At 61.2% G+C, this 57,671-nt stretch carries 47 protein-coding genes (2 of these 47 only partly in view); 20 read left to right on the forward strand and 27 right to left on the reverse strand.

Going from position 1 to position 57,671, the window contains the following annotated elements:
* The 8 genes from ACFVYC_RS10870 to ACFVYC_RS10905 form a co-directional block, all read right to left on the reverse strand.
* Nucleotides 1-694: the start of a DUF4012 domain-containing protein gene (locus ACFVYC_RS10870; protein WP_387549707.1), read on the reverse strand. 1,058 nt of this gene lie to the left of the window's left edge; only the first 694 of its 1,752 coding nucleotides appear in the window; its start codon is at nucleotides 692-694; its stop codon lies beyond the left edge, outside the window.
* A gap of 101 nt (nucleotides 695-795) precedes the next feature.
* Entirely contained in the window at nucleotides 796-2,109 is a 1,314-nt protein-coding gene (locus ACFVYC_RS10875) for a UDP-glucose dehydrogenase family protein (RefSeq protein WP_387549709.1), read from the reverse strand.
* Nucleotides 2,110-2,171: 62 nt separating this feature from the next.
* Complete coding sequence (locus tag ACFVYC_RS10880) at nucleotides 2,172-3,611, reverse strand: sugar transferase (protein ID WP_387549711.1); 1,440 nt, start codon at nucleotides 3,609-3,611, stop codon at nucleotides 2,172-2,174.
* A gap of 58 nt (nucleotides 3,612-3,669) precedes the next feature.
* Entirely contained in the window at nucleotides 3,670-4,638 is a 969-nt protein-coding gene (locus tag ACFVYC_RS10885) for a GDP-L-fucose synthase family protein (RefSeq protein ID WP_387549713.1), read from the reverse strand.
* Nucleotides 4,639-5,667 carry a GDP-mannose 4,6-dehydratase gene (gene gmd / locus ACFVYC_RS10890; protein ID WP_387549714.1) on the reverse strand — a complete coding sequence of 343 codons (1,029 nt, stop codon included), beginning with the start codon at nucleotides 5,665-5,667 and terminating at the stop codon, nucleotides 4,639-4,641.
* Between the two features lie 37 nt (nucleotides 5,668-5,704).
* The gene (locus ACFVYC_RS10895) at nucleotides 5,705-6,937 is read right to left on the reverse strand and encodes a glycosyltransferase (protein ID WP_387549716.1); all 1,233 of its coding nucleotides are present in this window, start codon (nucleotides 6,935-6,937) and stop codon (nucleotides 5,705-5,707) included.
* 7 nt (nucleotides 6,938-6,944) lie between these two features.
* Nucleotides 6,945-8,117, reverse strand: coding sequence for a glycosyltransferase family 4 protein (locus ACFVYC_RS10900; protein ID WP_387549717.1), 1,173 nt, complete (start codon nucleotides 8,115-8,117; stop codon nucleotides 6,945-6,947).
* Nucleotides 8,114-8,962: a glycosyltransferase family 2 protein gene (locus ACFVYC_RS10905; protein WP_387549718.1), complete on the reverse strand. Its 849-nt coding sequence runs from the start codon at nucleotides 8,960-8,962 to the stop codon at nucleotides 8,114-8,116. The genes ACFVYC_RS10900 and ACFVYC_RS10905 overlap by 4 nt, the downstream gene beginning before the upstream one ends.
* Before the next feature lie 370 nt (nucleotides 8,963-9,332).
* Here ACFVYC_RS10905 and ACFVYC_RS10910 point away from each other — a divergent pair, with 370 nt between their 5' ends.
* The 4 genes from ACFVYC_RS10910 to ACFVYC_RS10925 all read left to right on the forward strand — a co-directional run bounded on the left by ACFVYC_RS10910 (nucleotide 9,333) and on the right by ACFVYC_RS10925 (nucleotide 15,586).
* A complete protein-coding gene (locus ACFVYC_RS10910; RefSeq protein WP_387549719.1) occupies nucleotides 9,333-10,874 on the forward strand; it encodes a polysaccharide biosynthesis tyrosine autokinase in 1,542 nt (513 codons plus the stop codon).
* A 28-nt stretch (nucleotides 10,875-10,902) separates the two neighbouring features.
* A complete protein-coding gene (locus ACFVYC_RS10915) occupies nucleotides 10,903-12,243 on the forward strand; it encodes a hypothetical protein (protein ID WP_387549721.1) in 1,341 nt (446 codons plus the stop codon).
* The gene (locus ACFVYC_RS10920; RefSeq protein ID WP_387549722.1) at nucleotides 12,240-12,923 is read left to right on the forward strand and encodes an acyltransferase; all 684 of its coding nucleotides are present in this window, start codon (nucleotides 12,240-12,242) and stop codon (nucleotides 12,921-12,923) included. Before ACFVYC_RS10915 ends, ACFVYC_RS10920 begins: the two co-directional genes overlap by 4 nt.
* 1,439 nt (nucleotides 12,924-14,362) lie before the next feature.
* A complete protein-coding gene (locus ACFVYC_RS10925) occupies nucleotides 14,363-15,586 on the forward strand; it encodes a MinD/ParA family protein (protein ID WP_387549724.1) in 1,224 nt (407 codons plus the stop codon).
* Nucleotides 15,587-15,805: 219 nt separating this feature from the next.
* Here the strand turns inward: ACFVYC_RS10925 and ACFVYC_RS10930 are convergent, their stop codons facing one another.
* Nucleotides 15,806-17,116, reverse strand: coding sequence for an ISL3 family transposase (locus ACFVYC_RS10930; RefSeq protein WP_387549726.1), 1,311 nt, complete (start codon nucleotides 17,114-17,116; stop codon nucleotides 15,806-15,808).
* A gap of 249 nt (nucleotides 17,117-17,365) precedes the next feature.
* On the opposite strand from ACFVYC_RS10930, the gene ACFVYC_RS10935 reads away from it, so the two are divergent.
* From ACFVYC_RS10935 to ACFVYC_RS10945, 3 genes are all read left to right on the forward strand, one after another.
* A complete protein-coding gene (locus ACFVYC_RS10935; RefSeq protein WP_387549811.1) occupies nucleotides 17,366-19,522 on the forward strand; it encodes an acyltransferase family protein in 2,157 nt (718 codons plus the stop codon).
* 124 nt (nucleotides 19,523-19,646) lie between these two features.
* Nucleotides 19,647-19,865, forward strand: a complete 219-nt coding sequence (locus ACFVYC_RS10940; RefSeq protein ID WP_387549728.1) for a hypothetical protein — start codon at nucleotides 19,647-19,649, stop codon at nucleotides 19,863-19,865.
* A gap of 7 nt (nucleotides 19,866-19,872) precedes the next feature.
* Nucleotides 19,873-21,234, forward strand: a complete 1,362-nt coding sequence (locus tag ACFVYC_RS10945; protein WP_387549730.1) for an O-antigen ligase family protein — start codon at nucleotides 19,873-19,875, stop codon at nucleotides 21,232-21,234.
* A 101-nt stretch (nucleotides 21,235-21,335) separates the two neighbouring features.
* On the opposite strand, the gene ACFVYC_RS10950 is transcribed toward ACFVYC_RS10945, so the two are convergent.
* Nucleotides 21,336-21,503 carry a hypothetical protein gene (locus ACFVYC_RS10950; RefSeq protein WP_387549732.1) on the reverse strand — a complete coding sequence of 56 codons (168 nt, stop codon included), beginning with the start codon at nucleotides 21,501-21,503 and terminating at the stop codon, nucleotides 21,336-21,338.
* Between the two features lie 5 nt (nucleotides 21,504-21,508).
* Here ACFVYC_RS10950 and ACFVYC_RS10955 point away from each other — a divergent pair, with 5 nt between their 5' ends.
* The 7 genes from ACFVYC_RS10955 (at nucleotide 21,509) to ACFVYC_RS10985 (ending at nucleotide 28,257) form a co-directional block, all read left to right on the forward strand.
* Nucleotides 21,509-21,766 (forward strand): hypothetical protein, encoded by a 258-nt coding sequence (locus ACFVYC_RS10955; RefSeq protein WP_387549733.1) that lies wholly within the window; start codon nucleotides 21,509-21,511, stop codon nucleotides 21,764-21,766.
* Between the two features lie 1,166 nt (nucleotides 21,767-22,932).
* Nucleotides 22,933-23,457 carry an alternate-type signal peptide domain-containing protein gene (locus ACFVYC_RS10960; protein ID WP_387549735.1) on the forward strand — a complete coding sequence of 175 codons (525 nt, stop codon included), beginning with the start codon at nucleotides 22,933-22,935 and terminating at the stop codon, nucleotides 23,455-23,457.
* 50 nt (nucleotides 23,458-23,507) lie between these two features.
* The gene (locus tag ACFVYC_RS10965) at nucleotides 23,508-24,041 is read left to right on the forward strand and encodes a hypothetical protein (protein ID WP_387549736.1); all 534 of its coding nucleotides are present in this window, start codon (nucleotides 23,508-23,510) and stop codon (nucleotides 24,039-24,041) included.
* A 29-nt stretch (nucleotides 24,042-24,070) separates the two neighbouring features.
* The gene (locus ACFVYC_RS10970) at nucleotides 24,071-24,682 is read left to right on the forward strand and encodes a signal peptidase I (protein ID WP_387549737.1); all 612 of its coding nucleotides are present in this window, start codon (nucleotides 24,071-24,073) and stop codon (nucleotides 24,680-24,682) included.
* Nucleotides 24,679-25,146 carry a hypothetical protein gene (locus ACFVYC_RS10975; protein WP_387549739.1) on the forward strand — a complete coding sequence of 156 codons (468 nt, stop codon included), beginning with the start codon at nucleotides 24,679-24,681 and terminating at the stop codon, nucleotides 25,144-25,146. The genes ACFVYC_RS10970 and ACFVYC_RS10975 overlap by 4 nt, the downstream gene beginning before the upstream one ends.
* Nucleotides 25,147-25,253: 107 nt before the next feature.
* A complete protein-coding gene (locus ACFVYC_RS10980; RefSeq protein WP_387549741.1) occupies nucleotides 25,254-27,716 on the forward strand; it encodes an EAL domain-containing protein in 2,463 nt (820 codons plus the stop codon).
* 394 nt (nucleotides 27,717-28,110) lie between these two features.
* The gene (locus ACFVYC_RS10985; RefSeq protein WP_387549743.1) at nucleotides 28,111-28,257 is read left to right on the forward strand and encodes a hypothetical protein; all 147 of its coding nucleotides are present in this window, start codon (nucleotides 28,111-28,113) and stop codon (nucleotides 28,255-28,257) included.
* On the opposite strand, the gene ACFVYC_RS10990 is transcribed toward ACFVYC_RS10985, so the two are convergent.
* The 6 genes from ACFVYC_RS10990 to ACFVYC_RS11015 form a co-directional block, all read right to left on the reverse strand.
* Nucleotides 28,254-28,778: a hypothetical protein gene (locus ACFVYC_RS10990; protein WP_387549745.1), complete on the reverse strand. Its 525-nt coding sequence runs from the start codon at nucleotides 28,776-28,778 to the stop codon at nucleotides 28,254-28,256. The two genes, ACFVYC_RS10985 and ACFVYC_RS10990, sit on opposite strands and share 4 nt — an antisense overlap.
* 6 nt (nucleotides 28,779-28,784) lie before the next feature.
* Entirely contained in the window at nucleotides 28,785-29,684 is a 900-nt protein-coding gene (locus ACFVYC_RS10995) for an ABC transporter ATP-binding protein (RefSeq protein ID WP_387549813.1), read from the reverse strand.
* A gap of 139 nt (nucleotides 29,685-29,823) precedes the next feature.
* The gene (locus ACFVYC_RS11000; RefSeq protein WP_387549747.1) at nucleotides 29,824-30,570 is read right to left on the reverse strand and encodes a GAF and ANTAR domain-containing protein; all 747 of its coding nucleotides are present in this window, start codon (nucleotides 30,568-30,570) and stop codon (nucleotides 29,824-29,826) included.
* A gap of 45 nt (nucleotides 30,571-30,615) precedes the next feature.
* A complete protein-coding gene (locus ACFVYC_RS11005) occupies nucleotides 30,616-30,912 on the reverse strand; it encodes a hypothetical protein (protein ID WP_387549749.1) in 297 nt (98 codons plus the stop codon).
* Between the two features lie 3 nt (nucleotides 30,913-30,915).
* Complete coding sequence (locus ACFVYC_RS11010) at nucleotides 30,916-31,647, reverse strand: GAF domain-containing protein (RefSeq protein WP_387549751.1); 732 nt, start codon at nucleotides 31,645-31,647, stop codon at nucleotides 30,916-30,918.
* A 93-nt stretch (nucleotides 31,648-31,740) separates the two neighbouring features.
* Complete coding sequence (locus tag ACFVYC_RS11015) at nucleotides 31,741-32,928, reverse strand: glutamate--cysteine ligase (protein WP_387549753.1); 1,188 nt, start codon at nucleotides 32,926-32,928, stop codon at nucleotides 31,741-31,743.
* A 532-nt stretch (nucleotides 32,929-33,460) separates the two neighbouring features.
* Here ACFVYC_RS11015 and ACFVYC_RS11020 point away from each other — a divergent pair.
* A complete protein-coding gene (locus tag ACFVYC_RS11020; protein WP_387549755.1) occupies nucleotides 33,461-33,667 on the forward strand; it encodes a hypothetical protein in 207 nt (68 codons plus the stop codon).
* On the opposite strand, the gene ACFVYC_RS11025 is transcribed toward ACFVYC_RS11020, so the two are convergent.
* Nucleotides 33,664-34,077, reverse strand: coding sequence for an Hpt domain-containing protein (locus ACFVYC_RS11025; RefSeq protein ID WP_387549757.1), 414 nt, complete (start codon nucleotides 34,075-34,077; stop codon nucleotides 33,664-33,666). The genes ACFVYC_RS11020 and ACFVYC_RS11025 overlap by 4 nt on opposite strands.
* Before the next feature lie 671 nt (nucleotides 34,078-34,748).
* Between ACFVYC_RS11025 and ACFVYC_RS11030 the strand changes: the two genes are divergently transcribed.
* Complete coding sequence (locus ACFVYC_RS11030) at nucleotides 34,749-36,365, forward strand: multicopper oxidase family protein (RefSeq protein WP_387549759.1); 1,617 nt, start codon at nucleotides 34,749-34,751, stop codon at nucleotides 36,363-36,365.
* Entirely contained in the window at nucleotides 36,362-36,922 is a 561-nt protein-coding gene (lepB, locus tag ACFVYC_RS11035; RefSeq protein WP_387549760.1) for a signal peptidase I, read from the forward strand. The genes ACFVYC_RS11030 and lepB overlap by 4 nt, the downstream gene beginning before the upstream one ends.
* Nucleotides 36,923-36,924: 2 nt before the next feature.
* Here lepB and ACFVYC_RS11040 read toward each other — a convergent pair whose 3' ends face one another.
* The 5 genes from ACFVYC_RS11040 to ACFVYC_RS11060 all read right to left on the reverse strand — a co-directional run bounded on the left by ACFVYC_RS11040 (nucleotide 36,925) and on the right by ACFVYC_RS11060 (nucleotide 45,970).
* Nucleotides 36,925-37,278, reverse strand: a complete 354-nt coding sequence (locus ACFVYC_RS11040) for a hypothetical protein (protein WP_387549762.1) — start codon at nucleotides 37,276-37,278, stop codon at nucleotides 36,925-36,927.
* Between the two features lie 288 nt (nucleotides 37,279-37,566).
* Nucleotides 37,567-43,032: a peroxidase family protein gene (locus tag ACFVYC_RS11045; protein ID WP_387549764.1), complete on the reverse strand. Its 5,466-nt coding sequence runs from the start codon at nucleotides 43,030-43,032 to the stop codon at nucleotides 37,567-37,569.
* Nucleotides 43,033-43,135: 103 nt separating this feature from the next.
* Complete coding sequence (locus ACFVYC_RS11050; protein ID WP_387549765.1) at nucleotides 43,136-43,666, reverse strand: hypothetical protein; 531 nt, start codon at nucleotides 43,664-43,666, stop codon at nucleotides 43,136-43,138.
* Between the two features lie 79 nt (nucleotides 43,667-43,745).
* Complete coding sequence (locus ACFVYC_RS11055; RefSeq protein WP_387549766.1) at nucleotides 43,746-44,444, reverse strand: response regulator transcription factor; 699 nt, start codon at nucleotides 44,442-44,444, stop codon at nucleotides 43,746-43,748.
* A complete protein-coding gene (locus ACFVYC_RS11060; RefSeq protein ID WP_387549768.1) occupies nucleotides 44,441-45,970 on the reverse strand; it encodes a sensor histidine kinase in 1,530 nt (509 codons plus the stop codon). The genes ACFVYC_RS11055 and ACFVYC_RS11060 overlap by 4 nt, the downstream gene beginning before the upstream one ends.
* 353 nt (nucleotides 45,971-46,323) lie before the next feature.
* Here ACFVYC_RS11060 and ACFVYC_RS11065 point away from each other — a divergent pair, with 353 nt between their 5' ends.
* Both ACFVYC_RS11065 and ACFVYC_RS11070 read left to right on the forward strand, forming a co-directional pair.
* Nucleotides 46,324-47,682 (forward strand): BTAD domain-containing putative transcriptional regulator, encoded by a 1,359-nt coding sequence (locus tag ACFVYC_RS11065; protein WP_387549769.1) that lies wholly within the window; start codon nucleotides 46,324-46,326, stop codon nucleotides 47,680-47,682.
* A gap of 14 nt (nucleotides 47,683-47,696) precedes the next feature.
* Nucleotides 47,697-49,112 carry a sensor histidine kinase gene (locus ACFVYC_RS11070; RefSeq protein WP_387549771.1) on the forward strand — a complete coding sequence of 472 codons (1,416 nt, stop codon included), beginning with the start codon at nucleotides 47,697-47,699 and terminating at the stop codon, nucleotides 49,110-49,112.
* 384 nt (nucleotides 49,113-49,496) lie between these two features.
* Here ACFVYC_RS11070 and ACFVYC_RS11075 read toward each other — a convergent pair whose 3' ends face one another.
* The 3 genes from ACFVYC_RS11075 to ACFVYC_RS11085 all read right to left on the reverse strand — a co-directional run bounded on the left by ACFVYC_RS11075 (nucleotide 49,497) and on the right by ACFVYC_RS11085 (nucleotide 52,978).
* On the reverse strand, nucleotides 49,497-50,234 hold the full coding sequence (locus tag ACFVYC_RS11075) for a YcnI family protein (RefSeq protein ID WP_387549773.1): 738 nt from the start codon (nucleotides 50,232-50,234) through the stop codon (nucleotides 49,497-49,499).
* A 98-nt stretch (nucleotides 50,235-50,332) separates the two neighbouring features.
* Nucleotides 50,333-50,938, reverse strand: coding sequence for a hypothetical protein (locus ACFVYC_RS11080; protein ID WP_387549775.1), 606 nt, complete (start codon nucleotides 50,936-50,938; stop codon nucleotides 50,333-50,335).
* 117 nt (nucleotides 50,939-51,055) lie between these two features.
* Complete coding sequence (locus tag ACFVYC_RS11085; RefSeq protein WP_387549777.1) at nucleotides 51,056-52,978, reverse strand: cytochrome c oxidase assembly protein; 1,923 nt, start codon at nucleotides 52,976-52,978, stop codon at nucleotides 51,056-51,058.
* Between the two features lie 162 nt (nucleotides 52,979-53,140).
* Between ACFVYC_RS11085 and ACFVYC_RS11090 the strand changes: the two genes are divergently transcribed.
* Nucleotides 53,141-55,156 carry a multicopper oxidase family protein gene (locus tag ACFVYC_RS11090; protein WP_387549779.1) on the forward strand — a complete coding sequence of 672 codons (2,016 nt, stop codon included), beginning with the start codon at nucleotides 53,141-53,143 and terminating at the stop codon, nucleotides 55,154-55,156.
* 44 nt (nucleotides 55,157-55,200) lie between these two features.
* Here ACFVYC_RS11090 and ACFVYC_RS11095 read toward each other — a convergent pair whose 3' ends face one another.
* Together ACFVYC_RS11095 and ACFVYC_RS11100 are read right to left on the reverse strand one after the other, a co-directional pair.
* Nucleotides 55,201-56,358 carry an ABC transporter ATP-binding protein gene (locus ACFVYC_RS11095; RefSeq protein WP_387549781.1) on the reverse strand — a complete coding sequence of 386 codons (1,158 nt, stop codon included), beginning with the start codon at nucleotides 56,356-56,358 and terminating at the stop codon, nucleotides 55,201-55,203.
* On the reverse strand, nucleotides 56,355-57,671 hold the 3' portion of the coding sequence (locus ACFVYC_RS11100; RefSeq protein WP_387549783.1) for an ABC transporter permease. The gene runs 273 nt beyond the window's last position; the window shows 1,317 of its 1,590 coding nt (coding positions 274-1,590); its start codon lies off the right edge, out of view — the gene reads right to left on this strand; it ends in the stop codon at nucleotides 56,355-56,357. Before ACFVYC_RS11100 ends, ACFVYC_RS11095 begins: the two co-directional genes overlap by 4 nt.

The following is a 57,671-nucleotide window of genomic DNA, read 5'->3' on the forward strand; positions in this document are numbered from 1 at the left end:
CGAGCGTCAATTTCCCAGCATCCAGATTTAGCACGGCCAAAGCACCAGGAATTCCCCCCGACGACCTGGATTCAGCATTATTTTGGACGATGAGAAGGTAGTTTCTTGCGCCGTCGGCACCGAGCATCCCAGGAGCGATTGTGGAAGCAGCTGCCGCGACGTTAAGCGCCCCAGTGATTTCCTGAAGCTGTTCTGTTGCATCAGCTAGCGGCTTAGCCACCTGCGGCAGTAGTCTGCTTTTGTCGATCGCTGAAAGCCGCTCCGTAGAGACGCGTACTGCATAGGCTGCAGACTTCACGGTAGGTGATGCTGCCTTCAACGGCGCTAAGTCACTACCGCTCCGGGTGGGGAGGACGGTGTCCCAATGAAGCGATCCCCAAACATCCATCAACGGCACCAAACTCAAGCCGGCAACGTCGTCCGCTGAGCGGGCAACCTCCGACACGGCGCCTATATTAGCTCCAATAAAAGGCAGATTCGATGTCAGAGTCCACAAGGGATCATCAGCTGCTTCTCTAGCGGCGGCGGTGTGACTGCGTACTTCACGGGCGGTTCGTTGAGCCGACTTTTCGTCAGATGCGGCCAACTCACTTTTCATTTGAGTAATTAAGCTAATGGCCGCACTGATTTCACTCCGAATTGCACTGGCTTTTGCGACTAACCAGCCGGTCCATCCGGTCAGTACAAGAAGCAAGATGAAGGAAAGGATGATTGCCGTAGTTCGCCGACGCTTTCTAATCCCGCGCAGATGTACTGAAAATTCGGGCGAGATAACGGCCTGGGGGCCCTCCATTCTCAAGGCCGCCCGAGTCCGCGGTAAGTCCAGCCAGCTGCTCGCCATTTGCTGGCGTCGAGCACATTTCTCCCATCCAGAATGTTGGGAGTATCCACAACCAACGCCGCTTCATAAGGATCAAGGTCCCTATACTCCTGCCACTCTGTCAATAGCAGCAGAGCGTCCGCTCGTTCGAGGGCAACCTCAGTTTGCTCCTCATAGTGCAGTTCAGGGAAGCGTCGTGAAGCGTTAGGGAGTGCCTCGGGGTCCGTGACAGTGACCACAGCGCCCTGCAATTGCAACTGCGCGGCGATACTTAGAGCCGGTGAATCTCGTACGTCATCGCTTTCTGGCTTAAAGGCGGCACCCAGCACTGTTATTCTCTTGCCCATCAGGGAACCACCGCAGAGTTCGCGTGTAAGTTCGACTACTCGCGTCCGTCGACGCATGTTTATTGCATCCACTTCCCGTAGAAAGGTCAGAGCCTGGTCGGCTCCGAGCTCTCCTGCTCGTGCCATAAACGCGCGGATGTCTTTCGGAAGACATCCGCCCCCGAAGCCAATTCCGGCGTTCAGAAACTTCCGGCCAATTCTGTCATCCATTCCGATTGCATCTGCCAGCAGGGCTACGTCCGCTCCGGCGGCCTCACAGACCTCGGCCATGGCATTGATAAAGGAGATCTTCGTAGCCAGGAATGAGTTGGCCGCAGTCTTGACCAATTCTGCTGTCGGGTGGTCGGAAACCAGACGCGGAGTACCAGCGGATAGCGGCGTCGCGTAAACTTCGTCCAAAATCGCTACAGCGGGATGCTCTTCCGAGCCATCGCCGACACCATATACGAAGCGGTCAGGCTGAAGGGTGTCGGATACGGCGTGGCCTTCTCGGAGGAATTCTGGGTTCCAGACCAGATGCGCATTCGGCTCTTGGTTCGTGACCAAAGTTGAAAGCCGTGCGGCGGTCCCAACAGGTACTGTCGACTTGCCGACAACTACGTCGCCTGGCGACAAAAAGGGTATCAGACCGAGGGTCGCAGCATCGACAAATGTAAGGTCCGCGCCATTTTCACCCTTTTTCTGGGGCGTACCTACGCATATGAAGTGGACAGCACTTCCCTGGGCAGCCGAAAGATCGGTAGTAAAAGTCAATCTTCCGGTTTCTTGAACTTCATGGAGCAATTCTTCAAGACCAGGTTCAAAAAAAGGTGCTCTAGCAGCCGAAAGTTCGAGGATCTTTCTCTCGTCGACATCGATGCCCACGACTTCATGTCCTAATTTCGCCATGCAAGCAGCATGAACCGCGCCAAGATAGCCGCAACCGATAACTGAAATACGCATTTTATGTCTTCCCCAAGCAAGGACGGGCGGTAGCAACCGCGGTTAGTGGGCCGGACTGACGGTTATACCGCGCCGGTGCTTGCAAATACTGCTTTGAAAGTCTTGAAGAGGATCACAACATCACCCATGAGCGACCAGTTTTCAACGTAATAAAGATCGAGTCTAATACTTTCTTCCCAAGTGAGATTGGAGCGTCCGCTCACCTGCCAAAGCCCACTCATACCGGGACTAACGTATAGACGTCGGTGAGCCGCATCGTCGTAAAGCGCGACCTCTCCTTCCCGCTGGGGACGTGGACCCACAAGGCTCATGCTCCCGTTCAAAACGTTGAAGAGCTGAGGAAGTTCGTCCAAGGAATATTTTCGAAGAATGCGACCTAGCGGGGTGATACGGGGGTCCCTATCAACTTTGAATAAAGGCGTGTCTCCTGCTCCCTGAGCTTTGAGGAGAGCGGCAAGTTCAGCGTCCGCATTGACTTTCATCGATCGGAACTTAAGCATATGGAACGTGGTTCCTCGAATTCCAACTCTCTCCTGGCGGTAAAAAACTGGACCTGAATCCGTAACCCGCACCAATATCGCGATTGTTAGGAATACGGGCGCTAAGACTGCCAACAGCACCCCTGAGATGGCCAAGTCAAATGCTCGCTTAGCTACTTTTTTTCCACCCGTCAGCTTGGGTGTCGAAACATGGATCAAAGGCAATCCCGCAACCGGCTGAGTATGGATGCGTGGTCCCGCGATATCTGTTAAAGCTGGTGCCATGATCATGCCGATGTCACGAGCAGCTAGTTCCCAACCGAGGCGACGGAGATCTTGAGGGTGCATGTTCACACCCGCAGATATTGCGACTGCATCGACGTCAGTATCGAGAATCACTCTCAGAATTGAGTCGAACTCAGTAGTGGTCCCGGTAACGGGAACTTCAAGGTCGGAAGGATCGAAGCCTTGCCCGGCTCCTGGCAGGTGGACAGCCACGGGGCGATAACCAGCAGCCGGGGCGCTGGCGAGTGAACGGACCAAGTGAGCGGCGGAAAAGGGCCCGCCGATAATGAGTACTCGAGAATCGCTCTTTCCATGCTTGCGTTCCAGAATGATGTGCTGGCGGAGAAACCAGCGAGCTGCCAGCAGGCCGAAAGCCCCCGCCGGAAAGGCCAGCCCGACGTAACCTCGTGCCGTGTCGATCTTGAGCGCATATGAAACAACAGCCACAAAGCCGAACAGCCAAGCAGAACTGGCGATGACCCTCTTATATTCTTCCGTCCCGGATCCTAGGACACGGGCTTCTCGGGAGCCCCAGAACTCCAGCATGCACCACCAACTGAGGACAAGAAGTACAGAAAGAAGAACGTAGTCTGCATCGCGAACACTTGAACTGTCAATGTCGGGAAACCCGAACCTAATGCCAAATGCGCCCGCTACCGCCCAAATGACGACGCCAGCGTCGATAAGCCGTAGGCGCGACGAATAACGAGAGCGCCACCGCGCAGAGACGCGTTTCATTCCCAGACTACTGGCAGCTGTCGTTCCCAAATTTTCAGCGCCCCCCATCACCATATTCCTAAGCTCTGACGTTGCCGACGTTGGCCCGGAACCATTCGACGGTGCTCTTGATGCCCTCCCGGAGGTCAATACCGGAGGTCCAACCAGCCTGTGCCAGTTGCGACACGTCAAGAAGCTTCTGGGGCGTCCCGTCCGGCTTTGAGGTGTCCCAAACAATTTCACCGTCATAGCCAACGGTCTCCGCCACGAGCGAAGCCAACTCCTTGATTGTGACGTCGGTGCCCGTGCCGACATTTAGTTGGGCGGAGCCGTCGTAGTTCTCCAACAGGTGTAGACAGGCGGCTGCCATGTCGTCAACATGCAGAAATTCCCGGCGGGGTGCTCCGGTGCCCCAATTTGTCACTGTTGACGCACCGGAACGTGCCGCCGCTTCAAACCGGCGAATGAGAGCGGGGAGTACATGCGATCCCTCTGGTGAGAAGTTGTCCCCGGGCCCGTAGAGATTGGTAGGCATAGCCGAAATCCAGGGCAATCCGTACTGGCGACGAACCGCTTGGACCTGCATGATGCCTGCAATCTTGGCGACCGCATAGGCGTCGTTAGTGGGTTCGAGGTGACCGGTTAGTAGAGACTCTTCCCGAATCGGTTGTTCCGCAAATTTCGGGTAAATGCATGATGAACCTAGGAACAGAAGACGTTCAACGCCAAATTCTCGCGCTGCATCTAAGACGTTGACCTGAATCCTGAGGTTGTCACTTAGGAAATCGACGGGGTACGTACTGTTGGCTAGTATTCCTCCGACTTTAGCAGCAGCAAGGACGACATACCTCGGCCTTGTTTCTGCAAAGAAACGGAAAACCTCTTCTCTATTTTTAAGATCAAGGTCTGAAGAGGTGCGACCAACGAGGCTGCTGAATCCGGATGCCTCTAGATGGCGCCAGATAGCTGACCCGACCAGTCCTCTATGTCCTGCTACATAGAAGGTCGCAGACCGGTCGAGCGCGCGAGGTGTGTAATCAACGTTCATTTAGTTTTTCCAACTTGCGAGGTCAACGGCGTCAATCCAGTCTTTACCTGCGTGCTTGAGCGCCTCAATGTCCGCGTCTACCATAATTCGCGCAAGCTCCGGGGTATGAACCGATGCCTTCCAGCCGAGCTTTTCTTGCGCCTTAGAGGCGTCGCCAACAAGTGCGTCCACCTCGGTCGGACGCAGGTAGCGTTCGTCAAACCTAACGTGGTTTTCCCAGTTGAGGCCCGCGTGTTCAAAGGAGATTTGGAGAAAGTCCCTAACCGTGTAGTTGCCGCCAGTTGCCAACACGAAGTCGTCTGGCTCATCGGCTTGCAGCATTCGCCACATGCCTTCGACGTATTCGGCTGCGTATCCCCAGTCGCGTACGGCGTCCAGGTTGCCCATATAAAGAAGATCCTGCTTGCCGGCTTTAATCGCAGCGACTGCACGGGTGATCTTGCGCGTTACAAATGTTTCACCACGTCGTGGTGACTCGTGATTGAAGAGGATTCCGTTGACAGCAAACATGCCGTAGGCCTCTCGGTAATTCTTGGTGATCCAGTAGCTGTAGACCTTTGCTGCACCATAGGGCGAACGGGGGTAAAACGGAGTTTCTTCATTCTGAGGCGGCGGAGTTGCGCCGAACATCTCGGAGGAGGAAGCCTGATAAAACCGAGTGTCAATTCCGGACATTCTTACTGCCTCGAGCAATCGAATTGTCCCGACACCAGTGGTGTCCGCAGTATGCTCAGGTTCGTCAAAGGACACCCGGACGTGCGATTGGGCCGCGAGGTTGTATACCTCGTCGGGACGGATCTCTGCGAGCAAGGTCACCAGACGGGCGCCATCGCTGAGGTCACCGTAGTGCAAGAACAACCGAGCTTTTGGATCGTGGGGATCAACGTAAAGATGATCTACCCGGGCCGTGTTGAAGGTTGATGCACGACGTATTAGACCGTGAACCTCGTAGCCTTTCGAAAGAAGGAGCTCAGCAAGGTAGGAGCCGTCCTGCCCTGTAATGCCCGTGATAAGTGCGCGTTTTGTCATGAAAGATGCCCCCAGAAGCAAAAAAGAGTCACGCAACCTAGCGGCTGCGCGACGTCGCCAGACTCGTGATGAACTCATCATAATGCCCGATTGCCGCTTCCTCCGACAATGTTTCATAGCGGTAGCGGAGGCCTTGGCTGCCGAGATTGCGAGCCCAGTTCTCATCCGCCCGGAGGGCCTCTGCCGAACTGACAAGAGCGGACGGGGCGGCCGCGTCAACACGGATGCCGCCACCCGAGCGGTCGATCTCGTGCGCTGTGACGCTACTCTCGTCGGTAGCGGCGATAACGGGTCTGCCGGCGTTAAAATATGATGTCAGCTTGCTGGGGACTGACATGTCTTTGACACCGGGGAGTTCGTTTACCAGGAGTGCATCAGCTGCTGTCAGCGCCAATTGAAAGTCATCGTCTGGCAGCGAGTCGATGAAGGAGATCTTAGTCTTCCCTAGTGCAAGGTCTTCCAACCGGCGTCGCTGATTCCCATCACCCATGAGTACGAAGCGCACAGAACTTCCGCGGTGTTCGGCGATGGCAGCAGCCTCGATGGCATTTTCTAGACCCTGCTTTTTGCCCATATTACCCGCATGCAGTACAACGAAGTCGTCAGGTAACCAGCCCATTTTAGCTCTAAATTCAGTCTGGCCCGTCTCTGGTCTAGCAGGTAGGTGCGTCCAGTTTCGTATAACCGATACGTTTGCTGCACTTATGCCGAGTGTATTGACCAAGTAATCGCGGAAACGGTCGTGAATGACTACAACACCATCCGCGCGACTAAGTATCCAACCCTCGATTCGCGCTGCAAATTTTGCTGAGAAGCCTTTTGCTCCCGCAGTTTCCACTAATCCTCTGCTGTAGATGTCTTGCACCCATATGGCGACTGATGGCCTACGAGGACTTAAACGTGCGCGAAGTACGGCGAGTGAAGTAGAGAATAGGGCTGGGCTCACCATGACTACTACTTCTGGTCGGCCCCATCTGGATGTGATAAGCCGCGCTCCGAAGCTAAACTCCATGTGTAGGCGGCTTAGGGCTGAAGGTCTGGGGGGTACATGGTGGCGGAGTCGTTTTACGGACACTCCGTCGAGGGTTTCCTGCCGGCTCCAGCCGGTGTAGCCATCGGCGATTTTCCACTCCGGGTAATGAGGAAAACCAGTTAGCACGCCTACGTCATGTCCGCGCCGTGCTAATCCAACCGCCAAGCTGGACGTGTACGGTGCATTACCTGAGGGTTCTGGATTGTAGTGAAGACCCAAAATTGAGATACGTGTCATGGTGATCCTAACGATTCGGGCTGTCTGGTGCCTTGCGTGAGACAGCGTCGGTGATGAACAGTTCTACAGCGGCAGCAGCCTCGGTGGGGCTGCAAGCACTTCGAACTGCAGAAGCTGACCTGCTTCGCAATTGATGTCTAGAGTCCCAATCATCAAGCCGCGCTTGGATGCAGCTGGCAATAAGGTCTGATTGTGCATCGGTCACATCAATATCTGCGAGTCGGGCAAAATCGACGGCGGACATTACCCGGTCCACCAGGACGAGATCGGTTTCTGCGACTAAAGCCTCCACTGCCGCATGGCAGAAGTTTTCTACTAAAGATGTCACTGCAACTACGCGTGCCCGGCGAAAGTATTCAAGGGTTTCACTATGAGTCTTCCAGCCGTGCCATACGATGCGCTCGGCCACCCCCAAACCCTCGGCCAAGTGCCTCAGCTCCAGCACGTATTCTGGAGAGCCGTCGCCGACCAGGTGAAGGACGTTTCTGTCGCTAGTTTTGGCAAAACTTTCCAGCAAAAGCGGTATGTCCTTCTGAGGATCCAAGCGGCCTACGAATAGAACGTCCAGATCGCGAGCGAAGCTGCCGGGTGCTGAGTTAGTAGACACAGATGGATGAAGAACCACTTCAGCGCGTTGCCAGGTGCGCGGACTGCTAAGTTCAAGCTCGCCGCTCGAAGCGAAAATAATGCCATCCATCGACCGTAAAATTAGGCTTACGAGCGGTTTGATGCACGACTTCACGGCCCGGTGCTTCGCCCAGTCGTATTCCGTTAGGGACATGGTCGGAATTAATAGGATTCGGTGTCGTCCCAGCGCAGGGTAGACCATCGAAAGGACGCGCAGAAATCCGAGGACGAAGAACGGAAGGTGCCAAACTCCCACAATCACGAGTGCAGAAGCAGGTGTTTGTCGCCGATAAAGCTGATACAGCACTTTCCAAGCCTCATATGCTCGGCCGCTGATAGCGAGGAGATCCTGGGTCTTAGCTTGACCAAAGCTTCCCGCAAGAGTTTCAGGAGAGCCTAACCCTGCAACGCGAGTAGACCTTCCTCTGGCTTCTAGTCCTTCAACATATCCCCATATAGTACGCGTCGGGCCACCAATCTTGTCGTGGACGCGACCTAGTACAAATGTGAACTCAATTGCGTCGTTGAAATCATCAACATTTGAAAAAGTCAATTACCTTCACCTTTCTTCGCACGTTTCAGGCCTTCGAGTCCGAATTCATCTATAAGCAACTCGTAAATAAACATTCTTCGAAGGTATGAGCGACCTTCAGCCCCATCAAGGAACCCACGGCGGCCGATAAAAAGATAAGCCGTGGCAGCGTACTTTCTTAAGCCGCCCAAGCGATAACGTATCGCGCGGAGGAGACCGCGTCTGTCAGCCTTAGAAGTCCCCGAAGCGCTTCTGTTCCTTATACGATCACTTTCCCATTTGGCGTAGCGAACATGTTTCGTGAGCCAGTCTTCCAACCCTTTGGCATTGGTCTCATGAATGTAGGGAGCCGATATACGTCCCGCTGCTTCGGGTTCATCAAAATCTTCCCATACTCCACCTGTAAACTTTACAGAAGAGTTCGCTTTAACAATACGTGGATGCCAGTTAGGGTAGCCGCTGGTGCGCTTAAGCCATTTGCCGTAGTACATAAAGGCCGGAGCGGCGTAAAAAGCGTCGCAAGTAGCAGTTGAAGCAGCCCGCATGACCTGTTCCCGGAACTCTTCGGTGGATTCTTCGTCCGCGTCCATGAACAGTATCCATTCGCCCGTAAACGGCAGGCTTTGGAGAGCCCAGTTACGTTGCTCGCTGATCAGGAAAGCGCCTTCTTGTTGGTGCTTATATATCTTTGCGCCCAAGGCTTCCGCTATTTCGCAGGTGCGATCCTGGCTTTCACTATCAACCACAAAAATTTCATCGCACCAAGAAAGGCTGGTGATTGCATGTTTGATGGTTTCTTCTTCATTGAGCGTAAGGATCACGGCACTTACCGTTGGAGATGAAGCGGAATTCATTGGTTCCTTCATTGAGGGGACGCCTTTGTTGGGCGGTAATAGTCAAAGCCGACAGGTTGACGAGGGCTCAGGTCACCCAACACTCATCCAAAGGATAGTGGAATGCCCTCCGCCTCAGGTCTGTTACGAGGTCTGGTGTGCGCCGCCACTAGTTGCGTCCATTCTCAAGGATCTAGTTGACGGACCACGTTCCAGCTCGTTTCACGGGCGAAGCGTTGTGGCCAGGTCCAGGCCGGCAGTGTGATGTTACTCAAAGCGATAGCCGGCTTCTCACCGTTGCGCTCCTGCGTAAAAACGGCGGGTAGACTGAGTCTGACTTTTACGACGACTATCTTCGCGCTGCCTGGCACGCATCTGGTCGTTCGATACCGCAGGGGGAAGCTTGGAAATTCGGGACTTGGTTACTCTGGCGCGGCGGAACTGGCTACTTATTTTGTCGATGTCACTTGTCGGCATTCTGTTAGGTGGCTTGTTTTCCCTGCTGGAGAAGCCCACCTACACGTCGGAGACCGAACTCTTTGTCGCCATTCAGAACACTGGCAGCGTTCAAGAGCTGCAGCAGGGCAACACCTTCACACAGGCAAGAGTGCAGTCCTACGTGAAGGCAGCCACAACGCCTGTCGTGCTTCAACCCGCGATAGATTCTCTTGGTTTGGAGGTTCGCCCCAAGGAACTGGCTGGGAGGGTCACTGCAGGCGCGGACCTCAACACGGTGCTCATTACCATCCGCGCGTCGGACTCATCACCGGTTCAGGCGGCAGCGTTGGCTCAAGCAGTCGGCGAAAGTTTGATCGACGCCGTGAAAACCTTGGAAACGACCAGCCCCGACGAAACTTCGCCGGTTCGCCTCTCGGTTATAACACCAGCGGTAGCACCCGACTCGCCATCTGCGCCCAACACCAAACTCAGTCTCCTCCTGGGGGCTGTTCTTGGGTTGTTTGCGGGTGTCGGTGCATCCTTTGTCAGGAGGGCTACAGACACCAAAATTCGAGGAGAAGAGGACTTGCGGACCGTAACTGCAACGCCAATTCTCGCGGGCATAGCTAACGATCCCGCAGCGTCTGAACGTCCACTTCTTAGCCAGGCAGCGCCACAAAGCCCTCGTGCAGAATCTTTCAGGCAACTTCGAACAAATCTGCAGTTCGCAACCCTAGCGTCATCGAATGGAAGCATATTGGTTACGTCCTCCATGCCGGGGGAGGGTAAGAGCACCACGGCCATCAATCTCGCTATTGCCTGCGCCCAAGCTGGAAGCTCCGTTTGTTTGATCGATGCGGATCTGCGCAGGCCGATGATAGGGGACTATCTCGGGCTTGAGAACGCGGTGGGTCTGAGTACTGCCCTGATCAAGGCGGCGGAAGTCAGTGATCTGCTTCAGCCCTGGGGAAACGAAAATTTGTACGTCCTTACCTCTGGACGTATACCCCCGAATCCAAGCGAACTCCTCGGTTCGGCTGAAATGAAGGAACTGTTGGCGGAGCTTGAGCGAACGTTCGACATGGTAATTATCGATACCCCTCCCTTGTTACCCGTTACGGACGCTGCCGTTCTCGCGCAAAGCGTCCAGGGGGCTGTAATGGTGGTTGGTGCACAGAGAACTAAGCGGCTTGAGCTCGAGCGCTCGCTCGCTTCACTCGAAATGGTTGGGGCGCGTGTTCTTGGCATCGTACTGAACCGCACTGCGATCAAGGGCCCTGACGCTTACGGGGGCGGCTCATATGGATACGAGAGTCGGAGTGATGGCCAACTTTCTATGCAGCAGTCAGGCACAGAATCAGGTCATTCATCGCGTGAAGATGTAACAGTCAGTCAACTTCGTTCAGCAAAGGATGCTGCGGGCCACCTTATGTTCACGGAAACTCTCCTTGGCGATGACCAGCGACCTCCCGCGGCATTTCCCGGTCGCCCCAGAAACGACAGATAACACTGGCGTTGTCCTGTTAGGGGATCGAATGACGGTCACTTCCAGCGAGGCTGTGCTAAGACCTGGTAGGGAGCTAAAAAGGGCAACCCAAGTTATCGGATATGCCTTATCGACTCTTCTCCTCGGTGTGACTGGTTTGTTGTTCATACCCGCTGCTGTACAATCTGCAGGACCGCATGGCTGGGCATCCGTAGCCCTTGGGCAAGCATTCGGAGTAGTAGTTGCAGTCGTTGTCGGATACGGGTGGACGCTAACGGGTCCAGCCGCGATTGCTGGAAGTAGTTTAGACGGACAAATTTTAGAGTTTCGTAAGTCCCTCGTCGGGCGACTCCTTGTAGGCGTACCGGCAACTGGTTTGGGATTGGCTCTTTTGTGGATCCTGTTTCCTGGAAATGAAACTGTGTCGGGGCTAGCCCTGCTCGGAACTGCGATGACCGGAATGAGCAGCAATTGGTTATTCGTCGGCATGGCCCGCCCGTTTGCTTTGTTGTGGTACGAGACAGTTCCCAGAACAGTAGCGACGGTAGCGGCCATTGTTGTCCTTTACAATGGTTTCTCTTTGGAATCCGGGCTCATCATTCAGTCGGCAGGCCTTGCGGTTGGTCTCGTATTAACTTGCCTGGTGATTCGCAGCTGGAAACTAAAGAGTTTCGGAAAAACGTGGAAGTCCCCCCATCGGTTGTCGATGTCAGTAGTGGTAAGAGCACTACGTGCTCAGTCGCATGGAATGGTGGCCAGTCTCATTTCAGCGATTTTCTTGTCTGCTCCCATATTGGTTGTAGGGCTTTTTGCGCCTTCGGCCCTGCCTGCATTTGCACTTGCCGATAAGATTCAGAAGCAGTTCATATCCGGAGTAGCACCAATTGTGAGTGTAGCCCAGGGCTGGGTTCCGAAAGCAGAAGGACGCACCGCGGTAATTCGACGGAGTCGAAAAGCCGTATTGTTTGGTGCTGCGATGTCATTTGTCGTTTGCGTCTTTATCCTCCTGCTTGGCTCATGGCTGTGGGCGTTTCTAGGGGCTGGGCAAATTGAATTTGAAGTTATTCTTGGCGCATTAGTCGCAGGAATTTGTGCTCTAATTTTTCTCGAGCGAATACTTAGTCGGGCGGGACTTATTCCTCTGGGCGGTGCCGGCAAGTTGTTAATGGCGACGTCAGTGGGTAGTGTCCTGGGAATGGCGGCAGCCGTTGTCCTCGTTAGTAGCCACGGAACTGCGGGTGCACTCCTGGGCGTCTTCCTCGGCTTCCTACTGACTGTAGGGTTCGAGGTGATTTTTTGGATGGGTCTTACGCGTTCTTTAGGCCGACGTAGGCGAAAAAATCTAGCGCCACAGTTGCTGTCCAAACGACTAAAGAGAGTTGAACAATGAGGTTAGTGATTTTGCTCGCCGGTATTTTGCCGAGTAGTGTTTTCAAAAATAAAATTTTGCGTATGCTTGGATTTGACATACACATTTCTGCGGATATCCAGCCTTGTTTGATTATCAATGTCGGTCACATTTCTGCTGGTCCAAGTTCGCGCATCGGTGCTCTTACCTGCATCAGGGGGATCCGGCGTCTTATTCTGGAAGACAGTGCGAGAATAGGTCAGTTGAACTGGATATCAGCCGCCCCTGATCTCACTATGGAGACCAAGTCGGGTATTTTGCAAATTGGTGCACATTCCGCCATCACCAATCGTCACTATCTGGATTGCAGTGGCGGTATCAATTTAGGTTCGCACACGACCGTTGCGGGCGTGAGGAGTACTTTTATTACTCATGGAATCAATTGGAAGAGATCCGAGCAGTCAGTGAGCTCCATTGAAATCGGATCATACTGCATTATATCTTCTAACGTGAATGTCACTCCTGGAACCAGATTGCCTGACAACTCCGTTGTTGGCATGGGTGTCACCATTGATAAAGGTTTGTCTAAGGAGGGAGGGTTGGTTGTCTCCCATCGTGGCGTCCTTGTAAAGGGTGACCTTGTGGGTGATTACTTCACGCGCACGTCTGGTGTTGTAAAGCCCCCGGCGGATGCAGACGCGATTGGTTCCAGCCATCAGTAGAACATCTCGGCGATATGCTCCATGTGTGAACCGTTCGTGGTGACGTAAAATTCCTTTCTGACCTGTCCGTGGGGACAGCAAGCTGTAGAGCGGCTGCCGCCAGGCTAGCGTTTATCGGCTCTGTAATGCTCCAAGTTTCAGTGGCGGAAGTGGCCGCGAGTTGGGCAACATGGCGGCTGCCTGTGCAGCGAGCGCTACTACCCTCCTGGCCGGAGACGAACGGCCCGTGAGTTCCGCGGTAGCGCGCGACGATCCGGTCAAATCGTCAGAAGTAAGAAGTTCCATGATTTCTCCGTCAGCAAACCAGGGCATCGGTCCGCCGTGGGCAGAGGATTTCGGGCGGTGCCGCTGACCGATTTCCTTCGGTCTTCAGCCCGGCTGTCACCGATGGTGGAATAGTGAGCCATTTCGCACTCTAAAAGCAACTTCCTGGCTGGTGGCTCTTTACGGTTTGTGGGGAAGTGGGTGTGGAGCACGACTCAAGCTCCGAGTCAGAGCGAGCTTTGGTAGCGAGCTGCATTTGCTCTCCGATGCTTCAAACATTGACGGGCCGGTAAACCCTGTGCATGCCTTTTAAAGGACGGCGCCAAGACCTCCGGGTCCTGGCATCGCCAGACTCTTCTTGAGAACCAGGCTGGCCCTGCCCGCGCCCGCCCAGCGCTATTCGTAACAAAGGACGGGACTCAAGCAAACCTTTAGGGTGTCTTTTGTATGAAGTTTCGGCCCGGGTGAATATGGAGAAAGTCACCACACGCGGTACTCACGGCGGGACGTGAAGTGCAGAATGTAAGGGTAAATTCGTATTTTCTGATCTGTGCATTGGCCATGGCGACTATGGTCATCGGACCGACGCACTCGGCCGAAACGCCTTCGAGGCAGTGCCGTCTGTTGACGTGACTTGTCAATGCACCTGTCACGTGGTTAGGTCTGGTGAAATGGGGATCACCTGACCAATGGAGGCTGTTGTGGCTATATCTGAGTACGCCCTTGCGCTGAGTGCGCTGTTGGGCACCCTGCTGGTTCCCTGCGCTGTCCTGCACCAGATGCTCCGCCTCAAGCGCCGAGCCATCCGGGTGACCGCTCCCGCCGCACACGAGGAAGCCGCCGCTAGCCATGCCGTACGTCGATATCAATCCCCATAAAGCCCGTCCAAAGTGGCAAGCCTATGCCGTCCTGGTAGTCCTCCTGGTCCTCACCGTTGCCGTTGTAGGCGCTGCCCTCGTACGCATCTGAACAGGCCCGTCTGGCGAAGCCCCTAGACTTACTGTTTGAACCAGTGCTGCACAACAGTTTGCCGAACGTCCTGGGGGACATACATGCCCGATCCGGCGGATCAGAACGCACGAGCCCATGCAGAGGATGCAGGGCAGCCTGAACTGCGCCGACGCCGTGACAATCGTCACGCCGACGCTGACTTGACGGTTGCCCGGACAGGAACCATGCCAGCCGTAACACCGAACCCCTCCACCCAGTCTGACGCCGGCAAGCCGCTCACGCGCCGGACCTCGTGGGCGGAAGCAGCTGCCGCAGCAGATGCGGCAAAGCCAGCTAAGCCCGTTCCAGCTCCTACCCGGTTGCCGGCATCCGCGCAGCCCGCGGGAACGGACACCATCACCTCAACCCTCGGTGCCACTGCTACAGATGCCGAGCCGACGCCGCCGGACGCTCATACTGAAACCCCCGCTTTCCGGCGTCCGCGGCCCACGGTTGCGGACACCATCGCCGACAAGCCCATGCCGGACTTCATCAGCTCCCCGGGTCTCTTCGTCAAGGAACAAAAACCGCGACCGGTCGGCGGTGTACGCGGGGCCATCTTCAAAATGACCGGCGGGGCCTGGAACATGGGCCCCGGACAGAAACAGCGCCAGGAAGAAGAACTGGGACGCCGCATCTCCAGGCAGCTGCAGGGCAGTTACAATACTGCAGTGCTCAGCCTCAAGGGCGGCATTGGCAAGACCTCCACCACCGTGGGTGTCGGACTGACCCTCGCCGAGTACCGCGGCGACGCTCCCTGCGCGATTGACGCGAATCCGGATTCCGGCGACCTCGTGGAGCGTGCCCTGGGGGAGGGGATCTACCAGCAGTCAAGCCCGCGCACGATCACAGACCTGCTCCGCAACATCGAGTCCGTCGATTCGCTTACCGCCCTGGCCAGGTACATGCACCACGCCGGCCGGCTGCACCTGATTGCGGGAGAGCAGGATCCGGAGGTCTCGGACTCGCTGACCGCCGAAGAGTACCTGCGGATCCGCAGGCTCATCGCCGCGTACTACTCGGTTGCCCTGACAGACTGCGGTACCGGTGTCACCCACAACGCCATGAGCGGGATCCTGCAGTCCGCAGACAACCTGGTGATCGCAGCCGGCTATGCAGTCAGCGGTGCCAAGCGGGCACGCAGCACCCTGCACTGGCTGGCGAGCCACGGATACGAGGACCTGGCCCGGAATGCAATTGTGGTGATCACGGACAAGGACGAGGTGTCATCCCGCGTGGACAAGGACGCCATCGAGGAACACCTTTCGGGCATCTGCCGTGAACTCATCGCCGTCCCGCACGACCGGGGCGTTGCAGACGGGGACCTGGTAACACTGGACGTACTGAAGCCCGAGACCCGGCGGGCGTACAAGGAAATTGCTGCCGCAATTGTGGACGGTTATCGGTAAGGTCGCGCGCTGGGAAGTCAAGCCCTCGCCCCCGCAACGAAGGCTTGATGTGTTCGACGCCGGCTCTACCAAAGCCAGACTAAGAGTTCGTGCCAGCCAACGCATAGGCAATTTCCGGATTTCCAAGGGGCAGGATCACTTGCGAAAGCAAACTCCTTGTTGATTCCTTCGATACCCTCACCCGTGGCGGGCTAGGGGTACTTACCCGGCCCTTCGCATTTAGGCATGGTTGGTCTGTTTGATCCGGTAGGGGCGGTGGCCGCCGGCTGCGAGCAGGCATCTGATTCGGTAGTTGGTGAAGTTGCGGAAGCCGCGGGCGATTCTGCGGGTGGTTTCGATGACGCCGTTGATCGCTTCGGTGGGCCCGTTGGATGCTCCACGGGTGTCGAAGTAGGCCAGGATCGCGCTCTTCCATTGTTTGAGGGTCCGGCCGAGTCGGGCAACTTCCGGTATCGGGCAGGATGGGAATGAGGAGATCACCTCGGCCACGAGTTCGCGTCCGCGTTCCGGCCGGGCGTGATAGATGTTGCGGAGCTTTTGGTAGCACTGCCAGGCGAGGGTGACCTCGTGGTCCGGGTCCCCGGCGGTGAGTTTGGCATCGAGCCTGGCGGCCTGTTTGTCGGTCAGGTGTTCGGCGCCGATCTGCAGGGTTCTGCGGATCCCGTAGAGCGGATCACCCTTACGGCCCCGGTGGCCCAGGGTGTCCTGCTGAACGCGGCGGCGGACCTCGTCAACCATCGCGGACCCTAGCTTGACCACGTGGAAAGCATCCAGAACGGTGATGGCCTCGGGCAGTTCGTCCCGGATAGCGTTCGCGTAACCGCGGAACCGGTCCAACGCTGCGGTCTTGATCCCGGCGGTGAACTCCTCGCCACGGGCTTTGAGCCAGTCGGCGTAGGACTTCCCGGAACGTCCCGGGACGAGGTCCAGCAGCCGGGCATGGACGATGCCGTGGGCGTCCCGGGTGTGGTCCACGATCCCGGTGACCATCCCGGTTCCCGGCGGCCCGGTGTGGGACCAGACATGTTCGTCAACGCCGAGGGCGTCCACACCCTGCAACCGGCCAGCCCCTCCGAGCCGCCGCGTGCCCTCAGCCCTGACAGCGTCCCAGACGGTGTGCCAGGAGACCCCGAGTTGGTGGGCGAGGGCCGAGACGGAGGTGTCGAACCGGGCCAAAGCGTCGGTCGCCCAGGCCACGGCGCGGGCGGTGAGTTTTGCCCGCGGCCCGGCCAGTTCATGGTCCTCTGTGAACGTGGTTCTTGGACAGTCAGAGTCCGGGCACCGCCAAACACGTTTTGCCCACAACAGCCGGACCGGACGGCCGAAACACGGGATGTCATGGAGGTGTACCGGGCGGCGGCCATGACCGACCGCCACGACACCGCAGTCAGGACAGCCGGTGAGACTTTCACCGGTTTCAACCCGCAGAATCAGGGCCGCCGGTGATGTGCTGACTGAGTTGATGTGAATGCCCTCGACACCGAGCAGTGCATCCGCGCGCATGCACCAGCGACCGGAGGAACACGACATAGAGTTATTCCTGTCAGGGTCTCTTTTGTTATTGGTTTGCTTGGTCGCTACCAATTCAAAGAGGCCCTGACCTCTCTCCCACGGCACCACGCCGCACCTGAAAACTAGACGGTCACGGCGTCGACATCAGTCCGCCCTAACCACGCTCATCTGCGAAGGGCCACTTACCCGCGTCTTACTGACCCCAAGGTGCCCGGTACAATTTGGGTAGTCTCAGGTCGTTAAGTGGGGGAAAATATGGCATTGTCCGTGCTCAAAAAACGTAGGTCTACGGCTGCTCCGTTGAAGCAGAATCTACGGGCAGACATCCAGGGGCTTCGCGCCCTTGCGGTAGTTGCCGTCATTGCCGACCACATGTTCCATTGGCCCACAGGTGGATTTGTGGGCGTAGACATCTTCTTCGTCATTAGCGGATTCCTCATCACTGGCCTCCTCCTCCGCGAGCATGAGCGAACGGGAAGGATTTCCTTCCTGGGGTTCTACCGTCGCCGGACCCAGCGCATTCTGCCTGCAGCTTTCGTCGTATTGGTTGTAACCTCCATCGCAGCTTTCGTTATGTTCAATGCTGCGAGGGCGTCCAGCGTGGTCCACGATGCGATTTGGGCCTTGTTCTTTTCCGCCAACTGGCGCTTTGCTATACAGGGCACCGACTATTTTCAGGCAACTGGTCCTGTCTCCCCTTTGCAGCACTTCTGGTCTCTGGCTGTGGAAGAGCAGTTCTACTTTATATGGCCATGGCTCATGGTTTTAAGCTTTGCAATACTTGGTGTTGCTAAATCCGGAGATGCCCGGAAGGGCCGGGTGGCAGTCGGCGTGGTGATGGGGGCTATCGTTGCGGCTTCTTTCTTCTGGTCCCTCGGCGAGAGCGCCGACAGCCCTACGATGGCTTACTTCTCGACCTTCTCCCGGGCATGGGAGTTGGGCGTTGGCGCCCTGCTTGCAGTTGGCGCTGGACTTCTGAATCGGATTCCTGCTGGGGTCAGATCACGTCTTTCGTGGGTCGGCCTGGCTGGTATCGCCGCGTCTCTTTTTCTCATTAACGACTCGATGGCTTTCCCCGGGCCATGGGCAGCTCTGCCGGTTTTTTCGACTGCTGTGGTGATTGCAGCCGGCACTGGGGGCGCTGTTCGAGTGCCAGTCCTAACCAACCCCGTTAGCCGTTACCTCGGGGATGTCTCCTATTCGCTTTACCTATGGCACTTCCCGGTGATCATTCTTGCCGACGTTTTCTTGGAACCAGGCTTGTTGTTTTTCCTGACTTGTTTGCTGCTAACAGGAGTGTTCTCTACCGGCTCCTACCACCTCGTGGAGCAGCCCTTTCAGAAGGCGCCGTTTCTGCATAGGTACCGACATAAGAGCGACCGGCAACGTGCCGTTGAGAAGTGGTGGAAGCAGTATTCGGGCCGCTACCAATATGGGGCCTTGGGTATGTTGCTGATTACTGCCATCGCTGTTTCCGGCATGGCGTTGATGCGTTCCGCGCCATCCGCTCCGACGGCGGCGCCGGTCCAGCCCTTGGTTGCACAGACGCCATCTCCAGCCGAGACGGCTAACCCTTTCGGGCAGGTTGGCCAGCGGCTAAGCCAGGAGATCGGGGGTGCCCTTGCAGCCACTGTCTGGCCGGAGTTGAATCCAAGCCTCGACGACGTCCTAGGCAAACCTCAAACCCCCGCCGACGTTGGGCGGTGCCAGGGCGCAATGCCACCCCCAGAATCCGCATGCACATGGGGCCTAGCGACGGCGCCCAAGACCATAGTCCTCGTCGGAGATTCCACGTCCTCCGCATACACGAAGGCATTTCAGGACATAATCGCCTCAAAGCCCGACTGGAAGCCTATTAAGAAATCTATGGGTGGATGCCGGTTCGTGGACCTGGCGTTCCAGAATGACGTTGCGTCCATTGTGGAAGCGTGCCCAGGCAGGATTGAAGCGGCCATCGACACCATCAATAACATCCGGCCCGAGCTTGTTGTTATCACTAATGGCTATAAGGGCACCATTAGAGAAACCGGCAAGCCTGTCACGAGCGCGGAATGGAACGCGGCATTGACCCGGACGCTCACCAAGTTCGCAGCATCGGCTGGCAAAGTTGTGTTCCTGGCGCCGCCTCCGTCCGGCGCGAACATCGAGGACTGTTACGACCGATTCAGCTCACCCAATGACTGTCTCACTACTGTGGAATCGGCTTGGAGTTCTTTCGTCGCAGCTGAGCAGTCAGCAGCCAAACAGTTCAAAGCAGAGGTTATCGATACACGTCCGCTATTCTGCCAAGCGAATCGGTGCCCCGCATTCGTCGGGACTACCCCTGTCAAAGTAGATCACGTTCACCTGACGCAGGCTTACGTGGAAAAGATCGCTCCGGCAATCGACGCAGCACTACATGGCGTGGGTGCATTCGGCTCCTAGTGGCACAAAGGTTCCACTCGTTGAGTCGAAAGACCACGAGAGTGGAACCTCGCCGCTGCTACACTCCGGTGCCCGCAGTATCCGGGTCGAAACCGTCGTTGAGCGGGGCTGGTAATCTTGGCGAATGAAACTTCGGGGGAGCATAGTCATCGACGTGCCCAAGATCTTCGGATTTACGTGCACGGTATTTGCCATCACGGCGACCGTCCTATATGTGGCGGTAGAACCGGGGCAACAGCTCGGCGGGGTAACCCTCACGGCCTACGGGATTGCTGCAATGTTCGTCCTGTGCTACGCAATCACGGGGAAGCGCAAAGAGCGTGCTAAGACCAAGGACTACTAGGCCGTTTATGAAAGTTCACGTGGAAAGCTCCACAAGGGCCACTATCGGCGCTGGCGTTGTCGGTGTGCTCTTGGTTTATCTCGGTGTGTCTGCTGGAACCATTGGCTTTGCGCTGGTTCTTGGCGGGATGCTGGCTATCCTTCTGGTCATGTTCGCGGGACTTCGCGCTCTCGCACTGACTCTTGCGTTCGGAGCGTTCTTCTTTTCGCCTATGATCGCCGTCAGGCTTTCCGACTCCATCACCGTGGGCGACGTTCTGTTGGTGGGGGCGGTGGCTGTAGCGTTGCTCTCCAACAAGGGAGCCGAGTCTCTTCCTGCGTCAGGTAAGCACATCTCCTGGGCAGCCTGCCTCCTAGTCCTTGGCGGTTTGATCGGGACCATTGCCACATCGACAGCACCGACAGAATCCGCAATGCAGCTGGCCCAGTACGCCATCGCAGTGCTGCTGTCTCTGGGGCTGGTCCGGCTACTGAAACCGGGCAAGAAGGTTCTCACGTGGATGGGCGTGGCTTATGGATTGGGCGCCAGCGTCTCATGCCTTGTAGCCGTGATGGACAAAGTGAACCCGCGGCCAGCTGGACTAGCGCTGCATTCCAACCACCTGGCAATTTCGGCGGCCCTTGCGGTTGGAATTTGGTTGGCGCTACTCATGGCTACGAAGAGTAGGCTGCTAGCCTTGCTGTCCCTGGCCGGTATAACGTTGTGCGTTTGGGGTACCATAATCGGCGGATCCAGGGCTGGGATCGTTGCCATTGCCGTAGTAGTCCTAGGTGCGGTTGTCGGCCTGGGGGCAAGCAAGCTTTCCATGTTCCTGCTACTGGCAGGCGGAGGGTTCCTGTATGCCATCAGTGTGGGCTTCATCGACATCTCGGGCAAGCACAACGCGATCGGACGACTACTCGGCGGGGGTAGCGCCGAGGAAGCCGACATGGGGCGGTCCCTTAAGTATGAGGCGGTGTGGGACCGCATTAACAACAACATGTTTGTGGGCAACGGGTTCGAGAATGCTCGGGATGGCCACTCGCTGTACTTGCAGATGTGGGACTCGGGCGGTGTTCTGGGGATCCTGGCGGCCGTTATTCTGGTCCTCGCCGCAGTGGCGGCCTTCCTTCGCGCCCGACGTACAAAGAATCGCCTGGCGGTGGTCCTTTGGTCTGGTTACATCGGATACCTTGCTGCGGCCATTCTTTCCAACCAGATGTGGGACCGGTACATTTGGCTAGCCTTGGCCTTGGCAATCATGAGTGAGCATTTCACGCCAAAGCCAGAACCACTGGCGGCCCCTCAGAACCATGTGACCGTGCCGTCCGTTCTACTCCGCAAGACCTCTACAGGCTCGCACTACGGTCGCGTACCAGCTAGGTTCTAACTCTTCTTGCGGATTTCCACAAACGCCACACCATGGTCACCTGTGCTGCAAGGCGTCGGAAACGACGCGGGAGATGGCCAGCATGATCTGCCCGGGCAAAGTTACTGCACAACAGGCTTGTATGGCTCCCAGAAGAGATAGCGGTCGGTCCCGTCGGTTCCCGCGTGCTGGATTTCAGGGAGCGCCACACCACTGATGAATGTCGTGGGGGTGTCGTCGGACATGATTGTGACAGCCTGGTTCGTTGGGTTGCCCGCAAGGATGTCCACGCAGCATGATCCGCATGCTGCTCGAGCGGCATGGAGAGCGTCTGGGTTTTGATGGTCACGGCGGCATGGGCCGCGCCAGTGTCGTTTATGTAGCACTCCAGCGTTCCCGGGTACAGGATCGCGTGGACGCGGACTTCGGCCCGAACCAGCGGCCAGTGTTAGCAACAGGCGTTGAACAGGCGCCGCAGACCATTCCCGATTCGATGCCGGCGAAGAACACGCAGGCAACGCCCACGGTTGTTGCGGGGCCGGAAAGCGGCTAAATGGGTGTGTCTATGTAGTACTGTCCTGCGGTCCCATTATTGATGAGCAGGCCCGTTCTTCATAACGATCTTGTTCGCCTCGGTGAAGGCGTAGCGAAAGTCTGTCCGCCGTCCACCGTATGGGTCGGGAAGTGACGCCCGTCAAGTCCACGTAGACGTCCGCCTCGCGTCCGGCAGGCATAATGTCTTCCAGTTTTGCACTGATACGTGTGCAACTGTGCGCTGTGTCTGTCTGTTATTTTCCGCTTTCAGCGACTGCGGAACCGGCGTCACCTGCAACGCCATGTGCGCCATCGTTTAGTCCCCCCGACAACCTCGTGATGCCCCCCGTTATGCAGTGAACGGTGCTAAGCGGGCCGCAGCACCCTGCACTGGCTGGCGAGCCAGGGGTACGAGGACCTGGCCAGGAACGCCATTGTCGTCATCACGGACAAGGACGAGGTGTCCTCCCGGGTGGACAAGAATGCCAACGAGGAACACCTTTCCGGTATATGCCGTGAGCTCATCGCCGTCCCGTATGACCAGGTGATGCGACGGTGACCTGGTCACCTTGGACGTTCTTAAGCCTGAGACCCGTCGTGCGTACAAGGAGACCGCCGCGGCGATTGTGTACGGGTACCGCTAATGTATGTCGCCGTTTTACGGTCACTCATACAGCTCCGAAGGATAACCGTCGATTCCGCTGTGCCCGAATCGTGACCCGACGTGCAGGCGGTCCTCAACAAAATCCCAAGCTTCCCGGCGTAGGTTGAGCCCATCAGGCAGTACAAGGACGTACGGAGGGGGCAGGACATGACAATCACCGACTACGCCGTGGCTCTTGGCGGCATGCTGGCTTCACTCGGCGCGGCAGGCCTTCTGGCGGCAGGACTGATCCGAGCGAGGGCCCGCCACTAGCTGGAATCCTTGGCGGCACATGGCTGCCGGGCTGCTGCACCCAGCCCGGCAGCCGCCGTCGTGCCTCCTCGTAGCACGCCTTTACGCGCCTGACCTGCAGAAACGCTGTGAAACAGACTCAAGAATTCATCCAGATTTATGCGAAAACGTTGAGCAGAGTTTGAGTCGATCTTCAGCAGAAACGGCTGCGGTTCTTGAGAATCACCCGGGATATTGGTTTCAACGCCGGCCACGAGGGCCCGGGCGATGGAACCCGAGGGAGAACCACCATGAACAAGATGACCAAGGGCGCGCTGGCTACCGGACTCGGAGCTGCACTGCTGATCGGCGGCGGCGGTACCCTCGCGGTGTGGAACACCACCGCTGAGCAGCAGGCCGGCTCGATTGCCAACGGTGATCTGCAGCTGACCGCCAACACCGGAACCTGGACGAACTCCAAGGGCGCGATCAATCTGAGCACCTACAAGGCCGTTCCCGGCGACAAGCTCACCTTCACCCAGCCGGTTACCGTGGCCCTCGACGGTGACCTGATGAAAGCCCACCTCACCGTGACCGACAAGCTGACCGCTCCCGAAACTGCGGCCTACCTTCAGGTCGGGGAAACCACCCTCAAAGACAGCACGGGGAACGTTGTTGCCGAGTCGCTGACCAAGGATTCCGACGGGGTCTACACTGCCTCGGTGACAGTGACCTTCCTGTCCACCACGACCGGCACCTCCGCTACGAAGGCCACGAACAACCTCGGGAAGATCGGGTTCAAGCTGGAGCAGGACGCCTCCTCCACCCTGCCCTGACCCGCACCACACAACAACACCGGCCCTGGCCGGGAACCTGGGAGTAGAACGTGAGGATCACGGCGGCGCTGAAAGCCACTGCACTGATGTGTGCCGCCGTCCTCATGGCCCTGTTCACCGTGCAGGGGACGCTGGCGCTGTGGAGCGCCACCGCCGCGTCCCCGGCGCAGGCCATGCAGACAGCTGACTTCGCGGTCACGATCATCAGCCCCGCTGGAACGGCGCAGCTCGCCCCGGCACAGGCCGTGACGATCCCGGCAGTGACGGGTCTGAAGCCGGGAACCAGCCAAACCGTCCCGGTGACCGTTAAGAACGCGACCGATGCCGGAAACGGCGCCTTCACCGCGAGGATCACCGCTGGCGTTCCGCTGATCAGCGGACCTTTGGCAGGTCACCTCACTGCGGTGGTCAGCCCCGCCCAGGGAACGAACTGCGCAACCGTCCTAACCGGCAGCAGCATCACACTGGCACAAGGCGTTTCTGGCGTTTTCTGCCTCAAAGTGAGCATGGCCGCAGCCGCTCCGGCAACCCTCGGCGGCTCGAATGCAGCGGTGACGATCCCGCTCACTGCCCAACAACTCTGACCGACGCTTGAGGACAAGGACCGGAAATCATGGCACGGACCACCCGCCGGCAGCACCGCCGCCACCCGGCCCTGCGGGTCCTGGGCGCCGGTGCAAGCTTCATCCTGCTGATTGCCGCGGCATTCGCGGCGCTGACGCTGGTGATCGTGCCGGCAGTGACCGGCTCACAGACCTACTCGGTGCTGACCAACTCCATGAACCCCCACTATGGTCCCGGGACCCTGCTGATCGTCAAACCTGTGGACGCGGACACCCTTCGTACCGGTGACGTGATCACCTACCAGCTGGAGTCCGGCCGATCGGATGTCATTACGCACCGCATCATCTCTGTCACCGCGGACCAGGAAGGCAACCGCCTGCTCCTTACCAAAGGCGACAACAACTCAGCCCCCGACGACAACCCGGTCACCGAAGTACAGCTCCGCGGCAAACTCTTTTACGCGGTCCCCTGGGCCGGCTACGTGGCGAACTGGCTCGGCAACCAGGACCGCACCCTCGCCGGCCAGGCCGCCGCGGCGGTCCTGATCGCCTACGGGGCAGGAACCATGATCCGCGAGGTGCTTCGGCGCCGTCGTACTTCAACAACCGCTGCTTCAACAGACACCGCACCCGACGCTGTTGTGGAAGGAGCACACCGTTGAAGGCCGCCGACGCGCAGATCCGTCCGGCAGTGGTGCGGGCTGCGATCATCATCTACCTGCTCATCGTGACCGCCGGGCTGGCCGGCACCGGCGCCCACGCGCTGTGGAGCCAAACCGGAACCCTGGCCTCCGGCGTCACTGCCGGAACGTGGGCCCCGGCCCCCGTGGCCGCCTCCAGTGTCACCTGCACCCGCGCTAACACAAACAACCAGGTGGATGTCACCCTGAGCTGGGCCGCCACGGATGCCAGCAGCTACACCGTTACCGCTCCTGGGGCTACGCCAGCAAGCCTCGTCACCGGAACCGCCACCGCCGTTCTACGCGTGGACCGGCCGGGGCTGTTCGACACGGACACCTACAACGTCACCCTCACCCCCGAAGCGGCAGGCGTTAAAGCCTCCTCAACCCTGATCCGGGTCGAGCTCTACCGTGGCCTCTTCAACTCGACAGTTACGTGCAGATGAACCGGACACAGCGGCTTCGCCGCTGGTCTTCTCTTGCACGTAGGCGCAGTGCTAAGTTCGGGTCCCAACGGGGATAGCGGGCACGAGCCCGTTGGGGGAGGGAACCGATGCCTGAAGAGCATGATGCTGACCTGGTCATGCAGTCACTGCTGCTCGATGAAATTGGGCAGTCGGTGATCGGCGTGGATGCCCAATGGAGGGTGACGTACTGGAACCGTGCCTCGGAGCGCCTGTACGGGTTCAGTGCCTCTGAAGTGATCGGTGCCAAGGTAGCGCACCTGGGAATGCTGGCCCGTGGCACTTCCGAGGCTGAGACCCGGGAGATACAGGAGCGGATCGCCAACGGCGGGGACTGGTCCGGCGAGCTATGGATCCACCACCGGGGCGGAAGAGAATTTCCTGTCCACGCCACGATCAGTCCCGTGCACGGACGGCACACCACACCGGTGGCCGTCGTCGCCATTTCAAAGGACATCACGGACCGTAAGCACAACGAGGCAGTTCTGCGGCGGTTCTCGGCCATGGTGGAATCCTCCGGCGACGCGATCGTCAGTGCGGATATGACGGGGACCATCACCAGCTGGAACCCCGGTGCGGCCAGGATGTTCGGATGGAGCGCCCGGGAAGCTGTGGGGCAAAGCTACCGGTCGCTGACCACCCGTGATGCGGAGGATTTCGCTGCGGAAGTTCGGGCCAGCGTGGCGAGCGGAAGGTTCGTCACCGGCCTGGAGGTGCGCTGGGGCTGCAAGAACGGATCGGTGATTGATGTCGAGCTGACCGTGTCACCCGTGTACGGGCCGGGCGGGGAGCAGGCCGGGGTGTCGGTAATCGCCCGGGACATCACCGAGATTCAGCGGCTCCGGGCGGCGGCCGCCGTCGAACGTGAAAAACTCCTGGCAGCCCAGGAGATGGCGCATGTGGGAAGCGTGGAGCACACGGACACTGGTGAGACCTGGCACTCGGAGGAGTTCGGCCGGATCTTCGGCCTGGAGCCGGGGCAGGTGGCTTCCCGCGAACTGATGCTTGAGCTGACGCACCCGGAGGACAGGGACCTTGTGCAACGGGTCTGGCTGGGCCTGGAAGAGGGAACCGGGTTTGCTGATTTTGAGTACAGGATCGTCAGGGCCGATGGCCAGCAACGGTGGCTCCACTCCCGCATCAGGAACGTGGAACTCGAGGAGGGGAAACCAGGACGGTTCCTCGACACCGTCCTGGACATCACCGACCGCAAGCAGGCGGAGCAGATCCTGGAGTGGCGCGCCCGCCATGATGCGCTGACCGGCTTGCCCAACCGCTACGTGATCACCGAGGTGCTGCAGGGACTCCTGGACCGGGACTCCCGCGCAGTGGTGATGTTCGTTGACGTTGACCGGTTCAAGCTGATCAACGACGGCATCGGGCACGGTGCGGGGGACACCATTTTGGTGCTCCTGGGGGAGCGGCTGCAGGCTTTTGTCCGCAACGGTGACACCGTGGGCCGGTTTGGCGGGGATGAATTCGTCATCGTCTGCGAGAACCTCACGCTGCGCGGCGCGAGGACCCTGGCGGAACGGATCAGGCAATCCACCCGGCGCCCGTTTGAGGTCAACGGCCGGAAAATCTACCTGAACCTCAGCGTTGGCATCGCATTGGCGGGCGCTGACGACACCGCCGAATCGATGCTCCAGGGAGCCGACGCTGCCATGTACCGGGCCAAGTCGGCAGGCGGGGATTCGTCAGTGGTGTACGACGTGCTGATGGCCGGGCGGGCGACGGGCCGGCTGGACCTGGAGTCTGACCTGCGGCATGCGTTGGAACGGGGAGAGTTCTCCCTGGACTACCAGCCGATTATCCATGTGAGCGATGGCCGGACCGTTGGCTTCGAAGCGCTGCTGCGCTGGCACCACCCCGATCACGGGCTGATCGCGCCCGACACGTTCATCCCTATCGCCGAGGAGACAGGCCTGATTGTCCCCATCGGCACCTGGGTACTCCGTGAAGCCTTTCGGCAGGTTCAACTGTGGCGCTCGCAGTTGAAGGGGGCGGAGAACCTTTCAGCGGCAGTGAACATTTCCGGGCGCCAGTTTTTGGCACCCAAGTTCACGGACATCGTTGAGGCAGCAATTCGTGCCGCCGGCATCGACCCCGGCGCCGTAAATCTGGAGATTACCGAAACAGTGCTGATGGATCAGCCCGACCTGCCCAAGGAGACACTGCAGCGTCTCCACAGCCTGGGAGTGGGGCTGTCCATCGATGACTTCGGCACCGGGTATTCGTCCCTGAGTTACCTCAGATGGCTGTCAGCCCGGACCTTAAAGATTGACCGTACCTTTGTTGAGGAACTGGGACGAGGACCCCACGGGGCAACCATCATCGAACTTGTTCTTGGCATGGCCGAAAGCCTCAGCCTCGACGTGGTGGCGGAAGGTGTGGAAACTCCCGAGCAGCTCGCCGAACTGTGCCGCCTCGGCATACCGCACGCCCAGGGGTACTACTGGAGCCGTCCGATGCCGCCGGAACGCATTCCGGCCTGGCTCGAAACGCCGTTGCCCAGCCCCGAGTTGGAATCAGGGGTGGCTGGCGTCCATTAGCCAGGGAACTTCCAAACACGTCAGAGTCGCCGTTACGAGTGCCACGAAGCGGGTCTGCCTTGTGCCGTCAGAGCAACCGTAGACCGTCGATTTCGTAATAAACTCCATGACTTGATCAAACCTTGAGGGTGTGTTCTGTAGCATCCCGGCATGGGCAGATACGGAGGCGCCTACGACGCGCGGTACTCCCGGCGGGAGCTCAGACAGCGGAAACTAAGGGTACTTTCCTATTTTTTGCTCAGTGCTTTGGGCGCCGTCACGGTGGCTGTTGTACTGATGGCTTTGCAGAGATAGCTTCTGTTGGCGGCGGGGCCGCCTTTACGTGACTTGTCAACGCATCAGTCGCGTGGTTAGGTCGTGGTCGATGGGGATCACCTGACCGATGGAGGCTGTTGTGGCGGTATCTGAGTACGCTCTTGCGCTGAGCACGCTGCTGGGCACGTTGCTGGTTCCCTTTTTTGGCCTGTACCTGATGCTTCGGCTCAAGCGCCGCGCCATTCGAGTCACCGCTCCCGTAGTACCACGAGGAACCTGCCGCTAGCCATGCCGTATGTAGACATCAACCCCCATAAAGCCCGTCCCAAGTGGCAGGCCTACGCCGTCCTGGTTGTACAGCTCAGCCGAGCCGATGCGGGCGTCCACTGCCTGGGTCAGCATGGCCTGCGCGACGGCGGAGTATTTGTTGTTCTCGAACAGGCCCTGGTCGGCGCCGTACACCTTCACCGATTCCGTGGCAGGGTCCGCAGGGAAGTCGAAGAAGGCGTCCACGCTGCCGGACTGGACGGCGGAGAGGCCCGCTGCGGCGGAGGCCGCCGTCGTGGCTCCAAACACCGCACCCTGCTCAGGGGTGATGAGCCCTGAGGCGTCCGTGTAGGAGATGGTGAACTCGGCGCTCTTCTGGGCATCGGCGGCGCTGTCGGTGGCGGTGTTGGACGCATAGAGCAGGCCGAAGACCACGGCCATGATGAACGGTACGGCCAGTGTGCCGATCCAGAAGCGCTTCTTGCCGATGGTCCGGAAGAACTCGAAGCTGATGACGGTGCTGAGGTTGTGCTGTGCCATGTCCGCTTATGCCTCTGCCATTTCGAAGGTGCTGGTGCGGGCTTCGTTCTGGGCGCCGTAGACCCGGATGAAGATCTCCTCCAGGGAGATCTTGGTGGTGGTGAAAGACCGCACCGCAACGCTGGCGCCGACGAGCTCCTTGAGGATGTCCGCTTCGTCCGCGTCATCGGCGATGGACAGCTCAGAGTAGTTGGTCTCACTCACGGTCACCGTGTACCGCGGCGACGGCGGGACTGGACCGCTGTGCCGGAGCCTGATGACCCGGCCGCCGAACTGGTTCTGGACGTCGTCGATGGTTCCGTAGGCCTCGGCGGTGCCGTTCTTGAGCAGGATCACTCGGTCACACAGCCGTTCAACTTCCTCCATCTGGTGGGTGACCATCACCACGGTGGCCCCCTTGGTCTTCTGCTCGCCGATGATGTCCATCAGCAGGCGCCGGTTGACCGGATCAAAACCCTTGGTCGGTTCGTCCAGGATCAGCAGCTCGGGTTCGTTCATGATGGTCACGCCGAGTTGGACCTTCTGTTGCTGCCCGCCGGACAGCTTGTCCAGCTGCTCGCCCGCCTTGTCCGCCAGCGCCACGCGCTCCAGATACTCCAAAGACCAGGTCTTGGCGGCATGCCGGTCGAGGCCCTTGAGCCGACCGAAGTAGGTCATCACCTCGATGACCTTTTCCTTCTTGTACAGGCCGCGCTCCTCGGGTAAATACCCCAGCCGTCCGCCGTCTTCGGGCCGGAACGGCCTCCCGTCAATGTGGAGCGTCCCGGCGGTGGGCTGGTAGATGCCCAGCAGCGCCCGGATGGTGGTGGTCTTCCCGGAGCCGTTGCTGCCCAGGAAGCCAAACGTTTCACCCCGGTGAACGTCGAAGGACAGGTCCCGGATGACTGTGGTGTCTCCAAAGTCCATCCGGAAACCGTTGATATGGACAAGTGCTTCGGTCAAGGCTGTTCCCCAAACATGTGCCTGCGAATGATCCTTCGAGTCTATCCGCGGGCGTCTTGGCCGGGGTCCATCCAAAGGATGACAACGGGGAGGTTGCGCGCTGTCAGTCCTCGAAGTGGGTGACCGTTTCCTTGGCGCCGGACAGCCGCCGGATGACTTGCTCGGCTACGGCATGGACTTTCATGTTGCGGTGGTTCGAGGCCCGGAGTATGAACTGGTACGCCTGCTCCTGGGTACAGCGGTTTTGAGTCATGATCATGCCGCAGGCGAGGTCGATGTCCGTCCTGCTTTTCATTGCGGCCTTGAGATCCTCTGCCAGCAGTTCCGCAGTGATGATGCGCAGGGTCAACCGCAGGGCCTGTCCTGCGGTCTGCGTGAACACCATCGCATCATGGATGGCTTCCTCAGTGAACAACCCGGTGGCGGGGGCAAAGAAGTTCAGGGATGCGGATGCCGTGTCGCCGAGGTCGACAGGAAGTCCCAGGACACTTCTATAGCCTGCGGCGTCTAATCCCCGGGAATACAGGGGCCAGCGCTGGTCGTCCCGGGTATCCGCCAGCAGCACGGCTGAAAAGGTGTGGATGGCTTCCAGGCATGGCCCATGTCCGAGTTCCTGCTCGATGCGGTCAAGAATCACGGCTGTATTGCTGCTGCCGGCGACCGTGAGTGTCCGTTTGTGCCGGCGCAGGTTGACGGCACATGCGATGGGCGCACCGGTTGTCCTGCTCAGGGATGAAGCAGCATGCGTGGTCATTCCATCGAGGAAACCCTTGATGTCCTCGCTCTCGGCGATCAGTTGGTGGAGTTGCTGGAAGTCCTCGTTCTGCCTGTCCGTGTCCACAACCTCCATGCTAGGAGCCTGGTGGGGGGAACAACAGGGCGGACATGCCTGCCGCTAGTTGGTCCCCGGCGCGCCCTCGTCCGGGCTGGGGTTGATGGCCTGGCTGTAGCTCGCGCGCCGGCCGTTGACGCCGAGAGTGTTGAGGGATTCGTTCAGCGCGTGTGCCAGGACGTCGCGTTCAATCGGAGGAAGGCTGAGGGCACCATAAACATAGGCATGGACCTCGGTCAGCCCGGCTCTTCCTCCAATTCCAAAGTATTTGATCCAAATCTGCTCAAGAGTCAGTGGTGCAGCCTCGAATGCTAACCGGAAGCCTTGGCGCTGTTCGTCCTCGTCCCCAGGGACGGCCATAGTTCACCCCCGGTCATGATCGAGTCCCGGCCTGGACTCGATAATCTCTTCTGCCGCTTCCTGCAGGGTCCGGTTCTCGTTGAGGGCTTTGGCTATCAGGTGGAGCATCGCGTCGTGGTTTCCCATGCCCCGGCTGGCCATGACGATTCCCTTGGCGGTGCTGATGATATCGCGTTGCGACAGAGTGGATTTCAGTTGTTCGCTCAGCATCCGGCCCCTCTCCCGGGCCTGAATGTTTACCAGGAAGATCGAGGCTTGGGCTGCGAACAGTTCCAGCAGCCGGATCAGTCTGTGGGACGCCGCTTTGGGGTTTGCCCAGTAGATCTTTATAGCACCGAAAGCCAGGTCCCCGGAAAGGAGGGGGACGCTCACACATGACCGCAAACCGAGGCTGTTCGCTGCCTGGCCCCATTCAGGCCAACGAAGGTCCGACCGCACATCTGCAATATCCACTGGGTGTCCGGAAGCCCACGCACTCAGACAGGGACCCTGGCCGAGCTCGTACTGGAGGGTGTCGGCCTGCTCCACGAGGTGGCTCGTGGAGGCTGCGCTGTTGCGGCTGCCGTTGGTATCCATCAGGGATACGCCCGCTCCGGCAGCGTCATCCACAGCCAGGACCGCCGCCTCGGTGATGAGCTTCAGGGCATTGGCCACCGTCTCCTCAGTCAGGAGCACATTGGAGAAGCGCGCATACACAGCGGCCAGCTCGTCAGCCAGCGGCAATTCGGTATCCATGACCGCTCCATTCCCAGCGTTCTGGCCCCTGATGAACCAACTGCTTTCCTTCCTTCATCTCAGCACACTTAGTCTCCACAATCCATCAAGGGGTCAGGTGGAGTGGAGGTGCCGGGCGCGGCCAGGGGTTTCAGTGGCAGTTCCATGGGTGCGTTCGACGGCGTCCATGACCACCGCGGCCAGGCTCTGGCTGCTGACCATCGCTGCACGTTGCAGGTGCGAGCCGGTGCCGAAGGCGAGGATGCCGGCAAGCCCCAGCCTCACGTACTCTTCGTCCCCGCTGCTGACCAGGGCAGGCCGGATGTGCGTCAGGAGGGCCTGCACAGCTTCGGTGGCAGGGCATGGAACGTACATGAGGGGGTGCATGAGGTTGCCTTCCACGCCTGCGTCACTGGCCATCCAGCTCGCCAGGCGCAGCTGTTCGGCCGGCAGGCGGGGCGCCGGGACGCCCGCCCACCACTCCTGGGCAGCCCGTTCCACCAATGCCCGTACAACCGCTGCGAGGATGGTCGCGTGGGCCGCCTCCAGGCAGACATCGGCGATCCGCACCTCAACGGTGGGGTGGCTGCGGGACAGCCGTGCGTCGAAGTACACCATGCCCTCGTCCAGGAGCACTCCGGAAGCCAGCAATGCTTCAACGTGGCGCCGGTACTCACGCAAGGATCCGAACTGTTCGTAAGGTCCCGCCGTCGGCCAGCGGCTCCACGCCTGGTAGCGGAAGCTCGAATAGCCGGTGTTGGTTCCCTGCCAGAACGGGGAGTTCGCGCTCAGCGCCAGGACCACCGGCAGCCAACGGCGAATGCGGTCCAGGACCGCCACCCCTTCCTCCCCCGAAGCGACGTGGACGTGTACATGGAAACCGCAGGTCAGCTGCTCCCGAAGGGTCAGGTGGAACCGGGCCGCCATCTTCAGGTAGCGCGGCTGCTGTACCAGGGTTGAAGTGGCTGACAGGGGGCTTGTGGCCAGGGCCACCGCCCTGGCGCCCACCGCACGGGCGGCTGTATCGGCCATCATCCGGCCCAGCAGGATGGCCTCTGCCAGCTGCTGCAGTCTGGAACAGACAGGCCCAATGACCTCAAGTTGCTCCTGCTTGACTTCAAGAGCCAAGGTTGGGCCACCGGCTGTGCCGGGGTTCCTTGTGACGTGCCGCAGTGCCCGTTCGGCCACCGGCACCGGCTGCCCGCTGGCGGGGTCCACGAGCAGGAACTCTTCCTCAACGCCGAAAGTTCGTTGGAGGCCGACGGCGGAAGAAGAGTACGGCTGATCTTGAAGAGGTTTCAATGGAATTCCCATGAGGAAGGCACCCGGACAGGCGACACATTGTCCGGACGGCGTGAAACATACAGCCCTCCTGCAGGAGCCCCCTCACCAGCCCCGGAACGTCAGTAGGCTGCTGATCTTTCAAGGTTACCGACGTCGGCAGAATGCGGGAAGAGCGCGGGAGGGGCCACCTCCACCTCCTAGACCGGGAAATCAGTTGCAGGCGATGTTGGGGGTAGTCGCTTGGTTGCCGCGGGCATCGGTGGCGCGGGAATCTACAGCAAATTCGTGCGAACGGGCAGATGATGCTGCTGCCCTTGGAGCCGGTGAGCGGGCTTCCCAGGTCACCGCCGAATCCGCCGAGGCGTTGGCCAGAGACCTCGCAGGAGTCAATAACGACGGCGTCCCTGTCCTCGTGCGGTTTGGTCACGAGATGCCATCCGTACGCGAGCGCCCGGCTCGGCAATGATGTGGGCTTTACGGCGCTGGACACCAATGGGGACGGCGCCCTGACCATGAACGACGACGCTTACGCTCCCTACTACCAACGGTGATGACACCTTGCTGTCGGGATCCGGCCACGGCGGCACGGTTCCCGCAGCTGAAGATAATCAATTGGTTCGAGTGGGACAAGGAAGAGGTCAAGGGCCGGATGGAATGGACCGTGGCCAATACCCCTGCCGTCCGCGTTGCATTCACCGTGGACCTACCTGGCTGGCTTCACTACGGCCCGGAAGAATCCTGCTACCGCGGCAACTAAACCCGACCGGGGGATTGCAGCAGGTGCTTTTTCAAGAGATATGTGGTCTGTTGCGCGCAACTCCTGATCCCCATGAGATGGGTTGTTGCAATGCGGGGCAGGACAACGAAGGGATCGCCCTCCGTGGGGTCGAACCGCAGGGACCGCTCGACGTCAAGGGCAAGGCCAGCCAACCTTTCCGCGCCCACCATCTGGCTTGAGGTTTTCAGGCTGAGTGCCGCATCCTTTGCGGTTACAACATCCCCGGTGGTCAGAGCCATCCGGAGCCTTTCCATCCGGGCTGGCAGGTGTGCGATGAAGTCCTGAATGAATACCCTCCAGACGCCTTCGTCGGAGTCCAGTTCCAGGTGCAGCCTGTCCAGTACTGAACTGTCCAGCAGGGGCAATGTTTGGCCGTCCTCCTGAGTCACGGCTGTCCTTTCGCCAACAGGTCCACAGCCCTAGGCTCTGGAGCGGGTCGAAAGAAATCCAGGAAGCCTGGACGTAGTAGGGGCCGATGACTTATTGCGGAACCACGCTGTCCCGCCGCCTCCGTCATCGGCCCCGGCATGATGGTGCAGCTTCCGCACCCGTGTATTTGTCCCCATAGTCTGTTCCCCCTGAACAGTCGAAACGTTTGAAGAATGTCTCCTGCGACGCTCCTCAGGACGTTACGGGGCGGGGATGGGGAAGCACACGAGTAGCGAGTACTCGCTTTTCTGCAACAACTACCTACTGGCGACGGTTCAGCGCTGCCGCTACGTGCATTCATACAAAGAGGCCTGCTTGGCGGTGCCGGCTTCTCGACACCGCCAAGCATTAAGACCTCTGTTGTCCCCCATAAAGGCCTTGGCGTTCCGGGCCCCAGGTCCCAGATGCAACTGCGTTGCGCTTCCGGCCTTACACAAATCAGTGTGCACCCCCAGGCTCAAGGGCTCCGGCAGAACGGGTCAAGGATGCCGCAAGAATGACTCAAGCCTCCGTTGACGAAATGCGGCGTGCAGCCGTGGTCAGGGTTTCTCCAAGGACTTGGGGAATTACACGCAGGAAATTTACAAGCTGGGTTCGGCACAGTGAGCGTAGCCAGTAAAGGAGGTTAACCATGACAATTTCACGCCGTCAGGTTTTGTTGATCGGGGGCCTGGGCGTCCTCGGAGCAGGGGGCGCTTTGTTGCCCACAGGATCGGTGGAAGCCAAGTCGGCCAGCCGGCTCAGCGACCGGGAGATGCCACGGCCCTTCCAGTCAGAGTTCTACCAGGCACCATTCCTGAAGCCCTCGTCCACCGGCATCGATCCCAAGGACGGGCTCCCCGTCAATTACTACCAGGTGACAGAGAAGGCCGCTACGGCCAACATCCTGCCCCGGCTGACCACACCTATCCTCGGCTACAACGGATTGTTCCCGGGGCCCACCATCAGCCTGGACCAGGGCACCAAAGCTGTGCTGAGGGTCCGCAACCACCTTCCCGCACAGCATGCGCTGGACGGACACGCCCTTTCCACATCCACCCACCTGCACGGGTCGGCGTCCCTGCCGCAGTATGACGGCTACGCCAGCGACATCACCTACCCGGGGTTCTACAAGGACTACCACTACCCCAACTTCCAGCCGGCCCGCACCCTTTGGTACCACGACCACGGCGTCCACTACACCGCACTGAACGCCTATTCGGGCCTCGCCGCGCAGTACCACATGCACGACCCCATCGAACGGCAGCTGCTCCCGCAGGGCCGCTTCGACGTGGCATTGACCATCAACGACGTTATGTTCGCCGCGAACGGTTCACTGGGTTACGACGACAACACCCACTCCGGCCTCTGGGGCGACGTGATCCTGGTCAACGGCAGGCCATGGCCCGTTATGAAGGTACAGAAGCGTGTGTACCGCTTCCGGATTCTGAACGCGTCCATCTCACGCTCACTGCGGCCCACGCTCAGCACCGGGGATCCCCTGATTGTGGTGGGGACGGACGGAGGCCTGATGCCGGCGGCGCAGAGTGTTGCCAACTACCGGCACGCCGGGGCTGAGCGGTATGAGGTCCTGATCGATTTCCGGAAGTACAAGACTGGGCAGCGCGTTGAGCTAAGGAACCTGTCCAACAAAAACAACGTGGACTACGACTTCACCAACAAGATCATGGCCTTCGACGTCACGGACGAGCCGGTGGACACCTCCGATCCCACGTGGAACCGGATTCCCACCACCTTGACCGGCAGCGAAGCGATGTCATTGACCGCAAAGCAGTCTGTGAAGACACGCCAATTCCGGGTTAAGCGGAACGACGTCACCAACCTGTGGACCATCAACGACGACAGCTGGCAGGACGTCATCGCCAGTGGGTACAAAAAGGTGGTCGCCGATCCGGCAGTCAACTCGGTAGAGATCTGGGAAATCGAGAACAAGTCGGGTGGCTGGTTCCACCCGCTGCACATCCACCTGGTGGATTTCCAGGTCCTCAGCCGCAACGGGAAGGCCCCCTTCGCCTACGAGCGCGGCCCGAAGGACGTGGTGTACGTCGGTGAGAGCGAGACCGTACGGCTGCTAATGAAGTTCACGCCCCACAAGGGCCTGTACATGATGCACTGCCACAACCTGCCGCACGAGGACCACGACATGATGGCCCAGTTCCGGGTGGGCCTGGCAGCCACTGACGTGGACGACAACGATCCCATGACAGCGGCCAAAGCTGAATGGGACGACCAGGAAGACAACGATTGAATACCACACAGGTAAAGCGCCACGGCAGGCGGCGGCTCCCGGGCCGTCGCATCCTCCCGCTGCCAGCGGGGCTAGCCAGAGGCCGCTGGCCCCGGCTCCTTGTGGTGGCACTGATTCCGGCCCTGGCCATTATTGCCATCCGCGCGTGGCTGGTGGAGCCGTTCACCGTGTCCTCGGACAGTATGGAGCCCACCATTCAGTCTGGTTCCGTGGTGCTTTTGTACAAGCCCGCTGCCGTGGCGGGCTGGATCCAGAACGGCGTGGTGGTGGCTTTCACCAGCCCCGTTGACGGACAAACTGCCATCAAACGCGTCATCGCCAAGGAGGGGCAGACCGTTGCCATCCGTGATTCCGAGCTGTACGTCGACGACGTCGCGGTACCGGAACCGTTCATCGACCACAGCCGCATCGACGCAACGTACTTCGGCCCCGAAAAGGTGCCCGCCGGAAGCGTCTTCGTGTTGGGGGACAACCGCGGTGTGTCCATTGACTCCCGGGACTTCGGCGCTGTGCCTTTGACGGCAGTCCAAGGCACCCTGCTGTCCGGCGCGAAATAACATTAGGGTGCCGGCCGCCCTGGTCGGACAGCACACCGCTGGGCCGGGAGGACCAGGGACGCGATGATGAAGGCCGCTACGGCCGCGACCGGCCACCACGGGATGACGTGGTTGCGCCAAAGGACCAGGAGGAACAGCGGGAGTCCCACGTAGACACCAATGAGCCCCGGAATCTGCCCCCACAGCACGGCCCGGTGGCGGACCACGGGCAGCAGCTGCAGCACGGAGATGGACAGGAAGACCAAGCCGTAATGGAGGAAGAGCGGGGCAACCTCGCGCTGGACCGGGTGGGCGGCGCTGATGGTCTGGATCATGCTGGCAGCGCTTTCCTCAGGCTCCCAGGGACTGAGAGCCATTCCGAGGAGCATGCCGGCCGCACCGGCTAAAGAGTCCTGTTGCCGTGGTGATGCGGCTGAACCGTGCTGCTTGAAGGACCATTCTGATCACTCCTCGAAGGACAACTTCCGTCCGGCAAATTGTCCGTCCGCCGCCTTCCCGGGCAACCGTTTTGCCCGCCCCGGCCACTTGGAGGAACCTCGTGCCGCAAACCTTGGAGTTTCCTAATCTCCCGGGTGACGCGCCAAAGGTGGCCTGCCCCCACGTTGACGGCAGGCCACCTTTGGCAATGGCCGGGCTCCGGTTACTCAGGCCTCGGTGAGTTCCTTTGCCGCTTCCTTCTTGGTGACAGCCCGGGAACGGTACAGCTTGTACCCCAGCAGGGCACAGACCGCCAGCAGGCCGCCCGTAGTGAGGGCGAGGACCGCGGTGGCCGGATCGGTCACAATGTACCTGGCCAGCGCCGCGAGGGAGACGGCCGTGGCGGTACCGAGCGCGCCGCCGAACGGTGCTACGCCGGGTACCTGGGCCGGTTCCGTCCCGGGTCCTGCCGTGAAGGGGTTGAAGATGCGGCGCTCGTCCTCCGTGGCACCGGGAACAACAACCTCACTCAAATCGGAGAACTCGGGAACGCTGCTGCCATTGGCCGGGGCAACCTGGAACCGGTAAGCGGCACCGTTTTCCAGGTCCCGGACCACGATGCTTGTGGCACCCGGCTCAGCAGTCAGGATTTCTCCCACCTGTGTCCCCGTGGAATCGACGGTCCGGAGCAGGAAGCCTCCGGTCCACGCCGCAGGGTCCTGGCTCACTGGTGCGGGGTCCGTTGGGGTTTGGTCGACGGGTGTTTGGTCGACGGGTGCGGGGTCCGCGGGTGTTGGGTCCGCGGGTGTTTGGTCGACAGGGGTCTGCTCGACCGGGGCCGTGTCCACCGGTGTCTGCTCCACGGGTGTTTGGTCCACTGGTGTCTGCTCGACCGGCCCGGGGTCCGCGGGTGTTTGGTCGACCGGGGTCTGCTCGACGGGGGCGGGGTCCGTGGGTGCCTGATCCACCGGGGCAGGATCTACTGGCGTCTGGTCCGCTGGCGCTTGGTCGATTGGTGTCTGTTCGACCGGGGCCACGGGTGTTTGGTCCACTGGTGTCTGGTCGACGGGTGCGGGGTCCACGGGCGTCTGGTCGATCGGTGCCGGGTTCACCGGTGTGGTTCCGGGACCGGGCGCGGGGTCCGGCGTCGGCGTGACGATCACAACAACCTCGCCGTCGCCCGGAATGACATCCACCCCGTCATTGACCCCGGCGTCGGTGCCTTCGTCCACCTCGTCCCCGGTGCCGTCGTCGGTCCCTTCGCCGGCGTCGTCGTCGGTCCCTTCGCCGGCGTCGTCGTCGGTTCCTTCGTCGACGTCGTCCTCCACCTCGTCCTCAACCTCGTCGACGCCGTCCTCCACCTCGTTCTCGCCGTCGTCGTCCACTCCGTCGGTTCCGTCGCCGAAGAGGAGCTGTTCGATGTTGTGAAGCGTGTCCGTGCCGTGCTCACCGCTGTTGTGCTGGACGGTGGTAACGGATCCTGGCGAGCCCATGGTGCCGTCGCCACCGGTGGTGGTGACGGTGTAGTTGAACTCGAAGTCCGAGAAGTACGCGGTGTCGGTTCCTTCGGCAGAGGTGAGGAGCTCCCGGACAACGATGATGTTGCCAGGGTCCACCGTCCCTGCGAACACCGCCTGCTGGAGCGTCGGGCCGGTGGGGGTGCCGTCGGCATTGCGCTGGTACTGGGTGTTCATTCCCGTGGCGCTGCCGATTTCAGTGGCCGCGTTGGTGGCGTCGGTGCGGACGCTGAGCCGGACGCTGAGGTAGCGGTCGCCGTCGATGATGTCATCGGCGCCGCGGCCCTCGAGGAGGTCGCTGCCGCCGCCGCCCAGGAGGATGTTGCCTTCGCCCCAGACCTGCGGTCCGGTCAACACCGGGCATTCCTTGGAGGCGGAGGCGTTGACGACGTCGGCCAGGGGAGTGGGCAGGGACGGGATCAGCTCGTTGAGTCCCTTGATCCGGTCCACGCCGGCCTGGTCCAGGGCATCGCAGCCGATGAAGCCGGCGCCGCCCATGGTCTTGGGAATGCGGTCATCGCCGCGGAGCGTGTCGTCGAGGGGACCGCCGGAGAGCGCTTCCACCTCGTTGTACCTGTCACGGACACCCACCTGCAGGATGTCCAGGGGCTCGATCGGAAGGTCAAGGTCAGCGTCCTGCGGCTGCGGATCGTAGAGGCCGGTTTCCCAGTCGTAGCCGGAGGCGCCGGCCACTTTCTCCACGCCCGGTCCGGCAATGCCGACGTCGTCCCCGCCTTCCATGTCGTAGTCGTCGTCCCCGCCCTGTCCCACCAGGACATCGTTGCCCGGCTTCTGCGAGTCGTCCAGGAAGAACAGGTTGCTGGAGTCGCCGATCAGCAGGTCCGGGCCATCGCCGCCTTCGGCCCAGTCGTTTCCGCCGCCGCCGAACACGGCGTCCAGGCCTTCACCGGCGATCACAAAGTCGTCATCTTCACCGGAGAAGGTCTCATTCGAGTTCGCTCCGCCGTTGATGAAGTCCTTTCCGTCCCCGCCGAGGAGCAGGTCCAGCCCCGGGCCGCCGTCGATCGCGTCATCGTCCGGCCCGCCCTTCAGGATGTCGTCGCCGGCCAGGTCGGTGATGATGTCGTTGCCGTCGCCGCCCAAAACGGTATCGGCGCCGTCGCCGCCTTCGATGACGTCCTTGTCAGGGCCGCCCCACATGGTGTCGTTGTCCACACCGCCGTGGATGCGGTCAGCGTTGACGGAGCCGTTGTACACGGCCTGGCCGTTGATGCCGGCCGGGTCCACCGAGTTGGAGGCCCGGTACTTGATGGTGCCGTCCGGCATGCGGATCAGCAGCGCGGACTCGTTGCATTCCGATGCGGGATCGTCGGCGACGGCGTTACCGGCGGAGGCGAAGCCCTGGGCGGTTCCGTTGAGGTTCTTCAGTTCAAATTTGCAGTCAGCGGTGGCGAAGGCGTCGGCCTTCAGCGCCTGGGCGTTGGTGTTGCGCATCATCATCTCCGCGAAGGAGTTTCCTTCAAGCTGCGCCATCAGGTTCATGCCGGGCGTGCGCGCCAGGTAGTACAGCCGGTCACCGTTCTGAAGATCGGTCATCTGGCTCTCGAAGACGTAGTTGAAGGTGCTGCCGAGCAGGCCGCCGAACAGGTTGGTACGTTCGGCCAGGCCGCCCATCCACAGGTCGATCTCGTCGAGGCCGGTGGCCGACGCGCTTCCGTTGTTGGCCCAGGCGTCCGTGCTGTTCATAAAGGCCACGGCGTCCTCCGGCGCTACCTCGCCGGCCAGGGCGTCCGGGCTGACGATCAGCCGGGCTGCTGTTCGCTTGGCCTCCATTGTGGTGGCTTCGAGGATCGATGGGTGCTTGCCGTAGGCGGCCACGAAGTTGACCAAGGACTTCGGGTGCTTGATGTTCTCGCCAAAGTCGATCCAGTTGGTATACGGCTTAAGCTGGCTGTCATTGGTGGCGCCATGGATCTCCCGGCGCAGGTTATTCAGCGTGGGCAGGCCCTCGGACCGGGCACGCGTCAGGTTGATCGCCGCCAGGTCCATGGGGAGTCCCAGCAGCTTGTTCCGGAGCGTATCGGTGACGAACTCGTCCAGTTCGCTGCCCACCTGGTCCGACATGCCCATGATGATGCTGCCCGCGGCTTCTTCGGACGTCAGGGGACCTGCTGGGCCTCCGTCCGCGTAGGCGGGCGGATTCAGGAACCCCTCGAGAAGGGACACGTCATTCTGGGAGCCCCGGACGTCGTCGGACGTTCCAAACACGTTGTCCGTTCCCGGGCTGTCCTCGTTGCGGCGGGAAATGGTTTCCGTGAGCATCGAGTGGCCAAAGCGGTACACCGCGTGGGCAAATTCGGCGCTGACCGCGGGGTTGATGTCCGTCTGGGCAAAAGCGAAGGGCTCAAAGATATTGATCGCGGGCTGGATCTTCCGGGCGAACTCCTCAAACACCAGGTGCTGGTACTCCATCTCCGTGACAAACCGCGCGGCCTGGAAGAGCCGCTCGCCGTTCCAGCCGTCTGCTCCTTCGGCCAGCTTCCACTCGGCCAAGGCGGCCACGCCCCGGGCAGAGGTGTCGTTGCCGAGAACCCGCTTGATGTCGGCCACCATGCGGTCATGCTCGGAGTGGAAGACCTGGTGAATGGCGGTCAACCCGATGTTCTCGTTGACCCTGCCGTCGCCGGCGATGAAGTGCGCGTTCAGCATCTCGTCGTCGTAAGTGCCCGGAGCCTGGGCAGCGAAATCGGCGGAAGCCGCATCGTCCCCGTCCGCGCCCGGCGCTGCCGGCGGTGTGGCCGGATTATGGTCGGCGTCCTGCGGTGACGGGTCGGCGTTGTGCGCGATGTCTGTCAGGAAAGGAGTATTGAAGTACAGCACGTCCTGGGGGACGAGGGTTCCCAGCCCGCCATTGGCGGCACGGTCTGCCTCCACCAGGCCGGACTGGGTTACGAACTGCGGGAGCCCGTTCTTTGGCCCGGGGATGAACTTTCCGTAGGCATCGGCCGCGAGCATGGGGACGTTGAGGACGTCCTTGTCCAGGAGCTGGATGCCGAGCCGTTCACGTGCCTGCCTTTTGGTGTCAGCCCAGGTGGCCATGCCGCCGGCCGTCCGTGTGCCCTCTGCGCCGCCCAGCATCGCGCCTGTTGAAACGGGACGGCGCGCCGCATTGTCGGCGTACTCGCGCAGGAAAACCTGGTGTGAGGAGTGCGAGGAGTAGGTCTGGCTCTGGTCAACCCACGGCGAATTTGTGTTCAGGGCATCCTGGACATCGTCCGCGGTCCCCAGCTTGCCGTCCTCGCCCGGCTGGTTCTGGCCTCGGGTCAGGACCATAAAACGCATGCGCGGATTGAGGTCATCGGCGTTGCCGAAAACGTGGTCCGGCCCTGCGATCAGCGGGTCATCGGCCTTGAGCGGAACATAGACCGTGCCGCCCCCCTTGACGGTCTGGTCGATGCCGTGGTCGAAGAACTGCCCGAACAGGGTGAACAGGGAGTTGTAAGGCGGTGAAAGTCCGACGTCGGTAGTGACGTTGGGGATGAACAGCGTGTTGTGCGAGGGGACGCAGCCGTCCGGGGCGGCTTTCACCGGGGGAGTCGCCTCGGGCGCGGGGTCGGTGGTGCAGGGCACCACGCCCTCGTTGCCCTGCGTCCGCGCCGGGAACCCCGCCGCAGCCACGGCTGCCGGGTTGGTGGACGTTTGATCGGCGATCAGGTTGCTGATGGTGCGCGGCCGGGAATCGAAGACGCTTCCTGACTTCTGCGTGTAGCTCGTGGCCGCGGGAGGCCCGCCGAAGGAGCCGCTTTCCGCGGCTGTGAAGGACTTGGAGCCGAGGCGCGTGAACACCTGGTCCGACGCGCCGAAGGACTCCTGGCCGGGCTGGAGGTTGTTGCAGCTTCCGTCAACTGTGCGCAGCCCGTGAGACAGCAGCGGGCTGGCAAGCTGGTTGGGGCCGGATCCCACCAGGGCACCGCACGGCCCGGTCTCTGACGTGGTGTTGGCTACGTGCGCTTCGGCGATCTTGATCTGTTTCAGGATGAAGGACAGGTCTGCAGGCGTCACGGTGAAGCCGGCGCCCACCGGAGCCTGCACCGCGTTTGCAGCGATCGGCGGCAGGCCCATGGACGCGGCCAACGCCACCGCCCCCGATGCAGCAAGCAGCCGGAGGCTGTTGTGTTGAGGTGAGTGTGCTGGCTTGCGCGCTGAGGACTTCATCCTGCGATCTGCTCCCTGTAGGGCCGACGCCCCAGTGGGTCGGCGAAACAAGGCAATGCTGCAGGGGTTCCCTAGGGAAAACCTTGTTGTGTGTTGTCAGGCGCTACCGGTCACCGCCTTTGTCATCGCCCGGAGCGTCGTCCGACACGTCGTCGTCCCGCAGGCCTCCCTTGTCGTCACCGGGCGGATCGTCGGACAGGTTGTCTGCCCTGAGGCCGCCCTTGTCGTCACCGGGCGGGTCGTCGGACAGGTTGTCTGCCCTGAGGCCGCCCTTGTCGTCACCGGGCGGGTCGTCGGACAGGTTGTCTGCCCTGAGGCCGCCTTTGTCGTCGAAGGCCTCGTGCGTGGGGCTGGCGGGTGGCACCGGTGCGTAGGTCTGCGGCTCGGCGGGGACCAGCTGCGTTTCCTGGGTTGTGTGCCCAGGGATCGCGGTGATGCCGGTGGTGGGGGATGGAGTGGAAAGCACGGCTGCCCGGTCATCGGTTTTGGCGGTGCCGCTGCCGGATGTTACGTCCGCCGTTATCACCACGCCGGGGGAGACTTCAGGGGGTGGGCCGGCGTTGGCCTGACCCCAGACCGTAAGGCTTGTAACGCCTACTGCGGCTGCGATAGGGAGGTACCAGAAATTCTTCATCGAACTCGCCTTTCTTGGTTTGTGTTCCCACTCTGCCGGGCCGCGGTGAGAGGGGTATGAGATTTTAATGAGAGACCTCTCATGTGCTGGAGGAGGTTCGGGGCAGGGCAGCGGTGGCAGCCACGAAGCGGTAACCGGCACCCCTGACCGCCAAAAACCGTTCTGGCCCGAGTTTGTTGCGCAGGTAGCCCACGTAGACGTCCACCACGTTGGAGGACCCGTCAAAGTCGTATCCCCACACCCGGCTCAGCAGCTGCTCGCGGGTGAGCAGCCTGCCCTCGTTTTCCACGAACGCCCGGGCCATGGCAAATTCCCGGGCGGACAGCGGCACCGTCCGGCCCCCTACCGTGGCGCTGCGCAGGTCCACGTCAAGGGTGACGTCGCCGCTGGTTGGGCCTGGTGCCTCCGGAACCCCCGGTTTGTCCCGCAGCCGCAGGCGGATCCGCGAAAGCAGCTCCTCGAACCTGAAGGGTTTAGTCATGTAGTCGTCCGCGCCGCCGTCGAGCGCTGCCAGGGTGTCCTCCAGCGAATCCTTGGCCGTCAGGACGATTACCGGAACGGTGCACTTCATGGCGCGCAAAGCCGAAAGCACGGCGAAGCCATCCATCCGGGGCATGCCGATGTCCAGGATGAGGAGGTCGAACTCACCGGAGCTGCCGTAGTCCAGGGCCCGGATGCCGTCCTCCACCGAGGAGGTGGTGTACCCGGCTGCTGTCAGTCCCTTGGTGATGAAACTCGCGATCCGGGGCTCGTCGTCGGCGATCAATATCCGTGTCATGGTGCTCCTCCCGGGAGTGAAAGAACGAACCGGCTGCCTTCATTGATGTGCGAAGTGACCCGCAGTGTTCCGCTGTGTGCTTCGGCTATGGCCTTGACGATCGGCAGCCCAAGGCCCGATCCTTCTTTGCCGCGCGATACCCCGGCCCTGGCGAAGCGCTCGAAGATCCGCTCCTGGTCCGCGGGGCTGATTCCGCAACCCGTGTCAGCAACCCAGATTTCGAGGCTGCCAAGGGCTGGGTCCGGTTCCCCAAGCGGTGCCGTGCCACCGGTTGTCCCGGTCCAGGCGGCACCAAGGGTAATAACGTCATGCCGCCGGGTGGACTGTACTGCGTTGGCTGCCAGTTGTTCCACGGCCTGGGTGAGACGGTTGCGGTCGGCGCGAATGTGGCCGCCGGGCAGCTGTTCGATCTGCCACCGGCGGTCCGCCAGGACCCTGACCCTGTCCATGGCCGCCTTGAGGAAGGAATCGGCGTCGATCCAGTCCCGACGGACGAAGTCCGGGCGGCCGCTTCTGGCCAGCAACAGGAGTTCATCCACGAGGGACTGCATCCGGTCCAGTTCCTCCAGTAGCAGCACCTGGGTCTCGCTGACATCCTTGGGGTCGCCTGCTTGGAGTAGCTGGAGATGGCCGCCAATGATGGTCAGCGGTGTTCTCAGCTCATGGCTGGCATCGTCCACGAACCGGCGCTGGTCCGCGATGCCCTTTTCCAGCCTGTCGAGCATGCGGTTGAAGTCGGTCGCCAGCCGGGAAACGTCGTCATCGCCCGACGGGACGAGGACACGGCTGCTCAGGTCTTCAAAAGTGATGGATTCCGTGGCTTGGCGCAAGCGCCGGACAGGGACAAACAGGCGGCCTGTCACTGCGAAACCCACGCCACCCGCGAGCAGCAACGTGGCCAGCGAGGCCACCGCGAAGGTGCCAAAGGATGCCAGCATTTGCTCCCGCTGGCGCCCGACCTCATTTGCTGCCACCAACAACCCGCTGCTTCCTCCCTCGCCGAGTGATACAGAGGTAATGGCCAGACGCACCGTCCGGCCGTCCATTGCTGTGTCGTGGAAAACGGTGCGGTTTTCAATGTGCTGGGCGTGCACTGTTTCAAGCAGTGCGGGAGTAGCGAGGTTGCTCGGCTGCTCACCGGCGGGCAGGAACGTGTTGCCATCGTTTATGGTGGCCATCACCGATTCGTACCTGCCGGGAGCGTCACCCTGGAGGAACACGGTGAACAGCTCATCGAGGGAGGTGAAGGGCCCTCCCCCCGGTGCACCTTGGTGCACGATGTTCTGCAGCCGGGCGGACTGAAGCAGGAGCTCCCCGCTGACGCGGCTGTTGAGGGCGCGGAGGTCCAGGGCGAGCGTGGTGATGCCGGTGACGAGCAACCCGGCGGCCAGGAACGCCAGGACCGTGGCCAGTACCCGAAAGCGGACGGTGCGAAGTTCTGCCCGGACAACGCGCCAGCGCTGGTTAAGCGGCGTGGTGCGCATCCCGGCGGAAACTTTGTCCGTCATCACGGTCCGCGGTGTCATTTCTGTCCCGTCATACTGGCATGGTGCTTAGGGGATTTACGTGTTTCTCCTAAATTAGGTAGGCCCGCTTGGGGAAAGCTTTGACGGCGGAAGTGCCGCTTGCGCCGTGCTACCTAGGCTTTTCCCAATGTCTGCCGCCGGTGCCGCCCCTTTGGGCTCACCTGCGTAAACGCTTCCAGCACGGTTGCTGCCCTCAGGGACCTGCTCGAGGTTCTGCCGCCCGGATTCTGCGTACGGCAAGTAGTACCAAGTACTCCGGGGTACCGGAAGCGAGTACTGGACACTGTTGTTCGGGTGTTTGCTTGCCACTTCAATGAAGATCACGCACCACCGGACGACTTGGGGGAATCTTCGTGATTACTTTGGAACTGCCAAACAACACTGGCCAGGAAGGCCTTGTTCCTGGAGCATCGCCACAGACGCCGGCGCTTCAGATTTCGGTATTCGGCCCATTGACCATTCGACGCGGCGACACAGAACTGAGTGCCAATGACCTGGGCGGGCCCAAGCCCCGCCAGGTACTCGAAATTCTCCTGATGAATTTCGGCACGGCAGTGTCGAAGACCCGGCTGATGGATTTGCTGTGGGGCGGCAACCACCCGGCCGTTGCACTGCCTACCCTTGAAAGTTATGTCAGTGTCCTTCGGCGCCACCTGCAGCCCGGCACCGGTCGAAGCGGTCCGCTGCGGACGGTTACCGGCGGCTATGCCATAGACCGGTCAATGGTGGCGCTTGATTTGGACCGCTTCGAGACGCTGACCAAAATGGCCGGACAGGCGGAGCCCGTTGCGGCACTGGCACTGCTGACCGAGGCTCTTGACCTGGCTTCCGCTCCGCTCCTCGGGGACGAGCTGCTGCCGGCATGGGCAGAGGAGGAGCGGGCCACCCATGCAGCGCAGGTGAGCCTTGCCCGCGTCATGGCTGCAGAAACCGCGCTCGCCGTCGGGGAACTGACTAAGGCCATCGCCTGGGGCGGTGCGGCGGTCAAGGAGGATCCCCTCAACGAACGGGCCTGGACGGCGTTGATTCTCGGCCTTGAGCAGAACGGCGAGAACACGGAGGCCCTAAGGGCTTATGACCGTTGCCGCAAAATCATCGACCATGAACTGGGCTGCGCCCCGGGGCCGGCGCTGAGGGAGGCACAAGCCAGGCTCCTGAGGAGCACCGCGGCAGTTCCCGGGCAGGCGGAGCCCCTGCGCCCCATCCACGGGGCCACGGACAGTGGTCCCGTTGCGGTGATGACCCAGCAGGATGCGGTGCCCAGGCAGGAAACGGGACGCCTGCGAATCCTGATCGTTGATGACCACACCACGTTTTCCGACCTGTTGGCCGGGGCGCTGGACCGCGAACCGGACCTGCAGAGCGTGGGAGCGGCGAAGTCAGTGGCATCCGCCGTAACCATGTTCCGGGACCTCGGGCCCGACGTCGTCATCATGGACCTGTACCTTCCTGACGGCTCCGGACTGAACGCTGCCGAGCGAATCCTCTCCGAAGCGCCGGAAACCCGCATCGTGATGCTGACGGGCAACCCATCGCAGGAAGCGCTGCGTGAGGCCGCCCGCATGGGCATCTGCGGGTTCCTCCCGAAAGACGGCGCCCTGGGAGTCATGCTGGACACCCTGAGGCACGCCCACGCCGGGAACATGATCGTGAATCCGTCCCTGGTGGCCAGGTGGGGGAGCACCGTCCCGTCTGCGTCTTCGGGGCAGTGACCGGCGGAGCCACTGTGCGCAATCTTTTTGTGGGGGAGCCTGCCCACGCCGCCACCATTGCCCATGACGCCGCAGAGCGGCGCGAGGTCCGGGCAGCCGTTGCCCGTTTCCTCATTGCCGGTTTCGCGGCCCTCGTCCTGGTGGCCACCCCCATTTCCTTCTGGGTCCGCGCCGAAGCCGAACGGCACGCCCTGGCCAATGCCAGGGACATCACCCAACGCCTGGCCGATAACGTGGTGGGGCCGCTGATTACGGACAAGCTCCTTGCCCGCGATCCCGCTGCGCTGGAACTGCTCGATCAGCGCCTGGAGCCGTGGCTGGCTGAGAGCGGCGTCTTAAGGATTAAGGTATGGAACGAGAACGGCCGTGTGGTCTACTCGGATGTCGAGTCGCTCATCGGCCAGGATTTCGGCCACGAGGAATGGGCGCGCGAGCTTCTTGAAGGCGGGCCGGCGACGGCGACCTTTGAAACCCAGACTGCGGAAGAAAACGAGTTTGAGGCCAACTCCGGCGAACTCGTGGAAGTTTACGCCCGCTCCGCTTCCCAAAGTGGGGCCCCGATGATCTTCGAAACATACTCGTCCGGCGACGGAGTCCGCCTCGAACAACAGGCAGTCCTGATGGGAATGGTCCCGCCGATGGCGCTGTCATTGGCGGTCCTCCAGCTGACGCAACTGGTTCCGGCCGTCCGTCTGGCCCGGAGAATGCAGGTCCATCAGGCGGCACGCAACGCATCGCTGCGGAATGCCATTGAGGCGTCGGACCAGGAGCGCCGCCAGATCGCCGGCGAGCTCCACGACGAGGTGATCCAGGACTTGTCTGGGCTCGCCTACGCGTTGGAATCAGAGGAGCGTCGCGGCCCGCTTGAGCTCCAGCCGGTCTTCACGAATGCCCGGACGATGCTCCAGAACAATATCCGCACCCTGCGGGCCATGACCACCGAACTTTATCCGCCCGACCTGGAGGAGCTGGGGCTTCAGGCTTCCCTGACCAGGCTGGAGGCGCCCCTGGTGGAGCGCGGAATAGACCTCACCGTTGAAATCCCGGACAAGCTCGTGCTCGACCGGGACCGGGCAGTCCTGCTCTATCGCGTGGCGCGGGAAGCCCTGGCCAACGTCAGTAAGCATTCCTCCGCGCAGTCGGTCGGAATCCGGATCTGGCAGGCAGGCCAGCGCACCCAGCTCACTGTCTCCGATGACGGCGTCGGCTTCGACCCGAACGAACCCCGGGCTGAAGGACATTTCGGCCTGAGAATCCTCGGGGACACGATTCAGCAGGCCGGCGGCACCTTCGAAGTGCGCTCAGCACCCGGGGCCGGAACCTCTGTCACCGCGACGTTCGGCGTGGCCGCGCCCGCCCTCCGCTTCGCCGGCCGGCACCTTGCTGCCAAAGCGTCCAGCCAGGACTCAGCGGTGTTGCGGGCTACCTAGGTTTGATATACAGGGTGAAGGCCCCAGGCCCTTTTGTGTCTCCACTGATAGTGAACTCGTTCCGGCAACAGAAGAGAAAAGAATCGCTGCCGAATTAGCGTCACACTCGTCGAACTCAGTGCAGGACCGGATCCTGCATGACTACCGAGAACGCGTATAAACCTCCAGACTTCATTTATTGAGGACCTGCCGAGCCTTCCAGGCTGGATTCGATCCAGAGCTGCCCGGGGTTGGTTGCGCCCGCGGCGCTGTTTCCTAAAAATTCCCTGGGAGCGGGCAGACCTGGGTCTTTTGCATCGACGTGTGGACGCACGAAGCCCCTGCGCGGCGCTGTCCTCCCGAAGGTGGGGACGACGCCGGGCAGGGGCTTGGCGGTAAGCTTGGTCAGCTCTTCTTGGTCCCCAGCGAGCGGAAGAACGCGGCAACGCCGGCGGCGAGTCCGAGCAGCCCGGCCGCCAAGGCCGCCCAGATCAGCCCGGACGCTGGCGCATCCGGGTTCACCGAGGCCACCGTTTCAGTGGCTTGGGTTGCAGCAGTTGTTTCGGCGTGGCCGTGTTGTGCCGGCCCGGCGGCAGCAGTGGTCACAAAGGATGGTGCAGGGTCCTCGGGTTCTCCCTGGCCCTCGACCACAGGATCGTCCCAGTTCCGGACACTGCCATCGGAGTAGGACTGGGCCACCGGCAGCATTACGGTGGTACCGGACTGTGGAAGCCGCCCGACATGCATCGAGAACATCTGGTATTGATCGATTGTTAGTTGGGTTGCTGCGTCGTTGGCGGTCCAGGACACGGACAAGGGTGCCTCGGTGATGGTGGCTCCATTCACGGTCACCGGCTGGGGCAACGCTCCTCTGACAACCTCAGCGGTCCAACCCGGGACGGGCTTCACCCGGACCGATGTGAACGGGGTAGCCGTTGGCAGATCCACCTTGATTTTTGTGGTTTTGGCTGTCTGGGACTCGCTGGGAACCCTGAACGTCACCTGCGTGGAGGCGCCTTCCGCGGGTGCATCGGGAGTTACGGTCACATGGGCAGAGGCCGCACCGAGGCCGAACGTCATCAGAGTGGCCGTGGCTGCCCCAATGGCAGCCACCTTGAGGGGAGACGGGGTCTTGGTTTTCATGGGAAAGTCCTTCGCTGGGTGCCGCCCGGGATCGGAAGGGATGGCGGGCGGCGGATTGGGGGATTGACGGCGGGCGTGTCCCTTCACCTGCCTGGCACTTAGACAGGCCGGGCGAGGGGGACGCGGTGCGCCGGCGGCCCCCGGATGTCGTCAGTACGGTGGTTCCGCCAGGGAGTGGCCACCGGTCCGGACCCGCGGACAAGCCGGGGCGGTCCGTACCAAAGAATGGTGACCGGCTGGATAGCCTGAGCCAGTGAATGAAACCATGCGACGAACCGCCACAGAGCCGCTTCTGCCCTGCTCAGAAAGGCCGCAGTCGCAGCGGCCGCCAGAACGTGGGCCAGCAACATGGCCGGCCCCAGGTCGGCGTGCATCAGGGGTTCGGAAGCCTCGGTCAGGCACGGGCCGGGTGCAGTGTGTTGCGGACCGCCGTGCGAGGGCATGCAGGCAGTCTTATGGGAAAGGAGGCTGAGGGCCTGGTGAAGCAGTCCCTGCCCAATGCCAACGACGGCGGCGATTCTCCCCATGGACAATCGGCGGCCCAGAACCAGCATGACGGTCATCAGGACCAGTGCAATCAACGCCGCCGAGGTCTCCGCCGCCGGCAGCGCACCCCCACCGAGGACATGCGCGCCGGCCCCCAGGAACCAAAGGGTTCCGGTGACCACAAGAGGACGCACGAGACGCAGTACGCCTGCATTCATCTCCGCCTCCAGTGCTCGGACATTTATGGTCTCGGTTCGGCTGTCAGCATGCCGGGACTATCCCGGACATATCTTGTAACCAGGTTCTGAGCGAGGGATCCAGTGAGCCGCTACCGCTCAGGCAGTGGGAGTAGTCAGTTCGTTGTGTTCATATGCAGGTCTCCGTGCTGCGCTGTCCGCCTGCCCGGGAACGTGGTTGCGTGGACTCCGGCCACGGCGGTAGATGACCATCGCGGCCGTGACAGCGAGCGATAGGGCTGCGACGGACCACATGATGATGCCGCCCGTTTCGGGAGCAGCAGCCGGTGACGGTCCCCAAGGTTGGCCGACGGACGTGTACCAGGGCATTTCCATGGCCCCTGCCTGCTCCATGAGTTTCCATCCGCCGAAGGCATAGACTCCGCCAATGCCTGCCAGTACAAACAGTCGTGAGCTGCTGCTGGTGCCGGGGTCCGGTTCGCCGGTGAGCGCGGCGATGGCCAGAGAGCCGGTGACCAGGGTGAGCACGGTCATCGTGCTGTATCCGATTTGTCCCACTGCTGCCCATTCGAGCAAGGGGGTGTAGTAGGTAACGAGGAGGGATGCTGCGAGGAGAAAGATGGACAGGATGGGATCCCTGCGCATTGCGGCCAGGACCGGGTTCACAGACCGTTCCAGGAACTCTTTGACCCCCGTGCTGCCGTCCGTTCTGGACCTGACGGCCAGTTTGGCCAAGGTCAGCGGGGCGGCCGGGACGAGCAGCAAGGGCACCACGGCGGTGAGCATCATTTGGGTCAGCACGTGGGCATTGAACAGATAGCCCTGGTAGACGTGCACGCCGCCGTTCGTGACGAGGAACAGGACCGCCACTCCGGCCAGCCACGCCACTGTGCGATATGCGGGCCAGGGCCGACCCCCTGTTTGGAGGCGCCGTACCCCGGCGAGATACACGAAGACAGCGAAGCCGCAAGCCAGGCTCCATAACGGGTCCGGGGTCCAGCGGGACAGGTATTCCCACAGGCCAGGCTCGGGCAGTCCGGCAGCGAAGTCCGCGGCGGACGTCTTTCCGGACCCGGCTGGCGGCGGTGGTTGTGTTCGGGCCAGCGCGGCGGCCAGTCCTGAGGCGGCACCCATCACTGCGAGTTCGACGACGGCGAGGGCGGCGAAGTGCCTGCCGCCCCGCTCCGGGTGCTTTTCGATCCGGCCCAGGGACCAGCGCCGGTGCAGCACCCCGAACAGCCCGAGGATGACGAACACCCCGGCCTTGGCCAGGACGATAACACCATAGGGGCTCAGCAGCGCCTCGACTGAGCTGATTCTCGAGAGGGCGCCCAGGAATCCGGAGACGACAAGGGCGATAAAGCCGATCAACGCCAACGTCGAATACCGTCGTACCGTCACGGCCAGCTGGCCCGCCCGCAGCACCGGCCGCAGTACTACCAGCGTCAGCAGGCCGCCGAGCCAGACCGCCGCGGCGGCAGCGTGCACGAACAGTGCGGTAGTGCTGTCGGCATGGTCGGTGCCGCCGGCCGCGTGGGATTTCATGACCAACGGCAAGAGGCCGGCGAAGGCGGCAAAGATGGTCAGGGCAAGAATGCGGGGGTTCCGCAAGTGGAAGCATGACACCGCCACGGCCGCGGCTATCAGTGTGCTCAGGGCACCTGCACGGCCGGCGTCAACCCTGGTCAGGTAGTTCAGGAACTCCGCACCGAACCCGGTGGTAGGTGCCAGGTTGGCCAGGAGCAGGAAGCTTGCGTAGGTGTGTGCCGCGGCAGCCCCGGTCCAGGCGACCGCCGACCAGCCGGCGCATAGAAGCGCCCGTTCGTAAGGGGTTCCGCGGCGGGGGAGTGCGAAGACGGCCAGCACCAGGGCTCCAATGGTGCCGGCACTGGCGAGATTGAATACGACCTTCGCGGTGGGCAGCCCCCAAGCCACGGCGGGACCTGCCCGGTCCAACAGGCCCGGGTTCGCGCCACCGCCAAAGGTGTAGGCCCAAACCAGCGACAGCACCCCGGCCGCCAGCAGCACCAGCCATGCCACTACGTGTGTCCTCAGCGACATCGTGTCCCTTCCGCCGCTCCTTTGGCCTTGATCCCGTTCCCACAGCACCTCGGCCCCTAACGTCATGCCAGCTTGGCGCGGCCCTCTTGGGAAATCCTTGGCATCACCGGGCCCCCAGTTTTCCCCAACTTTTTTGCACCGTGGTCATTCCACTATTTGTCCATGTCCATTTCACGCCGTCAGGCATTGCAAATAGGTGGTATCGGAATCATCGGCGCCTTTGGGCTGGCCGTACCCTTGGGGTCGGTCGAGGCCAAGTCTGCGAGCCGGTTGGATCCCCGCAACATGCCCAAGCCCTACCAGCGGACCTTGACTGTCCCATCGGTGCTTGCGCCCACAAAAAGCACGGTGGATGCCGATGGCCACACCAGGCACCACTACCGCATTGAGCAGAAGCTCAGCTCGGCCAATATTGTGCCGGGGCTGAGCACACCCATCCTTGGCTATAACGGGACGTTCCCGGGCCCCACCATCAAAGTGAAGCAGGGCGACCGCATCTCCTTGATGATGGACAATGTGCTGCCGCTGCTCCATCCGCAATGGGGGTACCGGCTCGATACGTCCACCCACCTGCACGGGTCGGCTTCGCTGCCGCAGTTCGACGGGTACGCCAACGATCTGACCGGACTTGGCTACTGCAAGGACTACGAGTACCCCAACTTCCAGCCGGCGAGGACTCTCTGGTATCACGACCATGCCGTCCACAACACGTCGCAAAGTGTCTATTCCGGGCTGGCGGGCCATTACCACTTGCATGACGACGTTGAACAGAGCCTGCTTCCCCAGGGCCAGTTCGATGTGCCGCTGACCGTTTCAGACGCCATGTTCGCTGCCAATGGCTTCCTGGGCTATGACGACAACACCCACTCCGGCCTCTGGGGTGACGTCATCCTGGTGAACGGAGCTCCGTGGCCAGTCATGAAGGTCCAGCGGCGGATTTACCGCTTCCGCATTCTCAATGCGTCCATTTCCCGCTCCTACCGTTTCTCCCTCAGCACCGGGGACGCCGTGACCATGGTGGCCACGGACGGCGGCCTGATGCCCTCGGCACAGCAGGTGACGTCCTGGCGGCACAGCAGTGCAGAGCGGTACGAGGTCCTCATTGATTTCTCCAAGTACCCGGCAGGAAAACGTGTAGAACTGCGCAACGGGTCCAACAAGAACAACGTTGACTACGACTACACGGGCCGGGTCATGGCCTTCGACGTGACTGATGAACCCGTCGATACGTCCGGACCGGCGGCAACGGTTCTGCCAACGCTGCTGACCTCGAGCACCACCATGAGCCTGACGACTTCCCAGTCGGTGAAGACCCGGCGCATGCGTGTGAAGCGGGACAACGACGTCTGGACCATCGGCGGCATGACGTGGGACGAGGTAGTCGAGAGCGGCTACAGGAAAGTCCTGGCAGACCCGGACCTGGATGATGTGGAAATCTGGGAGATCGAAAACAGCTCGGGTGGGTGGTTCCATCCAGTCCACATCCACTTGGTGGACTTCCAGATCCTCAGCCGCAACGGGAGAGCACCCTTCAACTATGAACGCGGGCCAAAGGATGTGGTCTACGTCGGCGAGGGCGAGACGGTCCGGCTGCTGATGAAGTTCGAGCATCACCGCGGCCGGTACATGATCCACTGCCACAACCTCCCGCACGAGGATCACGACATGATGGCCCAGTTCAGCGTGGGTATCGACACGAATGAGGACGATCCCAATCATCCGATTGAGGCGTCCAAGCCGCATCCGATCACCCCCGTAGTGGCGGAGGAACCGGACGACGAGCCCTCACCGGAAACGACTGAACCGGCCGCCGGTGGCGACCCAACCGGGACGCCTGAACCAACAGACACCGCAACGGCCACCGCGACGCCAACGGCTGAACCCCCGGCTGCCCCGACCGAGGTTCTCACCATCACCACCGCACGGCACCGCCTCCGGAAGGATATGACCATCGCGGGCACCTCTAAAGTCAACGGAACCGTCCCGGCAGGTTTGGCGCTGGTCACGATCTACGATGTCTCCTACGGACGTGCTCCCAGCAGGCTGGGTGCGGCCGCGATCAACTCCCTCGGTAACTGGTCCTACCAGGTCAAGCCTGGCCCCAGCCAACAGGTCATGTCCGTGAGGGCCGACTCCGATCGCGGCGGAACTGCAGCCAGCGAGGTCCGCACCGACTGACAGGGGTTCATGGCCAAATCGCTGAAACCTTCCCCTCCGCTTGGTCAGGAATCGGAGGGGAAGGCCACGCCTTCGCCTACCACCCGCAGGCATAGCTCCATGCCTGGCTGGGCAAGGGAGGCGTTCCAGTGCCGGATGGTGATGACCTCGCCGCCGCCCGGATAGCGGTGGTCGGTTCCGCTGGCCAGTTCAGGCGGAACCGCAAGCTTCAGCCGCACAGTTGTTTCGGGGCCGAAGTAGTCGGTCTCCACCACCACCCCGCGGATGGGGCCGTCCTCGGAGATGCGGATCTGTTCGGGCCGAAGCATCAGCTGCACCCGGCCCTGGGCGGGCGGGCGCCGGACGGGAATACCCCCGAGGGAGCAGGTTGCCAACGACCCTTCCATCCAGGCGTCCAGGATCACGGCGTCGCCCAGGAACTCAGCGGTGGCGCGGTCCGCAGGGCGGGTGTAGACGACAAACGGGTTGCCGATCTGTGCGAGTTTTCCGCCGCGCATCACCGCAACCTGGTCGGCGAAGGAGAGGGCTTCTGCCTGGTCGTGGGTGACCAGGACGGTGGTGACGCCCGCCTTGTTCAGCACCTTGGCAACCGTCCGCCGGGTGGCAACGCGGAGCCCGGCATCCAGTGCGGAGAAGGGTTCGTCCAGGAGCATCAGTTCCGGTTCACGGGCCAGGGCGCGGGCCAGGGCAACGCGTTGCTGCTGGCCGCCGGAGAGTTGGTGCGGACGCCTCTTCGCCATGTCCGGATCCAGCGACACCATCTCCAGGAGTTCGCGGACCCTGGCTGCTACGCCCCGCCGGCCCCCGTCCAGTTTGGCCTGGTCCAGCCCGAAGGCCACATTCTTGGCCACCGTAAGATGCGGAAACAAGGCTCCGTCCTGGGCCACGTACCCGATATGCCGTTTATGGGCCGGAACCCACGCACCGTCACCGGCTACCTTTCTTCCGTTAATCGAGATGCCGCCCGTTGCCGGATGCTCAAACCCGGCGATCAGCCGCAGCAGGGTGGTTTTGCCCGAGCCGGAAGGCCCAACGATAGCGGTGGTTCCGCCCTTGGCCACCGAGAGGTTGACGCCCTTGAGCACAGCCTGGGAGCCGAAGTTACGCGTGACCTCGGTGATCTCCAAATGGCTGTTGGTGGAGGTGTCCACGGACGGCGCGATTCGCGGTTCCGGCAGCCGGAGAGGGGATTGTTCGGTCACTCGCCGGCCACTTTCTTGGACTGCTGGAAGAGAAGGTAGGTAATGGGGGCGGAGAGCAGGATCATCAGGAGCGCGTACGGGGCGGCTCCGGCATAGTCGATCTCGCTGCTCTTGCTCCAGAACTCGGTGGCCAGCGTGCGGGTTCCGTTGGGGGACAGCAGCAGGGTGGCGGTGAGTTCGTTGGCGATGGCCAGGAACACCAGGGCGGCGCCGCCCGCGGCCGCCGGCGCCGTGAGCCGCAGGGTGACCCGGATAAAGGAGACCAGCGGCGGCTTGCCGAGTGCCTGCGCGGCTTCGTCGAGTTCCTTCGGTGCCTGGGCAAGCCCTGCCCTAAGGTTCACCAGGGCACGGGGCAGGAACAGCAGGACATAGGCTGCCACCAGCACGCCGGCCGTCTGGTAGATCCCCGGGACCAACCGGATACTGACAGTGACGAAGGCCAGGCCCACCACAATGCCCGGCAGCGAACTGGTGACGTAGTTGGAAAGTTCCAGGGACTTACTGAACCAGCTGGGACGTCGGACGGCCAGGTAGGCCATGGGAAAGGCCACCACCGTAGTAGCCACGGCTCCTGCCAGGCCGTAGCCAAGCGTGGTCAGGAGGGCGGGCAGGAACTCATCCGGAGCCCAGATGCCCGCCCCTCCTGCCACGGTCCAGCGCAGTACGAAGAAAAGGGGGAGCCCGACGGCCAGCGCCGTAAGCGCCAACAGGAAGAGCTGGGCAGGAACCTGGTAACCACGCATGGGCAGCCGCAGAGGCTTGGCCTGGGCGCCGGACCCGATGCGGGCATACCGGGCATTCCCGCGGCTGCGTACTTCGGCGAGGAGCAGGAGAAGGCAGAAGAACACCAGGACACTGGCCAGCATGTTCCCGGCAGCGCCGTTGAAGGTGGACTGGTACTGGACCATGATCGCGGTGGTGAAGGTATCGAACCGGATCATCGCGAAGGCTCCGTATTCGGCCAGCATGTGGAGCCCCACCAGGAGTGCCCCGCCTGTCATGGCGATGCGCAGCTGGGGGAGCACTACGCGGAAAAATGTCCGCCATGCACCCAGACCCAATGCCGCTGCCGACTGTTCTATTGCCGGGTCCAGCCGGCTGAGGGTGGCTGCGGCCGGGATATATACGAGCGGGAAGTAGGAGAGCGTGGCAATCAGGACACCGGCAACCAGCCCGCCCAGTGATGGGACGGCCGAAACCCAGCCGTAGCTGTTCACGAACGCCGGTATTGCCAGCGGTGCTGCAAGCAGGACTGCCCAGATCCGGGCACCGCGAAGCTTGGTGCGTTCAACGAGCCAGGCGCCGGCCACGCC

The sequence above is a fragment of the Pseudarthrobacter sp. NPDC058329 genome (assembly GCF_042879835.1).
In the GTDB taxonomy this organism is placed as follows: Bacteria; Actinomycetota; Actinomycetes; order Actinomycetales; family Micrococcaceae; genus Arthrobacter.

What these genes read in the sequence shown, in the direction of transcription:
- ACFVYC_RS10875 (WP_387549709.1), bottom strand. Translation starts at nt 2,109, where the DNA reads ATGCGTATTTCAGTTATCGGTTGCGGCTATCTTGGCGCGGTTCATGCT.
- ACFVYC_RS10880 (WP_387549711.1), bottom strand. Translation starts at nt 3,611, where the DNA reads ATGAAACGCGTCTCTGCGCGGTGGCGCTCTCGTTATTCGTCGCGCCTA.
- ACFVYC_RS10885 (WP_387549713.1), bottom strand. Translation starts at nt 4,638, where the DNA reads ATGAACGTTGATTACACACCTCGCGCGCTCGACCGGTCTGCGACCTTC.
- gmd (WP_387549714.1), bottom strand. Translation starts at nt 5,667, where the DNA reads ATGACAAAACGCGCACTTATCACGGGCATTACAGGGCAGGACGGCTCC.
- ACFVYC_RS10895 (WP_387549716.1), bottom strand. Translation starts at nt 6,937, where the DNA reads ATGACACGTATCTCAATTTTGGGTCTTCACTACAATCCAGAACCCTCA.
- ACFVYC_RS10905 (WP_387549718.1), bottom strand. Translation starts at nt 8,962, where the DNA reads ATGAAGGAACCAATGAATTCCGCTTCATCTCCAACGGTAAGTGCCGTG.
- ACFVYC_RS10915 (WP_387549721.1), top strand. Translation starts at nt 10,903, where the DNA reads ATGACGGTCACTTCCAGCGAGGCTGTGCTAAGACCTGGTAGGGAGCTA.
- ACFVYC_RS10920 (WP_387549722.1), top strand. Translation starts at nt 12,240, where the DNA reads ATGAGGTTAGTGATTTTGCTCGCCGGTATTTTGCCGAGTAGTGTTTTC.
- ACFVYC_RS10925 (WP_387549724.1), top strand. Translation starts at nt 14,363, where the DNA reads ATGCCAGCCGTAACACCGAACCCCTCCACCCAGTCTGACGCCGGCAAG.
- ACFVYC_RS10930 (WP_387549726.1), bottom strand. Translation starts at nt 17,116, where the DNA reads ATGTCGTGTTCCTCCGGTCGCTGGTGCATGCGCGCGGATGCACTGCTC.
- ACFVYC_RS10940 (WP_387549728.1), top strand. Translation starts at nt 19,647, where the DNA reads ATGAAACTTCGGGGGAGCATAGTCATCGACGTGCCCAAGATCTTCGGA.
- ACFVYC_RS10945 (WP_387549730.1), top strand. Translation starts at nt 19,873, where the DNA reads ATGAAAGTTCACGTGGAAAGCTCCACAAGGGCCACTATCGGCGCTGGC.
- ACFVYC_RS10955 (WP_387549733.1), top strand. Translation starts at nt 21,509, where the DNA reads ATGATCCGCATGCTGCTCGAGCGGCATGGAGAGCGTCTGGGTTTTGAT.
- ACFVYC_RS10960 (WP_387549735.1), top strand. Translation starts at nt 22,933, where the DNA reads ATGAACAAGATGACCAAGGGCGCGCTGGCTACCGGACTCGGAGCTGCA.
- ACFVYC_RS10970 (WP_387549737.1), top strand. Translation starts at nt 24,071, where the DNA reads ATGGCACGGACCACCCGCCGGCAGCACCGCCGCCACCCGGCCCTGCGG.
- ACFVYC_RS10980 (WP_387549741.1), top strand. Translation starts at nt 25,254, where the DNA reads ATGCCTGAAGAGCATGATGCTGACCTGGTCATGCAGTCACTGCTGCTC.
- ACFVYC_RS10990 (WP_387549745.1), bottom strand. Translation starts at nt 28,778, where the DNA reads ATGGCACAGCACAACCTCAGCACCGTCATCAGCTTCGAGTTCTTCCGG.
- ACFVYC_RS10995 (WP_387549813.1), bottom strand. Translation starts at nt 29,684, where the DNA reads ATGGACTTTGGAGACACCACAGTCATCCGGGACCTGTCCTTCGACGTT.
- ACFVYC_RS11000 (WP_387549747.1), bottom strand. Translation starts at nt 30,570, where the DNA reads ATGGAGGTTGTGGACACGGACAGGCAGAACGAGGACTTCCAGCAACTC.
- ACFVYC_RS11005 (WP_387549749.1), bottom strand. Translation starts at nt 30,912, where the DNA reads ATGGCCGTCCCTGGGGACGAGGACGAACAGCGCCAAGGCTTCCGGTTA.
- ACFVYC_RS11010 (WP_387549751.1), bottom strand. Translation starts at nt 31,647, where the DNA reads ATGGATACCGAATTGCCGCTGGCTGACGAGCTGGCCGCTGTGTATGCG.
- ACFVYC_RS11020 (WP_387549755.1), top strand. Translation starts at nt 33,461, where the DNA reads ATGACACCTTGCTGTCGGGATCCGGCCACGGCGGCACGGTTCCCGCAG.
- ACFVYC_RS11030 (WP_387549759.1), top strand. Translation starts at nt 34,749, where the DNA reads ATGACAATTTCACGCCGTCAGGTTTTGTTGATCGGGGGCCTGGGCGTC.
- ACFVYC_RS11040 (WP_387549762.1), bottom strand. Translation starts at nt 37,278, where the DNA reads ATGGCTCTCAGTCCCTGGGAGCCTGAGGAAAGCGCTGCCAGCATGATC.
- ACFVYC_RS11045 (WP_387549764.1), bottom strand. Translation starts at nt 43,032, where the DNA reads ATGAAGTCCTCAGCGCGCAAGCCAGCACACTCACCTCAACACAACAGC.
- ACFVYC_RS11050 (WP_387549765.1), bottom strand. Translation starts at nt 43,666, where the DNA reads ATGAAGAATTTCTGGTACCTCCCTATCGCAGCCGCAGTAGGCGTTACA.
- ACFVYC_RS11055 (WP_387549766.1), bottom strand. Translation starts at nt 44,444, where the DNA reads ATGACACGGATATTGATCGCCGACGACGAGCCCCGGATCGCGAGTTTC.
- ACFVYC_RS11060 (WP_387549768.1), bottom strand. Translation starts at nt 45,970, where the DNA reads ATGACACCGCGGACCGTGATGACGGACAAAGTTTCCGCCGGGATGCGC.
- ACFVYC_RS11075 (WP_387549773.1), bottom strand. Translation starts at nt 50,234, where the DNA reads ATGAAAACCAAGACCCCGTCTCCCCTCAAGGTGGCTGCCATTGGGGCA.
- ACFVYC_RS11080 (WP_387549775.1), bottom strand. Translation starts at nt 50,938, where the DNA reads ATGAATGCAGGCGTACTGCGTCTCGTGCGTCCTCTTGTGGTCACCGGA.
- ACFVYC_RS11085 (WP_387549777.1), bottom strand. Translation starts at nt 52,978, where the DNA reads ATGTCGCTGAGGACACACGTAGTGGCATGGCTGGTGCTGCTGGCGGCC.
- ACFVYC_RS11090 (WP_387549779.1), top strand. Translation starts at nt 53,141, where the DNA reads ATGTCCATTTCACGCCGTCAGGCATTGCAAATAGGTGGTATCGGAATC.